This is a genomic window from Pseudomonas syringae group sp. J254-4 (assembly GCF_032586855.1).
Lineage (GTDB): Bacteria > Pseudomonadota > Gammaproteobacteria > Pseudomonadales > Pseudomonadaceae > Aquipseudomonas > Aquipseudomonas amygdali.
Map to the genome: position 1 here is coordinate 115,343 of NZ_JAWHOO010000010.1, position 56,974 is coordinate 172,316.

Annotated in this window: 53 protein-coding genes and 1 tRNA gene (2 of these 54 cut by a window edge); 35 read left to right on the forward strand and 19 right to left on the reverse strand. The window is 58.5% G+C overall.

All coding sequences use genetic code 11. The features are described 5' to 3' along the window. A protein-coding gene (locus RYB09_RS14235; RefSeq protein WP_042931063.1) for a beta-glucosidase crosses the window boundary here: on the forward strand, window positions 1-1,302 show its 3' portion. The gene continues 1,440 nt to the left of window position 1, outside the view; only the last 1,302 of its 2,742 coding nucleotides appear in the window; its start codon lies beyond the left edge, outside the window; its stop codon occupies window positions 1,300-1,302. A 38-nt stretch (window positions 1,303-1,340) separates the two neighbouring features. On the opposite strand, the gene RYB09_RS14240 is transcribed toward RYB09_RS14235, so the two are convergent. From RYB09_RS14240 to RYB09_RS14250, 3 genes are all read right to left on the reverse strand, one after another. Continuing rightward, the gene (locus RYB09_RS14240; RefSeq protein WP_058407792.1) at window positions 1,341-1,985 is read right to left on the reverse strand and encodes a TetR/AcrR family transcriptional regulator; all 645 of its coding nucleotides are present in this window, start codon (window positions 1,983-1,985) and stop codon (window positions 1,341-1,343) included. 84 nt (window positions 1,986-2,069) lie between these two features. After that, the gene (locus RYB09_RS14245) at window positions 2,070-3,230 is read right to left on the reverse strand and encodes an MFS transporter (RefSeq protein ID WP_316889010.1); all 1,161 of its coding nucleotides are present in this window, start codon (window positions 3,228-3,230) and stop codon (window positions 2,070-2,072) included. 5 nt (window positions 3,231-3,235) lie between these two features. Further along, a complete protein-coding gene (locus tag RYB09_RS14250; RefSeq protein ID WP_005780062.1) occupies window positions 3,236-3,775 on the reverse strand; it encodes a GNAT family N-acetyltransferase in 540 nt (179 codons plus the stop codon). 103 nt (window positions 3,776-3,878) lie between these two features. On the opposite strand from RYB09_RS14250, the gene RYB09_RS14255 reads away from it, so the two are divergent. From RYB09_RS14255 to solA, 3 genes are all read left to right on the forward strand, one after another. Further along, window positions 3,879-4,775 (forward strand): LysR family transcriptional regulator, encoded by an 897-nt coding sequence (locus tag RYB09_RS14255; protein ID WP_316889011.1) that lies wholly within the window; start codon window positions 3,879-3,881, stop codon window positions 4,773-4,775. 271 nt (window positions 4,776-5,046) lie between these two features. Continuing rightward, window positions 5,047-6,630 (forward strand): aldehyde dehydrogenase (NADP(+)), encoded by a 1,584-nt coding sequence (locus tag RYB09_RS14260; protein ID WP_058400412.1) that lies wholly within the window; start codon window positions 5,047-5,049, stop codon window positions 6,628-6,630. Between the two features lie 432 nt (window positions 6,631-7,062). Continuing rightward, window positions 7,063-8,238: an N-methyl-L-tryptophan oxidase gene (gene solA, locus RYB09_RS14265; protein WP_316889013.1), complete on the forward strand. Its 1,176-nt coding sequence runs from the start codon at window positions 7,063-7,065 to the stop codon at window positions 8,236-8,238. 10 nt (window positions 8,239-8,248) lie between these two features. On the opposite strand, the gene RYB09_RS14270 is transcribed toward solA, so the two are convergent. The 6 genes from RYB09_RS14270 to RYB09_RS14295 all read right to left on the reverse strand — a co-directional run bounded on the left by RYB09_RS14270 (window position 8,249) and on the right by RYB09_RS14295 (window position 15,837). After that, complete coding sequence (locus RYB09_RS14270; RefSeq protein ID WP_058400410.1) at window positions 8,249-9,598, reverse strand: TolC family outer membrane protein; 1,350 nt, start codon at window positions 9,596-9,598, stop codon at window positions 8,249-8,251. Window position 9,599: 1 nt separating this feature from the next. Continuing rightward, window positions 9,600-10,937: an HlyD family type I secretion periplasmic adaptor subunit gene (locus RYB09_RS14275; protein ID WP_316889015.1), complete on the reverse strand. Its 1,338-nt coding sequence runs from the start codon at window positions 10,935-10,937 to the stop codon at window positions 9,600-9,602. Continuing rightward, window positions 10,934-12,730 carry a type I secretion system permease/ATPase gene (locus RYB09_RS14280; protein WP_058407797.1) on the reverse strand — a complete coding sequence of 599 codons (1,797 nt, stop codon included), beginning with the start codon at window positions 12,728-12,730 and terminating at the stop codon, window positions 10,934-10,936. The genes RYB09_RS14275 and RYB09_RS14280 overlap by 4 nt, the downstream gene beginning before the upstream one ends. 81 nt (window positions 12,731-12,811) lie before the next feature. Further along, complete coding sequence (locus RYB09_RS14285) at window positions 12,812-13,195, reverse strand: protease inhibitor Inh/omp19 family protein (protein WP_058407798.1); 384 nt, start codon at window positions 13,193-13,195, stop codon at window positions 12,812-12,814. Window positions 13,196-13,251: 56 nt separating this feature from the next. Further along, window positions 13,252-14,682, reverse strand: a complete 1,431-nt coding sequence (locus tag RYB09_RS14290; protein WP_058400408.1) for a serralysin family metalloprotease — start codon at window positions 14,680-14,682, stop codon at window positions 13,252-13,254. Window positions 14,683-15,165: 483 nt separating this feature from the next. Then, window positions 15,166-15,837: a Bax inhibitor-1/YccA family protein gene (locus tag RYB09_RS14295; RefSeq protein ID WP_002553978.1), complete on the reverse strand. Its 672-nt coding sequence runs from the start codon at window positions 15,835-15,837 to the stop codon at window positions 15,166-15,168. Window positions 15,838-15,959: 122 nt separating this feature from the next. Between RYB09_RS14295 and RYB09_RS14300 the strand changes: the two genes are divergently transcribed. Then, window positions 15,960-16,047 (forward strand) — tRNA-Ser (locus tag RYB09_RS14300). A 143-nt stretch (window positions 16,048-16,190) separates the two neighbouring features. Continuing rightward, on the forward strand, window positions 16,191-17,099 hold the full coding sequence (locus RYB09_RS14305; protein ID WP_058400407.1) for a LysR family transcriptional regulator: 909 nt from the start codon (window positions 16,191-16,193) through the stop codon (window positions 17,097-17,099). Here RYB09_RS14305 and RYB09_RS14310 read toward each other — a convergent pair. Together RYB09_RS14310 and RYB09_RS14315 are read right to left on the reverse strand one after the other, a co-directional pair. Continuing rightward, window positions 17,085-17,864 (reverse strand): substrate-binding domain-containing protein, encoded by a 780-nt coding sequence (locus RYB09_RS14310; RefSeq protein WP_316889019.1) that lies wholly within the window; start codon window positions 17,862-17,864, stop codon window positions 17,085-17,087. The two genes, RYB09_RS14305 and RYB09_RS14310, sit on opposite strands and share 15 nt — an antisense overlap. A gap of 14 nt (window positions 17,865-17,878) precedes the next feature. Continuing rightward, on the reverse strand, window positions 17,879-19,180 hold the full coding sequence (locus RYB09_RS14315) for an MFS transporter (RefSeq protein ID WP_044345597.1): 1,302 nt from the start codon (window positions 19,178-19,180) through the stop codon (window positions 17,879-17,881). Window positions 19,181-19,414: 234 nt separating this feature from the next. Between RYB09_RS14315 and tusD the strand changes: the two genes are divergently transcribed. From tusD to RYB09_RS14345, 6 genes are all read left to right on the forward strand, one after another. After that, window positions 19,415-19,807, forward strand: coding sequence for a sulfurtransferase complex subunit TusD (gene tusD, locus RYB09_RS14320; RefSeq protein WP_002553985.1), 393 nt, complete (start codon window positions 19,415-19,417; stop codon window positions 19,805-19,807). Between the two features lies 1 nt (window position 19,808). Then, window positions 19,809-20,171, forward strand: coding sequence for a sulfurtransferase complex subunit TusC (tusC, locus tag RYB09_RS14325; RefSeq protein WP_058400405.1), 363 nt, complete (start codon window positions 19,809-19,811; stop codon window positions 20,169-20,171). Then, window positions 20,171-20,470 (forward strand): sulfurtransferase complex subunit TusB, encoded by a 300-nt coding sequence (tusB, locus tag RYB09_RS14330; RefSeq protein ID WP_058400404.1) that lies wholly within the window; start codon window positions 20,171-20,173, stop codon window positions 20,468-20,470. Before tusC ends, tusB begins: the two co-directional genes overlap by 1 nt. Next, window positions 20,467-20,802, forward strand: coding sequence for a TusE/DsrC/DsvC family sulfur relay protein (locus RYB09_RS14335; RefSeq protein ID WP_058400403.1), 336 nt, complete (start codon window positions 20,467-20,469; stop codon window positions 20,800-20,802). Before tusB ends, RYB09_RS14335 begins: the two co-directional genes overlap by 4 nt. Next, on the forward strand, window positions 20,799-21,800 hold the full coding sequence (locus RYB09_RS14340; RefSeq protein ID WP_004659528.1) for a glycosyl transferase family protein: 1,002 nt from the start codon (window positions 20,799-20,801) through the stop codon (window positions 21,798-21,800). Before RYB09_RS14335 ends, RYB09_RS14340 begins: the two co-directional genes overlap by 4 nt. Window positions 21,801-21,908: 108 nt before the next feature. Beyond that, window positions 21,909-22,907, forward strand: coding sequence for a glutathione S-transferase family protein (locus RYB09_RS14345; protein ID WP_316889024.1), 999 nt, complete (start codon window positions 21,909-21,911; stop codon window positions 22,905-22,907). A 51-nt stretch (window positions 22,908-22,958) separates the two neighbouring features. Here RYB09_RS14345 and cysG read toward each other — a convergent pair whose 3' ends face one another. The 6 genes from cysG to ftsK all read right to left on the reverse strand — a co-directional run bounded on the left by cysG (window position 22,959) and on the right by ftsK (window position 30,471). Further along, the gene (cysG, locus tag RYB09_RS14350) at window positions 22,959-24,353 is read right to left on the reverse strand and encodes a siroheme synthase CysG (protein WP_058400400.1); all 1,395 of its coding nucleotides are present in this window, start codon (window positions 24,351-24,353) and stop codon (window positions 22,959-22,961) included. Next, window positions 24,354-25,634: a serine--tRNA ligase gene (gene serS, locus RYB09_RS14355; protein WP_002553992.1), complete on the reverse strand. Its 1,281-nt coding sequence runs from the start codon at window positions 25,632-25,634 to the stop codon at window positions 24,354-24,356. 16 nt (window positions 25,635-25,650) lie between these two features. Next, the gene (gene crcB / locus RYB09_RS14360; protein WP_003405077.1) at window positions 25,651-26,025 is read right to left on the reverse strand and encodes a fluoride efflux transporter CrcB; all 375 of its coding nucleotides are present in this window, start codon (window positions 26,023-26,025) and stop codon (window positions 25,651-25,653) included. Next, a complete protein-coding gene (locus tag RYB09_RS14365; protein WP_058400399.1) occupies window positions 26,025-27,347 on the reverse strand; it encodes a replication-associated recombination protein A in 1,323 nt (440 codons plus the stop codon). The genes crcB and RYB09_RS14365 overlap by 1 nt, the downstream gene beginning before the upstream one ends. Before the next feature lie 18 nt (window positions 27,348-27,365). Next, the gene (gene lolA, locus RYB09_RS14370; RefSeq protein WP_002553995.1) at window positions 27,366-27,989 is read right to left on the reverse strand and encodes an outer membrane lipoprotein chaperone LolA; all 624 of its coding nucleotides are present in this window, start codon (window positions 27,987-27,989) and stop codon (window positions 27,366-27,368) included. Between the two features lie 76 nt (window positions 27,990-28,065). Beyond that, window positions 28,066-30,471 carry a DNA translocase FtsK gene (gene ftsK, locus RYB09_RS14375; RefSeq protein ID WP_002553996.1) on the reverse strand — a complete coding sequence of 802 codons (2,406 nt, stop codon included), beginning with the start codon at window positions 30,469-30,471 and terminating at the stop codon, window positions 28,066-28,068. 236 nt (window positions 30,472-30,707) lie between these two features. Between ftsK and RYB09_RS14380 the strand changes: the two genes are divergently transcribed. The 4 genes from RYB09_RS14380 to infA all read left to right on the forward strand — a co-directional run bounded on the left by RYB09_RS14380 (window position 30,708) and on the right by infA (window position 32,705). Then, complete coding sequence (locus RYB09_RS14380) at window positions 30,708-30,935, forward strand: hypothetical protein (protein ID WP_058400398.1); 228 nt, start codon at window positions 30,708-30,710, stop codon at window positions 30,933-30,935. 4 nt (window positions 30,936-30,939) lie between these two features. Beyond that, window positions 30,940-31,629, forward strand: a complete 690-nt coding sequence (gene aat, locus RYB09_RS14385; protein ID WP_316889028.1) for a leucyl/phenylalanyl-tRNA--protein transferase — start codon at window positions 30,940-30,942, stop codon at window positions 31,627-31,629. 48 nt (window positions 31,630-31,677) lie between these two features. After that, window positions 31,678-32,385 carry an arginyltransferase gene (locus RYB09_RS14390; RefSeq protein ID WP_316889030.1) on the forward strand — a complete coding sequence of 236 codons (708 nt, stop codon included), beginning with the start codon at window positions 31,678-31,680 and terminating at the stop codon, window positions 32,383-32,385. 101 nt (window positions 32,386-32,486) lie between these two features. Continuing rightward, window positions 32,487-32,705, forward strand: a complete 219-nt coding sequence (gene infA, locus RYB09_RS14395) for a translation initiation factor IF-1 (protein WP_002553999.1) — start codon at window positions 32,487-32,489, stop codon at window positions 32,703-32,705. 116 nt (window positions 32,706-32,821) lie between these two features. Here the strand turns inward: infA and clpA are convergent, their stop codons facing one another. Then, window positions 32,822-35,095, reverse strand: a complete 2,274-nt coding sequence (gene clpA, locus RYB09_RS14400; RefSeq protein WP_004665689.1) for an ATP-dependent Clp protease ATP-binding subunit ClpA — start codon at window positions 35,093-35,095, stop codon at window positions 32,822-32,824. A gap of 30 nt (window positions 35,096-35,125) precedes the next feature. Continuing rightward, window positions 35,126-35,488 (reverse strand): ATP-dependent Clp protease adapter ClpS, encoded by a 363-nt coding sequence (clpS, locus tag RYB09_RS14405; RefSeq protein WP_002554001.1) that lies wholly within the window; start codon window positions 35,486-35,488, stop codon window positions 35,126-35,128. 219 nt (window positions 35,489-35,707) lie between these two features. On the opposite strand from clpS, the gene cspD reads away from it, so the two are divergent. The 19 genes from cspD to nuoJ form a co-directional block, all read left to right on the forward strand. Continuing rightward, a complete protein-coding gene (gene cspD / locus RYB09_RS14410; protein WP_080394759.1) occupies window positions 35,708-35,986 on the forward strand; it encodes a cold shock domain-containing protein CspD in 279 nt (92 codons plus the stop codon). Between the two features lie 596 nt (window positions 35,987-36,582). After that, window positions 36,583-38,814, forward strand: a complete 2,232-nt coding sequence (locus RYB09_RS14415; protein WP_058400394.1) for an NADP-dependent isocitrate dehydrogenase — start codon at window positions 36,583-36,585, stop codon at window positions 38,812-38,814. Between the two features lie 139 nt (window positions 38,815-38,953). Continuing rightward, window positions 38,954-39,400 (forward strand): NUDIX hydrolase, encoded by a 447-nt coding sequence (locus tag RYB09_RS14420; RefSeq protein ID WP_002554004.1) that lies wholly within the window; start codon window positions 38,954-38,956, stop codon window positions 39,398-39,400. 60 nt (window positions 39,401-39,460) lie between these two features. Then, on the forward strand, window positions 39,461-40,591 hold the full coding sequence (mnmA, locus tag RYB09_RS14425; protein WP_011168961.1) for a tRNA 2-thiouridine(34) synthase MnmA: 1,131 nt from the start codon (window positions 39,461-39,463) through the stop codon (window positions 40,589-40,591). Next, window positions 40,591-41,211, forward strand: coding sequence for a high frequency lysogenization protein HflD (gene hflD / locus RYB09_RS14430; RefSeq protein WP_002554006.1), 621 nt, complete (start codon window positions 40,591-40,593; stop codon window positions 41,209-41,211). The genes mnmA and hflD overlap by 1 nt, the downstream gene beginning before the upstream one ends. A 131-nt stretch (window positions 41,212-41,342) precedes the next feature. Further along, on the forward strand, window positions 41,343-42,713 hold the full coding sequence (gene purB, locus RYB09_RS14435) for an adenylosuccinate lyase (protein ID WP_058400393.1): 1,371 nt from the start codon (window positions 41,343-41,345) through the stop codon (window positions 42,711-42,713). A 60-nt stretch (window positions 42,714-42,773) separates the two neighbouring features. Further along, window positions 42,774-43,940, forward strand: coding sequence for a cupin domain-containing protein (locus tag RYB09_RS14440; protein WP_057401328.1), 1,167 nt, complete (start codon window positions 42,774-42,776; stop codon window positions 43,938-43,940). Beyond that, window positions 43,933-44,364, forward strand: coding sequence for a GNAT family N-acetyltransferase (locus tag RYB09_RS14445; protein ID WP_002554008.1), 432 nt, complete (start codon window positions 43,933-43,935; stop codon window positions 44,362-44,364). The genes RYB09_RS14440 and RYB09_RS14445 overlap by 8 nt, the downstream gene beginning before the upstream one ends. A gap of 177 nt (window positions 44,365-44,541) precedes the next feature. Beyond that, window positions 44,542-45,285: a secretin N-terminal domain-containing protein gene (locus tag RYB09_RS14450; RefSeq protein ID WP_316889035.1), complete on the forward strand. Its 744-nt coding sequence runs from the start codon at window positions 44,542-44,544 to the stop codon at window positions 45,283-45,285. A gap of 277 nt (window positions 45,286-45,562) precedes the next feature. Beyond that, window positions 45,563-46,888: an isocitrate lyase gene (aceA, locus tag RYB09_RS14455; protein ID WP_005731868.1), complete on the forward strand. Its 1,326-nt coding sequence runs from the start codon at window positions 45,563-45,565 to the stop codon at window positions 46,886-46,888. Window positions 46,889-47,351: 463 nt separating this feature from the next. Next, a complete protein-coding gene (locus tag RYB09_RS14460; RefSeq protein WP_002554011.1) occupies window positions 47,352-47,765 on the forward strand; it encodes an NADH-quinone oxidoreductase subunit A in 414 nt (137 codons plus the stop codon). Window positions 47,766-47,775: 10 nt separating this feature from the next. Then, window positions 47,776-48,450 carry a NuoB/complex I 20 kDa subunit family protein gene (locus tag RYB09_RS14465; RefSeq protein ID WP_002554012.1) on the forward strand — a complete coding sequence of 225 codons (675 nt, stop codon included), beginning with the start codon at window positions 47,776-47,778 and terminating at the stop codon, window positions 48,448-48,450. Window positions 48,451-48,524: 74 nt separating this feature from the next. Further along, on the forward strand, window positions 48,525-50,306 hold the full coding sequence (gene nuoC / locus RYB09_RS14470; RefSeq protein ID WP_002554013.1) for an NADH-quinone oxidoreductase subunit C/D: 1,782 nt from the start codon (window positions 48,525-48,527) through the stop codon (window positions 50,304-50,306). Between the two features lie 2 nt (window positions 50,307-50,308). Next, complete coding sequence (nuoE, locus tag RYB09_RS14475) at window positions 50,309-50,806, forward strand: NADH-quinone oxidoreductase subunit NuoE (RefSeq protein WP_002554014.1); 498 nt, start codon at window positions 50,309-50,311, stop codon at window positions 50,804-50,806. Further along, entirely contained in the window at window positions 50,803-52,161 is a 1,359-nt protein-coding gene (gene nuoF, locus RYB09_RS14480) for an NADH-quinone oxidoreductase subunit NuoF (protein ID WP_002554015.1), read from the forward strand. The genes nuoE and nuoF overlap by 4 nt, the downstream gene beginning before the upstream one ends. A gap of 136 nt (window positions 52,162-52,297) precedes the next feature. Beyond that, entirely contained in the window at window positions 52,298-55,015 is a 2,718-nt protein-coding gene (gene nuoG, locus RYB09_RS14485; protein ID WP_122258945.1) for an NADH-quinone oxidoreductase subunit NuoG, read from the forward strand. Next, entirely contained in the window at window positions 55,012-56,019 is a 1,008-nt protein-coding gene (nuoH, locus tag RYB09_RS14490; protein WP_003371726.1) for an NADH-quinone oxidoreductase subunit NuoH, read from the forward strand. The genes nuoG and nuoH overlap by 4 nt, the downstream gene beginning before the upstream one ends. A gap of 11 nt (window positions 56,020-56,030) precedes the next feature. Further along, window positions 56,031-56,579 carry an NADH-quinone oxidoreductase subunit NuoI gene (gene nuoI, locus RYB09_RS14495; protein ID WP_002554018.1) on the forward strand — a complete coding sequence of 183 codons (549 nt, stop codon included), beginning with the start codon at window positions 56,031-56,033 and terminating at the stop codon, window positions 56,577-56,579. Between the two features lie 10 nt (window positions 56,580-56,589). Then, window positions 56,590-56,974: the 5' portion of an NADH-quinone oxidoreductase subunit J gene (nuoJ, locus tag RYB09_RS14500; RefSeq protein WP_122258944.1), read on the forward strand. 125 nt of this gene lie beyond the right edge of the window; only the first 385 of its 510 coding nucleotides appear in the window; it begins with the start codon at window positions 56,590-56,592; its stop codon lies beyond the right edge, outside the window.

Below are 56,974 nucleotides of genomic sequence, written 5' to 3' on the forward strand. Positions count from 1 at the left end.
CCGTACACCAGCAAAGGTTCGACTGCTGGCGAACTGAACGGCGATACATCGTCGACATCGATTCGCTACACCGGCAAGGTCACCCCGACCCAGAGCGGCGAGCAGGTGTTCAAGGTGCGTGCCGACGGCGCCGTGCGTCTGTGGGTCAACGGCAAGAAAATCATCGACAACGGTGACGGCAAGCCGCTTCCGGGCAACAGCATTCCGCCAACCATTCCAGAGTTCGCCAAGATCAATCTGGAAGCAGGCAAGTCTTACGACGTGAAGCTCGAGTACTCGCGTCGTGCCGGCTACCTGTCGACCATGGGCGGCCTGGTAGGTGTGCAGTTGAGCTCCGCTTCGCTGAACGCTCCTCAGGACCTGTCCGGTTATGACGCCGTCGTGGTTGCCGTGGGTAACAGCAACGAATACGAAGGTGAAGGTTTCGACCACAGCTTCGATCTGCCTGAGTTCCAGAACGAGCTGATCCAGAACATCGCCAAGGTCAACCCCAATACCGTGGTGACCATGTATGGCGGTACGGGTCTGAAGATGAGCGACTGGATCGAACAGGTTCCAGCAGCGCTGCACGCTTTCTACCCAGGTCAGAACGGTGGTCAGGCCCTGGCCGAGATCCTGTTCGGCAAGGTCAACCCGTCGGGCAAGTTGCCGATCAGTATCGAACGCAACATCGAAGACAACCCGGCTTACGCTTCCTTCCCGAAATTCGATAATCAGAACACTCTGACCGAAATGGATTACAAGGATGACCTGCTGCTGGGTTATCGCGGATACGAGAAGAAAGGCATCAAGCCGCTCTACCCGTTCGGCTACGGTCTGTCGTACACCACGTTCGGCTACAGCAACATCAAGGTCACGCCAGGTGTCGCGGTCGGCAATACGCCGATCAAGGTGTCCTTCGACCTGAGCAACACCGGCAAGGTCGGTGGTTCGGAAGTCGCTCAGCTGTACGTTGGCCAGCAGAACCCGAAAGTCGAGCGTCCGATCAAGGAACTCAAAGGCTACAAGAAGGTGTTCCTCAAGCCGGGTGAAAGCAAGCGTGTGACCATCGAGTTGAATGACCGCTCGCTGGCCTACTTTGACGAGAAGAGCAAGCAGTGGGTGGTCGATGCCGACACCTTCAACATCTCGCTCGGTTCGTCGTCGCAGGACATCCGCCTGAACGCCAAGCTGGTCAACTCGTTCCGTCAGGAACTGTCGACCACCACCAGCAACCCGCTGCCACGCTCCGCTCTGAACTCGGTTCTGGTCGAGAAACCACCGGTCAAGACCGGTGGTGTATTCAAGCAGACCGTCGAGTAAGCGTTAGCTGACTGAAGGGTAAACGGACAAATAAAGGCTCAGGGACGAGCCCTTACCGCTGCATCGACCTGCGCAATGTAGGTATCGAAACACTCGACCAGGTCCACCTGATCGGGAAAGCGTAACCACTGAATCTGCAAGCCATCCATCATCGCCAGAATCTGCCGGATGATCTTGTCCAGATCCACATCCGCACGCACTTCCCCGCGCTCCACCAAACCTGCAAACTGTCCCATCAAGTTCGCGTGAATACGCTCGTAGCGCGTCTGGAACCATTCAAAGGCAGGCTGGTTTTCCAGCAGACTTTCCGCATTGAGAATCGAAAAGGCACGCACCACGCCGGGCGCCGTGGCGTTGGAACGGTTGATAGCGCGCAGGCCGCCGAGCAGGCCGGTCAACGTGTTGTCGGTGCGCACCTCGGCAGCAATGCGGCTATTGACCTCATCGCGTCGGTCCAGCACGCCCATCAATAGCGAGATCTTGCTGGGAAAATGGTGCAGCAGCCCGGCGACGGAAATACCGACGATGGCCGCTACCTTAGCCACCGAAGCGCCGGTATAGCCCTCAAGGGAAAACACTTGCAAGGCCGCATCAAGCAGCTCTTTGCGGCGTTTTTCACCCTTTGGCGCGCGCCTGTGTCGGGTGACTGCCGTGCCCGTTTCCGTGGGGTCATGCAGAGTCATATCAGGCTCCTTCTTGAACAGCCGCGTACCCTAACCATTCAGGCGACTACTGGCAACGCTATTGAAGCGGATTGTTGGACAATTTCATTTTGCGCGGTCATTCAGATTCAACACAATTGCCACTGCAATCAACACCAGGCTGATCGCCAACGACAACCACAGCAGGCCGCTGTCGCCCTGCCCTTCACGCACCCACGCAAAAAACCACGGAGCGCCAGCTGACAGCAGAAAGGCAGGAGCCAGTAATCGGCCCTGCAGGTGTACGTAATGCGAATGTGCAAACAGCTCAAAGGGTAGATTCGCCCTCAGCAATGTGGCCAGCCCGTTCATCGCGCCATAACCGAACAGGAACATGCAAGCCAGCAGGGTATGGCCCTGGCTGAGCAGCGCCAGGGTAAAGCACAGCACCATTCCCCCAGCGACCCTGACATTCAGGCGCAGTGCAGGCATCGACTGCGCCAGCAAAGCCTGCGCCAGACGCGCGCAGGTCTGACCGATGCCCCACAGCGCTGCCAGCACGACCGGCACACCCAAACCAGCCAGCAACGCGGGTAAATGGGCAGACAGACCGGCTGACAGGAACGCGATCAGGGACATGCTCAGGGCGTAGCCGAGCTGAGGTATCCAGGGCGTGGTGTCAGCGGGCGCAGGCACGGCCGGCACGGCGTTCAAGACCGGCAACCGGGAGTCCGGCAGGCCGCTGACCAATAACCCGCTGAGCAATGCCAGGCAGCCGTAGACCGCAACAGCACTACGCCAGCCCAACGCATTCAACAAGCCGTGGCCCAGCGGCCAGAATACCGCCGAGGCCAGCCCGCCCAACAAGGTAATCTGCACCATCAGCGCCCGCGAGCGTGCACCGAACAGCGCTGCCAGGGCAGCAAACAGCGCATCGTAAAGTGACAAACGCATGCCGACGCCCAGCACTGCCCAGCCAAGAAACCACAACTGCGGGGTATTGCACACAGCCAGCACGCAGCAGCCAAGCGCGTTGAGCCCGGCCCCATATTGCAACACCTGCCGTGCACCGAGACGCTGGAGCAAACGCGCACTGAAGATTGAAACCAGGCCCATGACCAGCAGCGCGACTGACAGTCCGGAAAAAACCTGCTGGCCGCTCCAGCCCAGATCATCGGCAATCGCATTGCCGAAAGCCCCCGGCAGATAAAACGTCACCCCCCAAGTGATCAGTTGCGCGAGCCCCAGTTTGACTACCGCCAGCCTGGACAGATCAGCGCGGTCCACGTCAGTCAGGCCCGCTCGGAAGGTGCACTGCCCGAGCCGTCGCCGAGCATGCGCTGCATCAGCACGGTGTCCACCCAGCGACCGTGCTTGAAGCCGACTGACTCGAATACCCCGACACGGCGAAAACCCAGGCGCTCGTGCAGACGCAGCGACGCGATATTCTCGCTATTGCCGATCACCGCGACCATCTGCCGCCAGCCGCCCTGCTCGCAGCGCTGTACCAGCTCGCCAAGCAATGCCAGACCGATCCCCCGCCCGCCCATACCGTCCCGTATATAAACCGAGTCTTCTACGGTAAAGCGGTAGGCAGGACGCGGACGATAGGGTGTGGCGTAGCCATAGCCGACCACCTCCCCGGCGAGCTCGGCCACCAGATATGGCAGGCCGTTGACGAGCACCTGCGCACGGCGCTGCAACAGCTCGGCGACACTCGGCGGATCGAGTTCGAAACTGGAAATGCCATGCAGCACATGATCGGCGTAGATCGCCTGTACGGCAGGCATGTCTTGATCACACGCATCACGCAGGATAAAGGTCGGGGTCATATCGGGCTCTGGGCAAATGTCGTTGGATGAGTGCAATCATGCCGCTCACCACACCGTTAAAAAAGCTATGTTTTATCATTCACAGCATAAGAAATACTTTGCCATGCGCCGACTCAACCTGAATCACTTGCACACCTTCTCGCTGGTCATAGCGCACGGCAGCTTCTCCGCAGCGGCCGAGCGACTGCACCTGACCCAGCCCGCGGTAAGCCTGCAAGTTCGGCAGCTGGAACACCAGTTGAACCTGAAATTGATCGAGCGCGTAGGCAAGCGGCTCAAGCCCACCTCGGCAGGCACTACGCTGCTGGAGCATATTGCGCGCATTGATGCGGTGGTCGAGGACGCCCTGCTGGAGTTGTCCAGTCACGCCAGCGGCGTTGCCGGGCAGGTTGCGATCGGCACTGGCGCGACCGCCTGCATTCATCTGCTGCCGCCCATGCTGCAGGCCTTGCGCCGCCGCTTTGCACAACTGGATGTGCGGGTCAGCACTGGCAACACGGACGGCATTCTCAAGGCGGTGGAGGAAAACCGTCTGGACCTCGCGCTGGTGACGCTGCCCGCCTCGGGGCGTAGCCTGCATATCACCCCGCTGCTTGAGGATGAGTTCGTGGCGATCTTCGCCAGCAGCCAGCAGCCGATTGCCGCTGAAATGACCCCGGAGCACCTCTGCGAACTACCGCTGGTGGTCTTCGAAGCAGGCAGCAGTACCCGGCTGCTGATCAATGAATGGTTCCTGCAGGCCGGAATCCGGGTCAAGCCGGTCATGGAACTGGGCAGCATCGAGGCCATCAAGGAAATGGTCGCGGCGGGCCTGGGCTACAGCATCGTTCCGCGCATGGCGGTTGCTGCGGCCCATCATCGCCGCGGCTTGCAGGTGCTGCCGCTGGTGCCAGGGTTGAGCCGCACACTGGGAATTGCGTTGCGCCAGGACAAACCGGTCAGCAAGGCATTGCGCCAGGTGCTGGATGCGCTGCACAAACTCAACGCCACCCCCCCTTAAAAGTCACAAAGGCGCGCCACGATAGAAGCCTGATTGCGCCCATGCACTATAAAGAGCAGCAACGCTTGACCTGACAAATCAGGGCGACAGTTGCATCAGCAGCGAATCAAGTTGTACGATGACTGCCCACTGGTTTTAGAAAAATGATTGCTGGCCTGCTTTTACACGCCACATCACTGACAATCTGTAAAGCAACTCGGCAACCCATAAGGAGCGCCGGTCCGGATACCTTCCATACCGACCTCCAACCTCAAAACAACAGGAGATACCGATGCCTAACATTCTCGGCCAGAACTTCATCGCTGGCGGCCGCAGCGCTCTGGGTCAAAGCCTGCAAAAAAGTCTGGATGCCACAACAGGCGAAGAACTGCCTTACAGCTTTCATCAGGCTACCGACGGTGAAATCGACGCTGCCGCCCTCGCCGCCAAGGCTGCCTTTCCAGAATTCCGTCAACTGAGCCCGGCCCGCCGCGCCGATTTCCTTGACGCCATTGCCGATGAACTGGATCAACTGGGTGATGATTTCGTCGCCATTGTCTGCCAGGAAACCGCCCTGCCCCAGGCACGTATTCAGGGTGAACGCGGTCGTACCAGCGGCCAGATGCGCCTGTTTGCCAAGGTTCTGCGTCGCGGTGATTTCGTCGGTGCACGCATTGACCTGGCCCTGCCGGACCGCAAGCCGCTGCCACGCGTCGACCTGCGCCAGTATCGCATCGGCGTGGGCCCGGTTGCCGTGTTCGGCGCGAGCAACTTCCCGCTGGCGTTTTCCACTGCTGGCGGTGACACCGCTGCGGCACTGGCTGCCGGTTGCCCGGTGGTGTTCAAGGCGCACAGTGGCCACATGGCGACTGCCGATCTGGTGGCCAGCGCTATCATCCGCGCCGCAGAACGCACTCAAATGCCGAAAGGCGTATTCAACATGATCTTCGGCAACGGCGTTGGTGAAGGTCTGGTCAAACACCCGGCTATCCAGGCCGTTGGTTTCACCGGCTCGCTGAACGGCGGCAACGCTCTTTGCAAAATGGCCGCCGAGCGTCCACAGCCGATTCCGGTGTTTGCCGAGATGTCCAGCATCAACCCGGTAGTGTTGCTGCCAGGTGCCCTGCAGGCACGCGGCGAAACCGTGGCCAAAGAGCTTGCCGGTTCGGTGGTGATGGGTGCCGGTCAGTTCTGCACCAACCCCGGTGTGGTCATCGGCCTGCGCTCCCCGGCGTTTTCCAAGTTCGTCGAGCAACTGACCGAACAGATGGGCAGTCAGGCGCCGCAGACAATGCTCAACGCGGGTGGTCTGCGCAGCTACAGCAAAGGCGTCGAGCATTTGCTGTCGCATCCGGGCGTGACGCATCTGGCTGGCAAGCCGCAGGAAGGCAAGCAGGCGCAGGCTCAGTTGTTCAAGGCTGACGTCAGTCTGCTGCTGAACGGCGACCAGTTGTTGCAGGAAGAAGTTTTCGGCCCGACCACGCTGATAATCGAGGTCGCTGACGATGCGCAGTTGAAAGACGCGCTGCAAGCCTTGCGTGGCCAGTTGACCGCGACTGTGATCGGCGAACCTGCAGACCTGAGCCAATACAATTGGCTGCAACCGATACTGGAAGAGAAAGTCGGCCGTATTCTGTTCAACGGCTACCCGACCGGTGTTGAGGTCTGTGAAGCCATGGTGCATGGCGGCCCGTACCCGGCAACCTCGGATGCACGTGGCACGTCGGTTGGCACTCTGGCCATCGACCGTTTCCTGCGCCCGGTCTGCTATCAGAACCTGGCCGACAGCCAGTTGCCGCCTGCATTGCAGAATGCCAACCCGCTGGGTCTGCGTCGCTTGGTCAACGGTGAATGGAGCGATCAGCCTCTCGTGTAACGACCATCGCTTGACTCGTAAACAAAGCAGCGCGACCTGATGAGGGTCGCGCTTTTTTTTGAAAAATATTTCTTTTTTGTGCTTTAAATCGCTTATAGCGGACCTGTTTTCCAGCCTGGTGGCAGCACCATGGAAGTGCAAAACATGAGCTGTTCATAAAATAACCACACAGCTGTAAGCCACGTGTAACAAGGGTTTCAAAAAGTTACCCACAGACATACCCACGATTTCCGTGGACAACTTTTCATCAATTTCGGACCTTAAAAACCCTGAGCAGCGCAAGCGTAAATTTTTGCAGGTTGCCCACATCCTCAGAGGTGATGGCACCGATAATGGCCATTGAGGCTTCGCGACATAACCTTATGCACGTTTGGCGGTTGATTCGGCAGGCTGTCCGGCGTGAAATAAGAGATTTATCGAGGCATTCCGATTATGCAGCAGCGTTGTAAAGTGGCCGTGCTCGGTCTGGGTGCCATGGGTGCAGCCACTGTCTATCAACTGGCGAAGGCCGGGGTCGATGTGATTGGCGTCGATCGCTACGCGCCTCCGCACACGCAGGGCTCCAGCCACGGCGATACGCGCATCACACGGCTGTCGGTTGGTGAAGGCCCGCAGTACCTGCCGCTGGTACGCAGTTCGCACAGCATCTGGCGCGAACTCGAGGCGCTGAGCGGCGAGTCACTGTTTGAGCAGTGCGGAGTGCTGGTGATGACCTCCAGCCCTGCGTACGATCCTGAAGACAGTAAAGACTTCACCCACCAGACCATCGCTTTGGCCCGCACCTATGGCGTGAAGCACGAAGTATTGTCGGCGGCGGCCATTCGCGAGCGCTTTCCCCAATTCACCCCTGTTCGGGATACCGCCATTGGCTACTTTGAACCCGAAGGCGGATTTGTCCGCCCGGAGCGCTGCATCGCGGTACAGCTGCGGCTGGCGAGGCAACACGGCGCAAGGTTGCTGACCCATGAGACGGTCACGCACTTACAGGCGCAGGGTGATCAGGTGCGCATTACCACCGACAAGGGCTCGATCATAGCTGACAAGGTCGTGGTCAGTGCAGGCATGTGGTCAGCCGAATTGCTCGGCGCTCCGTTCCGCGATCTGCTGCGGGTGTGTCGGCAAAAGCTGTTCTGGTTCGAGTTGCAGGAGAATGCCGCTTTTGCACCTGTTTCGCCGAGCTTCATTCTGACTCACGGGCCCGGAGAGGATGACGTCAACTATGGCTTCCCGCCCCTGCCCGGTGAAAACAGTATGAAGGTCGCCACCGAGCAATACATTGAAGCATCCGCTGCCGACCAGCTGGATCGCACTGTTACGGCAAGGGAGGAGCAGGAAATGTTCCAGACCCAGGTGCAGGGCAAGATTGCGGGACTGACGTCGAACGTGGTCAAGTCTTCGGTCTGCGCCTACACCGTCACGCCGGACTGCCACTTCATCATCGATGAACACCCCCATCTGAAGAACGTGACAGTGGTTTCGGCCTGCTCCGGTCACGGCTTCAAACACTCAGCCGGGCTCGGGCTGGCCCTTGCGCAACGCTGTATTCACGGCACCAGCGATGTAGACCTTTCAGCCTTCTCGCTGGCGCGTTTCACCGCGCAGAACTGACCAACGATACTCAGCGCGCCACAACGAAGGCCTCGTCAATGCGTGCCAGATCGGTGTCGCGCAAGGTACCGGCGTAGTAATGCAGTTTGATCCAGGCCATCAAGTAATCGTAACGGGCTTTCGCCAGATCGCGACGGGTGCTGTAAAGCTGCTGTTCGGCGTTGAGTGCGTCCAGGCTGATGCGCTCGCCACCGAGAATGCTCTGACGTGTCGACTCGACCAGTGCCTGCGCCGAGACCAGTGCTTTCTGATAAGCGCGCAACTTGCTCACCCCTGACGCACAGGCGTTGAACTGGCGACGCAGCTCGATCAGGGTTTCGCGGGTCTTGCCCTCCAGCTCGTATTCAGCCTGCTCGCGCTTGCTGTTGGCCTGACGCACCGAGGCGCTGGTGCCGCCTCCGGCGTACAGCGGCAGACTGAGCTCGATACCTATCGTGTTGGTGTCGTAACGCTGATTGTAGGTGTTGCCGCTGTCCGATTCGTTCTGGCGGATACTCGCATAGGCATTCACCGTCGGCAGATGCCCTGCGCGGTTGCGCTCCACCTCGTATCGCGCCACTTCCAGCGACTGACGTTGCGAGGCCAGGATCGGACTGTTGGCCATGGCCAGCGCATGCCACTCGGTAAAGCTGGAAGGTGCCAGCACCAGCGCCTGAAAGCTGTCCCTCAACGGCTCCAGCTGCGCAACATCGATACTCGGCTCGCCCAGCAACGCGGCCAGCTCGCGCAAGGCCGCATCCTGCTCGTCGCTGGCCTCTATCTGCTCGGCAATCGCCAGCTCGTTGCGCGATTCCGCTTCAAGAATGTCGGTGCGGGTACCTTCGCCTTGCTGGAACATTTGCCGGTTCTGGGCAAACTGGCGTTCGAACGCCTGCTGTTTGGCGCGGGCTATATTGATCTGGTCCTGCGCAAACAGCGCCTGGGTGTAGAGGGTCAGAACCCGCACCAGCAATTCCTGACTCTTGCTGCGAAAGGTCTCGTCGGCAAACAACGCCTGGGCCAGGCCTTTGCGGTAATTGGCATAGGCTTCGTAATCGATCAGCGGCTGCTGAATCGTCAGGCTTGAACCAAAGCTGTTGTAATGGCGATGGTCCGTGGTGTCTTCACGGCCGCCTTTAAGGGTGGCCTTGGAGTCGTTACGCCCTTTGTTGTAGCTGTACGAAACTCGCGGCAACAAGCCTGCACGACCGATTACCTTATTTTCCAGGCCCGCATCGCGCTCCTTGAGCGCGCCCAGGTAAGTCGGGTCGTTGCGAAGCGCCAGCTCATAGACCTGAAACGGGCCCATCGCATGACTCAATGAAGCAGTGCCCAGCAGGATGGCCGTCAGCAAAGCGGCTTTCAGGGGATGACGAGACATCCTATTCCTCCGTCAACGCGGAGCCGGCACGGTCCAGCAAAGGTTTGAACAGATAATTGAGCAGCGAGCGTTCGCCCGTGCGCACAAACATTTCAGCGGGCATGCCCGGCTTGATCACCAGCCCGTTGAGTTTTTCCAGTGCCGCATCGCCCACCGAAGTGCGCAGCACGTAATAGGGCTGGCCGGTTTTCTCATCCTGCATCTGATCGGCGGAAATCAGGTTTACCTCACCGGAAACCCGCGGCGTGCGACTTTGATTGAACGCAGTGAAGAGGATATCGACCGGCAAATGGCTGGCTACCTTGTCGATCAACTGCACCGGCAGCCGCCCTTCGACTTCAAGCCGTGTGCCCTGCGGTACGATTTCCAGCAGGGTTTCACCGGCACGCACCACTGCGCCATCGGTGTGCACGCCCAGGTTGACGGCGATGCCATCAGCAGGGGCAAGAATTGCACTGTGCTGCAGACTGAAACCTGCCGAAGCCAGTTGTTGCTCAAGGGTAAGCGCCTTGACCTGGGCATCGGCCCACTGGCTGCGCACTTCTTTCTGATACTCCTCGCGCTGCTGCTGAAGACGCAACCGCGACTCGACGATCCCCTGCTCTATCCGCCCGGTTTCGCCTGCGTTCTGCGCCAGGCTCTGCTGCACTTGAGAAAGCTGGCGTTGAAACTCCAGCAGACGGTTGCCCGGAATAAAACCGTTCTGCGCCAAGGGCTCCAGATTACTCAGTTGCTTGCGTAGCGAGTCAGCCTGAGCCAGCAGGTCCGAGCGGGCACGGCGCATGCCGGCGAGCTGCAGACCGGCACCCTCGATGCTCGCCTGCAAACCGGACTGTTCTCGAGCCAGCGCCTGTCGCCGGCTGCTGAACAGTTGCCGCTGGCCCTCAAGCACCAGTGCCAGATGCGGGTCGGGGTTCTGCCCCTGCCCGGCGGCGATCAGTTCTGCGGGAAAGTGCACCTCATCCAGGTTGTCACGCTCGCTCTGCCAGCGAGCCAGGCTGGCCCAGGCCATTCGATACTGGGCACGCAGCGATTGCACGTCGGCCTCGACCTGAGTCTGATCAAGGCGAAACAGCGGCTCGCCCTCCTTCACGGACTGGCCTTCGCTGACGAGAATCTTGCTCACCACGCCACCATCCAGCGACTGCACGGCCTTGCGCTTGCCCGACACCACAACGGTGCCCTGCACGGCAATGCCCTGATCCAGCGGGGCAAGACTCGCCCATAGAAAGAAACTGCCCGCCCCTGCCAGCATGAGAATCCAGCCTGCGCGAACGAAGAACTGCACGCCGCGCTCCTTGCCCGGCACGGTGTAATGAGTGTCGATAGGGCTGCTCATACGTCGGACTGCCTGTTCTGCGTGCCGTACTGACGGCTCATGGAAAGCCCAGCAGGTGCAGGGCGAGATTGCGATTGAGGGTGCGCTTGCGGTGCTTGCGCGGACGATGCCTGCCCGGACAAAGCCTGCAACACCTGAGCCGTGGTGCCGAATGCCTGCATGCGACCTTCGCTCAGCACAAGCAGACGATCGGTCTGGTTCAACGACTGCGTACGGTGGGTGACGAGCACGACGGTACAGCCGCGGGTCTTGAGTTCAGCAATCGCCTGGGTCAAGGCCGCTTCGCCTGCGGCGTCCAGATTGGAATTGGGCTCATCAAGCACCACCAGTCGCGGATCGCCATACAATGCTCGGGCCAACGCGACGCGCTGTTTCTGACCGCCTGACAAGCCAGCGCCATCGTCGCCCAGCCGCGTGTCGTAGCCCTGCGGCAGGCGCAGAATCAATTCGTGTACGCCCGCCAGTTGCGCAGCAGCAACCACGGCGCTCGCGTCGCCCTCGCTAAAACGCGCGATGTTTTCTGCCACGGTGCCACCGAACAGCTCGATGTCCTGCGGCAGATAACCGATATAGGGGCCCAGCGCCTCGCGGTCCCAGCGATGCATGTCGGCCCCGTCCAGACGTACCGTTCCACCCAGCACCGGCCAGACACCGACCAGCACGCGTGCCAGGGTCGATTTGCCGGAACCGGATGCTCCCAGTACACCGAGCACTTCACCAGCTTGCAGTTGAAAGCTCACTTGCTGAATCGTCGGCGACGTTTTTCCCGGAGGCGCAGCGCTGACCTGTTCCGCGCTGATCTGACCGCGCGGTGCTGGCAGTGGCATGCGCGGCGCGGGCTCGGCGTAGGTCTTGAGTAACTGGTCCAGACGCCCGTAAGCCAGGCGTGCAGAACTCCATTGCTTCCAGACTGCGATCAGTTGATCGATGGGGCTGAGGACCCTTCCCATGAGGATCGAACCGGCGATCATCATGCCTGCGGTCATTTCTCCGTTTATCACCAGCAGTGCGCCCAGGCCCAGCACCAGCGACTGCAGGCAAAGGCGCAGGGCCTTGCTGATCGAACTGATCACCGCTCCAGTGTCACTGGCACGGTTTTGCAAGGCCAGAAAGCGCCCATGCACATGGAACCAGCGACGCCGCAACACTTCGAGCATGCCCATCGCCTGGATCGCCTCGGCCTGTTGCAGGTGTCGGGTCGCCAATTGCGCAGACTGCTGCGAGTACCCGCTGGCCTCGGCCAACGGTTTGCGGGTCAGCCATTCGTTGAGGCAGGCCAGTCCGACCAGCAACACCGTCCCCACGCTGGCCAGCACGCCAAGCCAAGGGTCGAAAAGGAAGATCACCGCCAGGTAGATGGGAAACCACGGGGCGTCGAAGAACGCGAACAACGCCGGCCCGGTGAGGAACTGGCGGATAAAGGTCAGGTCACCCAGCGCCTGTCCAGCCTGACGCTGTCCAGCGTGCAGGTTGCTCTCGAACGCGGCCTGATAGACGCGCAGATTGAAACGCCTCTCCAGCTCGCTGCCGATGCGGATCACCACAAAGCTGCGGACCATCTCCAGCAGGCCGATAAACGCAAAGAACCCGACCACCATCAGCGTCAGCATGGCCAGGGTAGTCTGGTTCTGCGACGTCAGTACACGGTCATAGACTTGCAACATGTAAATCGATGGGGCGAGCATCAACACGTTGATCAGCGCGGTAAAACAACCGACACCAATCAACGCGCTCTTGTAGTCAGCCAGCGCTTTATAAAGCGGCGGCCGGGCGCTTTGGGGCAACGCACTCATGGTTGTTCCTTGATGGTCTTGCTGGTGACGGAGTGACATCCCTGGGTTTTAACAAACAACTCGCGCAGGTCCATGAAACGCTTAATCGGCGAGCCGTCCAAGTACCAGCACTTCACCGCCGGGCAGACGCGCCTGATAGATCTGCTCACCCATGTTATTGAGGTGAATCAGGCGATTGCCTTCCTTGTCGGTGAATGCCAGGCCATCCGGAGTCGGAAACCAGCCAGTGGGTGCTTCGTGCAACCACTTTACTGCACAGGCGAGATCGCCCGTCAGTTTCGGTACATCCGTGTTGAGGTGCAGCTCACAGGCTTCGTCCGTGTTTCCCTGAAGCGAAAGTCGCCACTTGCCGCTGAGTTCAGCTGGGTCGGGCAGTTTCAAACTCATGGCCATACTTGCTCCAGAAATACCCACCAGCAGCGCAACAGCCACTGGCACGATTCGAACAACGTGATTGATCTTCATGATGGGGTACTTTCCAGATCATGGACGACAGCAGGGTCGTCCATGATTGTTACAGATTAAACCACGATATCAGTAGCCAACGCTTGACCAACAGTGCCCACGAGGAAGTCCCCCACACCCTGACCTGTGAAGTCGATCGCCAGGCTACCCAGATTGCTGCTCTGGTTGTAGCTGAGGATCGCTTCGCCGACATGGCCGCTGAACGCGTTGACGAACTGCAGCGCGCTCAGCGTGGAAATGGCCGATACATCGATTTTGTCCTGACCGCTGACAAAGTCACGAATCGTATCCTGCGCTGCACGGTTCGAATCGGAACTGGCACCAAACACAAAAATGTCTGCACCAGCACCACCGGTCAGGCTGTCGGCACCGCCACCGCCGTAGATGATGTCGTTGCCGGCACCACCTTTGAGGTCGTTGGCAGCGGCATTGCCGATCAACAGGTCGTTGCCCGAACCGCCCACCGCGTTTTCAACCACCACGCCTTTGGCAATTGAAACGTTACCCACCATGCCACCCACGTCCGAGAACGAGGCCGCATTGAGGTTGATCTTCTGGTTCTGGGTGAAACCCGAGAAGTCGAGGGTATCCTTGCCCCCGCCGTCCCACACCGAGAACACCACCTTGGAGGAGGCAGAAGTGGCGCTGTAGAAATCACGCCCGGCGGTGGAGTTGAAACCGTAGACCGTATCGCCGGCACGGGTGCTCATATTCGCGCCATAGAGCTGTTGAACAGCCGCAATATCGTCCAGCAACGGTGCCGAGGAGTACGCCGCAACGCCGCCCTTGACGAAGTTCTGGTCGGTGTTGGACTCACTCCAGTAACTCATGACGCTGTAGCCACGCGTGTCTTCTGCGTAGCTGGCATCCTTGTAGGTCGGGTTGCCTTCGCCAGCGTTGTAGTCGCCAGGGTGAGACAGGCCCAGGGTGTGGCCAATTTCATGGGTCAGGGTCTGACGACCGTAATTGCCATTGTCCGGGGTGGTGTTGACCTTGTAGCTGTTATCGACAAGGTACCAGGACTGACCGTCGGTACGGCTGTTGCCGCTGGGCAGATAGGCAAAAGCCGCTCCGCCAGCACTGCCGTTACTGTAGTTGCCAAAGGTCATGTGCCCGTCGCCGCCGGAAGCCGCCTGGGTAAAGCTGACTTTGGCAACGTCTGCCCAGGATTGCATCGACAATACGGCCTGTGCTTTCTGCTGTGCGTTGAACGCACTGAAAGTCCCCAGCGAATTGTCGAACCCGGCAGGTTTGGCGGTCAGGAAGGTGTACGTGAGGTTGATGGTGCCGTTCCCATCGCGATCAGTCCACGCAGCGTCGTCGCGAAGGATGTAATCGGCGGCCTGATCGACCGAGTACGAAGGCTTGCCATTGATCGTGAGGTTACCGCCACGGTCGTACTGGTGAGCGAACGTATTGATCTGGTCGAAAGAGGTGCTGGTAGCAGCAGAGAGTTGAATTGCAGCATTTTCTTTGACTTTCGTCATGACACTTCCTTGTTTGCTGATTAACAGGTTAGGTGCGGCTGGACTCCCCCCTGTAGCGAGAGAGTCCAGTCACTCGCCTTGTGTTGCTGTTGCGTAACGCTTTGATGCGTAACAAAGCTGACACATTTAGAAATCTTGTGTCCAGCTCTCTTCAGTGATGTCAATTGGCCCAAACGGGGAAGTGCCTACAGGCCTTGGGGAATCGTCCGATATTATTTTTTGTGATGATCAAAAGCTGATAAGTGCTTGAGCAGACGAGGACAATCTTGATAAAGATGACTGATCGGTCAGGTGTCCTACGATGCGTAATTTGACTGGACCGACAGTCTCTGGCCAATCCGGCTTGCCCTTCCGAGGCTTCCGGAAGGGCATATCGCCATCACCTGAGATCCTGACACTTCTCAAATCCCGGAAATGCAAAAGCCCCGAAAGATCGGGGCTTTTGTTTGAAGTGCAACGGCCTGAGTAGTCAGGCCGAAGTCATCAGTCGTCGCGGCTCATGATGCCGAAAATCTGCAGCAGGCTGATAAACAGGTTGTAGATCGATACATACAGGCTGACCGTCGCCATGATGTAGTTGCGTTCACCACCCTGAATGATCGCGCTGGTCTGGAACAGAATGCAGACCGATGAGAACAGCACGAAGCCTGCGCTGATCGCCAGTTGCAAACCGCTGATCTGGAAGAACATGCTGGCCACTACCGCACCAAGCAGAACGAAGAAGCCTGCAGTGATGAAGCCACCCAGGAAGCTCATGTCCTTGCGGGTGATCAACACGTAAGCCGACAGACCGCCGAAAACCAGTGCGGTCATCGCGAAAGCGGAGCTAACCACTTCGGCGCCACCGGCCATGCCCAGATAACGGTTAAGGATAGGGCCTAGCAGGAAACCCATGAAACCTGTCAAGGCGAAGGTCGAAACCAGACCCCAGACCGAATCACGCAATTTGTTGGTCAGGAAAAACAGACCATAGAAGCCGATCAGTACCACGAAAATGTTCGGGTAGCCGACGCGCATCTGCTGAGCGACAAATGCCATGACACCGCTGAAAGCCAGCGTCAGAGCGAGAAGACCGTAAGTGTTGCGCAGGACACGACTAACCTCTAGCTGGTCGGCCTGCATGCCGGTTTTAAGGCTGTAATCCTGTTCGCGCATGGCGAAACTCCTTCCTGTTGAAATGTTGAGTTGCAAAGATCATAACAGAGGCGCTGCAACTGGCTAGTCACAGAGTTTGACAGCTTGTTTCATTCCGGTATTATGGCGCCCGCAACGATAGTGGAGGTATGGCCGAGTGGTTTAAGGCAGCAGTCTTGAAAACTGCCGACTGTAACAGGTCCTAGAGTTCGAATCTCTATGCCTCCGCCATATTTGGTAGCGCAAAGCCCTGATTATTCAGGGCTTTGTCGTTTCTGACCTTTATGAAAATCCCCCCTCTCCTCCCCCCTGCCAGCGGGCCCGCGCAACCTGATATATTCATGCGCACCCCGTATCAATAGACCGATGTTCGAATGCCCATCAATTTCGACCTAAACGACCTCCAGGCATTTCGTGCCGTGGTCGAGAATGGCAGCTTCCGCAAGGCCGCTGAAACCGTGCAGATCACCCAGCCTGCACTCAGCCGCCGCATAGAAAAGCTTGAGTCTGCGCTGAACGTGAAGCTGTTTGAACGCACCACCCGCAGGGTCAGCCTGACCACGGTGGGCCGTGCATTTCTGCCTCAGGTCGAGCGAATACTGGATGACCTCGACATCGCATTGATGACCATCGATGGCGTCGGTTCCACCCGGATGGGTAGCGTCACCATTGCTTGCGTGCCGTCAGCCGCCTACTACTTCATGCCGCAGGTCATCAGCGAGTTTCATAAGCTGTTTCCAAAAATCAGAATCCGGGTCATGGATGCCAGCGCCAACGAGGTCAACAGCGCGGTTGCCCTTGGCGAGGCAGATTTCGGGGTGAGTTTCAGCGGCAATCTGGCACCGGAGGTCGACTTCGAATTGCTTCTGCAGGAACGCTATGTGATGGCCTGCCGCCGGGATCACCCGCTTGCGACCTGCGCCAGCGTGAGCTGGGAGGAAATGTACCGCCACGACTACATCGCTCTGGACATAACGTCAGGTAACCGGCTGGTACTGGATCAGGCGCTGGCGCTCTCGCGCCCGCACAAGGAGAGTATCTGCGAAACGCGGCATGTCACCACCATGATCGGCCTTGTGGAGGCCGGCCTCGGCGTGGCGGCGGTACCCTCGATTGCCATGCCGATGACCGCTCACCCGTTTCTGGTGAGCGTGCCATTGGTTGCACCTGAAGTAGTTCGCAACGTAGGGCTGATCAAACGTCGCGGGAGGACATTGACGCCTGCAGCCCTCGAACTGGAACGACTGGTCAGGAAGATGCCGCTACGCTCAGCGGGGAACTGAATCCAGTCCTGTAGACTGCACCGTGGCCTGCGCTTTTGGGGACGCCAGGTAATCGAGCAATGCCTTTGCCTGCTTCGGGTGCTCGGCATTGACCGGAATGCCAGCAGCGTAGCGGGTAACCGACTGAACGTCTTCCGGAATCTTCGCCACGAACGTCACGCCGGGAACCGGCAACAGCTCGGCAACCTGTTGAAAGCCCACTTCGTAGTCGCCCTTGGCAACCACTGAAGCAACCGGGATGCGCTCGATCATCTTGCCCTTCGGCGCAAGCTCCTTCTCGATACCGAGCTTTTTGAAAAGCTCTTTTTCGATGTACACACCACTGGCGCTGTCGGAGTAAGCCACCGACTTCGCCTTGAGCAGCGTGTCTTTCAACTCGCTGTCGGTACCGATTGCAGGCTTGGCCGCCCCCTCCTTCACCACCATACCGATCCGCGAATCGGCCAGCTCGACCCGCGATGCCGGGTCTACCTTGCCTTGCTTGATCAGATCATCCAGCGCATAGCCGACCATGATCACCACATCGGCATGCTCGCCACGAGCCAGGCGGTTTGGAATGGCCTCGGGGGCCTTGCCCATCGACGGGCCAAGGATGGTGTCCAGTGTACCCCCGGAAGACGTCGCGTATTGCGGCCCCAGCAGTTTATATGCAGCAGTAAAGCCGCCTGATGTCATGACCTTGAGCTCTTCAGCCTGAGCGGCAACGCTGACTGCCATACAGCCCAGAAAAAGCATCGCCAATTGATGTTTATGCAACAGTTTCATAGTTTTTTCCTTTATTAAACAGCCAGTTGCGGGCGAACCGAAAGGTGCCGGTAGAGCACCAGGGTCGCGCCAAGCGCGCAAGCTGCAGCGAACGTCATCCAGTAAGCAGGTGCAGCCTTGTCACCAGTCAGATGGATCAACCAGGTCGAGATTGCCGGGGTGAAACCGCCGAAAACTGCTGTCGCCAAGCTATAGGCCAGAGAAAAACCGGCCACCCGCACCTCTACCGGCATGATTTCAGTCAGTGCCGGAATCATCGCGCCGTTATACAAACCGTAGAGAAACGAGAACCACAACAGCACTTCCAGCATATGAGCAAAGCTTGGCGCCTGAGCGAGAAAGGACAGCGCCGGATAAGCGCTGATGATGGTCAGCAGGGTCATCGCTACCAGCAGCGGCTTGCGTCCGAAACGGTCGCTCAACATGCCGCCGACCGGAAGCCAGATAAAGTTGGAGACACCGACCAGCAACGTCACCAGCAGCGCATCGGAGGTACTCAGATTGAGTACGGTTTTGCCGAATGTCGGTGCATAAATGGTGATCAGGTAAAACGTGGTGGTAGTCATCGCCACCATCAGCATGCCGGCAATCACCACGCGCCAGTTTTGCAGCAGCGTCGCGAACACCTGTCGCATGGTCGGACGGTGAGCGCGCGTGGCGAACTCTTCGGTTTCCTGCAGGCTGCGGCGTAGCAGGAAAATGAACGGGATGATCAGGCAGCCGATGGCGAACGGAATTCTCCAGCCCCAGTCGGCGACAGCAGCAGGTGTCATCCATTGGTTCAAGCCGTAACCCAGCGCGGCGGCGACAACGATTGCCACCTGCTGGCTGCCTGACTGCCAACTGGTGTAGAAGCCCTTGCGGCCGGGTGTCGCCATCTCTGCCAGATACACCGAAACGCCGCCCAATTCCGCGCCGGCGGAAAAGCCTTGCAGCAATCGGCCGACCAGCACCAATGCCGGTGCCCACAAGCCGATGCTCGCGTAACCGGGCACCAGGACAATCAGTAACGTGCCACTGGCCATGATCGACAGGGTCACGATCAAGCCTTTGCGCCGGCCCACGTCATCGATGTAAGCGCCCAGAATCACTGCACCCAGCGGGCGCATCAGGAAGCCCGCACCGAAAACCGCGAAGGTCATCATCAGCGAAGCAAATTCACTGCTGGCCGGGAAAAAGGCGGAGGCGATCTGGGTGGCGTAAAAGCCAAACAGGAAGAAGTCGAATTGCTCGAGGAAGTTGCCTGAAGTGACGCGAAATACTGCTCCGGCCTTCGACCGGGTGTTGCCTGTTCCTGATGGGGATGAGCTGTGCATCAGTGTTCTCCAGCGATCTTATTAGAGTGTTGTAAGCGCTTATGGGAAAGGAGTCTGCCGGACACACTTTGAAACGATAAGTGCTATGTTTTCATCGATTGATGCCCTATGAACATCAATAGACACTCAGACGGTTGCGCTCTGACCCAGCGCTTGCAGGTCGAACCGCGCCAAACTCACACGTCGGCCCTTGAATTCTTTATCATTGCGGATGTTTTGTTGGCAGAGCCGATCATGAAATTCGCCATCTCACTTTTTTCCGCCGCCCATGCGCCCTCCTCGCGAAGAGCCTTGCTGTTCGCCAAAGCCGTACTCGCAGGCGGACATGAGATCGTCCGGTTGTTTTTTTATCAGGACGGCGTACACAGCGCGTCGGCCAATGTCGTGACGCCTCAGGATGAGCAGGATATGGCCCTGCAATGGCGTGACTTCATCGCCGAACACCACCTGGATGGCGTGGTGTGCATCGCCGCCGCGCTGCGTCGTGGCGTGCTTGATGCCCAAGAGGCCGAGCGTTATCAGCGGCCAGCGGCGAATCTGCGCGAGCCTTGGGAATTGTCCGGGCTGGGGCAGTTGCACGATGCCGTGCAATCGGCTGATCGTTTGATCTGCTTTGGAGGGCCGTGACATGCCCAGATCATTATTGGTAGTCAGCCGCCAGTCGCCGTGGTCCGGCCCCGGTGCCCGTGAAGCACTGGACATCGTGCTGGCGGGTGGTGCATTCGATCTGTCGGTCGGCCTGCTGTTTCTGGATGACGGGGTTTTCCAGTTGTCGCCGCAGCAACTGCCCGGTGCCCTGCAACAGAAAGACCTGACCGCAAACCTCAAGGCCCTGTCGATGTTCGGCGTTGAAGACCTTTATGCCTGCGGACAAAGCCTGACCGAGCGCGGCATCCCTGCCAGCGCATTGAGCGAAGAAATCAGTCAGTTGTACACACGCTCCGAATTGTCGGCACTCTTTGACCGCTACGACGAGGTGATTACGATCTGATGGCTACTTTGCACGTTCTCTCCCATTCGCCTTTTGCCGACACCCGACTGTACAGCTGCCTGCGCCTGCTGGGCCGTGACGACGGTGTATTGCTCTGTGGCGACGCTACTTATGCACTGACACCGTCATGCGCACCATTGGAATCCCTGCAGCCCCTGGTCGATTCATTGCAGTTGTTTGTACTTGATGAAGACATCAAGGCACGCAATCTGCCACTGCCCGTCGGAGTAAACAGCATCGACTACCCTGCCTTCGTGGAACTGTCCTTACGCTTCGACAAGGTCAATACCTGGCTATGAAACAGTTGATGATTGACGGGCACAGCATCGAACTGGACAAGGATGGTTTTCTGCAGGACCTCAACGACTGGTCGCTTGACGTCGCCCACGCCCTGTCCGCTGAGGAAGGTATCGCCCTGAGTGCCGAGCACATTGAAATCCTCCAGTTGCTGCGGGATTTCTACGCCGAGTTTCAGCTTTCGCCGGCCACTCGGCCGCTGATCAAATACACCGCACTGAAGCTGGGTACGGAAAAAGGCAACAGCATGCACCTCAACCGCCTGTTCAACGGCACTCCCGCCAAACTCGCCGCCAAGCTGGCGGGCCTGCCTAAACCGACCAATTGCATATGAACGATTACGCCGCGCTTGTGACCGAAACACCTGAAGAACATCCCTTTGCGACATTTGTGCGCATCCTGGGCAAAGGCAAACGCGGTGCGCGCAACCTGACGCGCGAAGAAGCGCGAGAGGCCATGGGTATGTTGCTCGATGAAAAAGTCGAGGACACCCAGCTCGGGGCTTTTCTGATGCTGCTGCGCCATAAGGAAGAAAGCCCCGAGGAACTGGCGGGGTTTACCGAAGCCGTGCGCGAACGCCTCAATGCTCCGGCGATTCAGGTCGATATCGACTGGCCGACCTACGCGGGGAAAAAGCGTCATCTGCCGTGGTACTTGCTGGCGGCCAAGTGTCTGGCGCAAAACGGCGTGAAGATCCTCCTGCACGGCGGCGGTGCCCATACTGCGGGACGCCTGTACACCGAACAATTGCTCGGCCTGCTGAATATTCCCCTGTGCCGCAACTGGTCAGCAGTCGAAACCTCGCTTGAGCAAGGCAATATAGCGTTCATTCCGCTAGGGGACTGGGCACCACAGCTGCAACGCATGATTGATCTGCGCAACACGCTGGGCCTGCGCTCCCCCATTCATTCTCTGGCACGCATTCTCAACCCGCTTCAGGCCCGTTGCGGCCTGCAAAGCATCTTTCATCCGGGCTATCAGAGCGTGCATCGCGATGCCAGCAGCCTGCTGGGCGACAACGCCATTGTGGTCAAGGGTGACGGTGGCGAAATCGAGATCAACCCGGACACCATCAGCCATTTGTACGGCACCACTGGCGGCCAGCCCTGGGACGAGGAGTGGCCAGCGCTTTCGCCGCGCCGTCATGTAAAACCGGCGACACTCGACCCACAGCAACTGTTGGCCTTGTGGCGCGGGGAAATCGAAGACAGCTACCCGCAACTGGCGTTGATATCGACCATCGCGCTTGCCCTGCGCGGCCTGGGTGTCGCTCGCGACGAAGCGTTCGAGCAAGCCCGAGTGTTCTGGGATCGGCGCGCCAAGAACCTTTGACCTATCGGCTGTGACGATCACCAGCACCTATAATCCTGCGCGTTTTAGGTCGAACCGATGCGCCTTGGCTGACCTCCAAGCTCTATAACCTGGAAATGGGAGTCAGACATGGGCCTTCTGGTCGAAGGACACTGGCAAGACCAGTGGTACGAAAGCAGCAAAGATGGCGCCTTTCAGCGTGAAAATGCGCAACAACGCAACTGGGTCACAGCCGACGGACAAGCGGGGCCATCTGGTGAGGGCGGTTTTGCTGCACAGGCCGGCCGCTACCACTTGTATGTCTCACTGGCATGCCCGTGGGCACACCGCACACTGATCGTACGCAAGCTCAAGGGACTGGAAAACCTGATCGGCGTTTCCGTGGTCAGTTGGCTGATGCTGGAAAATGGCTGGACTTTCGATAAGCAGAAAGGCTCCAGCGGCGATGCGCTGGATGACTTCCAGTTCTTTCACCAACGCTATACCGCCGATGACCCTCGTTATACCGGCCGCGTGACGGTTCCGGTGCTGTGGGACAAACAGCAGCAATGCATCGTCAGCAACGAGTCTGCGGAAATCATCCGTATGTTCAATGGCGCATTCGACGAACTGACCGGCAACACGCTGGACTTTTATCCGCAAGCCTTGCGGGCGAGCATCGACGAGCTCAACGAGCAGATTTATCCGAACGTCAACAACGGTGTCTACAGGGCCGGGTTCGCCACCTCACAGGGGGCTTACGAAGAGGCGTTCAATGATGTGTTTGCCGAACTGGACGTGCTGGAAAACCTGCTCGGAGAAAAGCGTTACCTGACAGGGACGCACCTCACCGAAGCCGACATACGCCTGTTCACCACCATCGTGCGCTTCGATGCGGTGTATTACAGTCACTTCAAGTGCAACCTGCGACGCATCGCGGATTACCCGAACCTTAGCAATTGGCTACGTGAGTTGTACCAATGGCCAGGTATCGCGGAGACGGTGAACTTCGAGCACATCAAGGGCCACTACTACGCGAGCCATCGCACCATCAACCCGACCGGCATCATACCCAAGGGTCCAGCGCTTGATCTGCAGGCAGGTCACGACCGGGAGCGGCTGTCCGGTGAGGGTGTCTGGAGCAATTGACAGATTGGCAAAAAAGGATGGATAGCCCGAACGGGCTATCCAATATCGGCTTCAGACCGTCGCCTGTGCCCCTTCGAACCATGCCAGCTTTTCACGCAACTTGACCACTTCGCCGATGATCACCAGCGTTGGCGCATGCACCTCATGCTCGGCGACCAGTTGCGGCAGATTGGCCAGAGTCCCGGTGAACACACGCTGATTGACCGTCGTGCCCTGCTGAACCAGCGCAGCAGGCGTGTCGGCAGAGCGACCATGCCTGATCAGTTCTTCACAGATGACCGGCAAACCGATCAGCCCCATGTAAAACACCAGCGTCTGAGCAGGCGCAACCAGGTCGGACCAGGGCAGGTCTGTGGTGCCGTTTTTCAAGTGACCGGTAATGAAACGCACAGACTGTGCGTGATCACGGTGCGTCAGCGGTATACCGGCATACGCCGCACAACCACTGGCGGCGGTAATACCTGGAACCACTTGAAATGGAATGCCATGCGCAGCCAGCTCTTCGATTTCCTCGCCGCCACGGCCGAAGATAAACGGATCGCCGCCCTTGAGGCGCACCACTCGCTTGCCTTGCTTGGCCAGTGCAACCAGTTGCTGGTTGATCTGTTCCTGCGGAACAGCGTGCTCTGCACGGCGTTTACCGACATAGACACGCTCGGCATCGCGACGGCACAGGTCAAGAATCGTCGGCGCGACAAGGCGGTCATACAGCACCACATCCGCTTGCTGCATCAGGCGCAAGGCCCGGAAAGTCAGCAAGTCAGGATCACCGGGGCCAGCACCGACCAGATACACCTCGCCGGTCTCCGGCGGTGGCTCGCCAGCGATCTTGGCGATCAGCAGACGCTCGGCCTCGGCCCCCTGCCCGGCCAGTTGGCGATCAGCAATGGCACCCTGAAAAACATCTTCCCAGAACGCTCGGCGTTGCTGCACATTCGGAAACAGCCCTTTGACCTGATTGCGAAAGCGCGCAGCAAGCCCGGCGAGCTGCCCGTAGGTAGAGGGAATCCAGGTTTCCAGCTTGGCACGGATCAAACGTGCCAGCACCGGCGCATCGCCGCCACTGGACACAGCGATCACCAATGGCGAGCGGTCGACAATGGCCGGAAAGATAACCGTACACAACGCCGGGGCGTCCACCACATTGACCGGAACGCAGCGCAGCCGGGCGTCATGGGAAACCTGGGCGTTGAGCGGCTCGTCATCCGTCGCGGCAATAATCAGCACACAACCATCAAGATCGCTTTCGCTGTAGCCGCGTAGGATCATCTCACCGCCGCTCTGGACGACCAGCTCACTCAGTTGGGCCTCGATTTCTGGCGCAACCACGCGCAGCACTGCGCCAGCGTCGGCAATCAGGCGTGATTTGCGCAAGGCAATTTCACCACCGCCGACCACCAGCACCCGGCTGCCACGCAGGTTATGGAACAGCGGCAGAAATTCCATTTAACCGATGACCTCAAGGCCGCCCATGTAAGGCTTGAGCACCTCGGGCACGCGAATCGACCCGTCCGCTTGCTGGTAGTTTTCCAGCACCGCCACCAATGTACGACCCACCGCCAGCCCCGACCCGTTGAGGGTGTGGACCAGTTCCGGCTTGCCAGTTTCCGGATTGCGCCAGCGGGCCTGCATGCGGCGCGCCTGGAAATCACCGCAGTTGGAGCACGAAGAGATTTCGCGGTACTTGTCCTGGCTAGGAATCCACACTTCCAGGTCGTAGGTTTTCACGGCACTGAAGCCCATGTCGCCGGTGCACAGCGCCAGCGTACGGTATGGCAGTTCCAGCAATTGCAAAACGCGCTCGGCATTGCCGGTCAGCGATTCAAGCGCAGCCATGGAGTCTTCAGGCGCAACGATCTGAACCATCTCGACCTTGTCGAACTGGTGCTGGCGGATCATGCCACGCGTGTCACGACCCGACGCACCCGCTTCGCTACGGAAGCAAGGGGTATGGGCAACAAACTTGAGAGGCAGCTGTTTGGCATCGAGAATTTCACCCGACACGATATTGGTCAGCGACACTTCCGCGGTCGGAATCAGGTACAGATCAGCTTCGCCTTCGCGGGTGATCTTGAACAGGTCTTCCTCGAACTTGGGCAACTGGCCTGTACCCTGCAACGCAGGTGCCTGCACCAGGTAAGGCGTGTAGGTCTCTTCGTAGCCGTGTTCGTTGATGTGCAGATTGATCATGAACTGCGCCAGCGCACGGTGCAGGCGCGCGATCGGGCCACGCAGCAGGGCAAAACGCGCACCGGACAGCTTGGCAGCGGTCTCGAAGTCCAGCCAGCCGAACTTCTCGCCCAGAGCAACGTGATCCTTGACCTCGAAATCGAAGGCAGTCGGCGTACCCCAGCGACGCACTTCGACGTTGCCTTCTTCGTCAGCGCCGACCGGCACCGATTCGTGAGGCAGGTTCGGAATGCTCAGCACCAGCGCATCCAGCTCGGCCTGAATGCCATCCAGCTCGACCTTGCCTTCGCTCAGCTCGTTCCCCATCCGCTCGACATCAGCCATCAACGGCGCGATGTCTTCGCCACGCTGTTTGGCCTGACCGATGGATTTGGAACGTGCATTGCGCTCGGCCTGCAGCTGTTCGGTGCGGGTCTGCACCACCTTGCGCTGGGCTTCCAGCGATTCAATGCGCGCCACATCCAGTGTGAAGCCACGGGAAGCCAGGCGATCCGCTACGTCCTGAAGTTGAGTACGTAACAGTTTGGAATCGAGCATATCGTTCTCTCGTCTATCAAAGTCTGGTCAGGGACAGGCCAACCCAGGTTGCGAGCAGCCCGCCGAATACGCTGATACCGGCATAACCAAGGGCCAGCGGTACTTGCCCGCTTTCCAGCAGGCGCAGCGTATCCAGTGAAAAGGATGAAAAGGTCGTCAGACCGCCTACAAAGCCGACAATCAAGCCGGCACGAATTTCGATGGGCACTTCCGGGCGCAGCAGGAACAAGCCATACAGTACGCCGATTATCAGGCACCCTACGATGTTGACCGCAAGCGTCGCCGCGTAAAAATAACGTGGCCAGTTGGCGCTTACCCAGGTACCAGTCGCAAAGCGCAATAATGTACCAGCGATCCCGGCAATCGACACCGCAAGAATGGTCTGAATCATCACTTTCTCCGTTGGCGGGGACTGGCATCGTCCAATGCGCTCAGATGCCTGAGCTTCTCCCCGATCTTGAGCTCCAGACCGCGTGGCACAGGCTGGTAATACTGCCGTGGTTCCAGCTCGTCCGGAAAATAGTCTTCGCCAGCCGCATAGGCTTCAGGCTCGTCATGGGCATAACGGTATTCTTCGCCATAACCGAGCTGCTTCATCAGCTTGGTCGGCGCATTGCGCAAGTGCAGCGGCACCTCCAGCGAGCCATGCTCGCCAGCTTCGCGCATTGCTGCCTTGAAGGCCATGTAGACCGCGTTGCTTTTTGGCGCACAGGCCAGATAGACGATGGCCTGTGCCACCGCCAGTTCGCCCTCGGGGCTGCCCAGACGCTCCTGAACGTCCCAGGCCGACATGCACAGCGGCAAGGCGCGCGGATCTGCATTGCCGATATCTTCACTGGCCATGCGCACCACGCGACGCGCCAGATACAGCGGATCGCAGCCGCCGTCGATCATCCGGGCAAACCAGTACAGGGCTGCGTCGGGGTCGGACCCACGTATTGACTTGTGCAAGGCCGATATCTGGTCATAGAACGCCTCACCGCCCTTATCGAAGCGACGTCGGCTGTCACCCAGCAGGCTCTGCAGCAGTTCGACATCGATCTCGCTGCCGTCTTCGGCAAGATCGGAGGCGTTTTCGAGCAGATTGAGCATGCGCCGACCATCGCCATCAGCGGCGGCCATGAGAATCGTGAAACCTTCATCGCTCAAGGTCAGTTGGCGCTTGCCCAGCCCGCGCTCTTCGGTCAGGGCACGATTGACCAGTTTGCGCAGCGCTGCCTCGTCCAGGCTTTTGAGCACATAGACACGGGCCCGGGACAACAAGGCATTATTGAGTTCGAACGAAGGATTTTCGGTAGTGGCGCCGATAAAAATCAGCGTGCCATCTTCGACATAAGGCAGGAACGCATCCTGTTGCGACTTGTTGAAGCGGTGCACTTCGTCGACGAACAGAATCGTGCGTTTGCCATATTGCCCGGCCTGCTGCCTGGCGACTTCCACTGCCTGACGGATTTCCTTGACCCCCGCCAGAACGGCGGAAACAGTCTCGAAATGCGCGTCCGAAACCTTGGCCAGCAGCCTCGCCAGGGTGGTCTTGCCCACACCGGGCGGCCCCCAGAAAATCATCGAATGCAGCGCGCCCTGCTCCAGCGCCTCACGCAGAGGCTTGCCGTGGGCAAGCACGTGTTCCTGACCGACGTATTCATCCAGATTGGTAGCACGCAAACGTGCAGCCAGAGGCTGAGCTATCGGTTCGCGGCTGAACAGATCCATGATCAGGAATTAACCCTTTTACTCTTGAATGACATCAGCACCCTTGGGGATCTGGAACTGAAACTTGCTGGCCGCAACAGGCTCGTTGGCCTTGACGCCAGTGAACAGGATATTGGTGCGCTGGCCCACGCTGTCGATCAGTTGCATGTCGTTGATGATGCCGTTACGAAACGACAAACGCAGGCTGTCGAACAGGGTGTCCTTGGTCTTGGGCTTGAGCACGAAGTCGATCACGCCACCTGCCTCTTTCGCCGTGATATCGAAGCTTTCGCTGATCTTCGACACGTCACCGGACAGCAGCAACGCTGGGGTCTGGGTCAAGCGCTGATCGAGTTTCTTGATGGTGACCTGCTCCAGATCAGGGTCCCACAACGACACTTTCTTGCCGTCGGAAACCATCAACTGCTCCTGTGGCGCATCGGTGTGCCAGTTGAACAGGCCTGGACGCTGCAACGTCATTTCGCCCGTAGTCTCTTGCAATTGCGTGCCGCCACCGTCCAGCGTCAATTGCGAGAAGCGTGCGGTCAGGGTCTGGGATTTCTCCAGCAACTGGGTCAGGCGAGCCACGTCCTTGCTGTCGGCATGGGCGGACATCACGGAGAAGGTCAGTGCGGTGGCCAACAGCATGCGGATAAGACGCATGGGATTCCTCTTTGAAGTCGATGATGATGCGGCAGCGTGCCTGGCACGCCGCCGACGCAGTTCGGGGTGATAAAAATCAGTCGCGCACCGGTCCTGGAGCCAGAACTTCACGCGAGCCGTTGGTATTCATGGAGGTCACGACGCCAGCCATTTCCATTGCTTCGATCATGCGCGCTGCGCGGTTGTAGCCGATCTTCAGCTTGCGCTGCACGGCGGAAATCGATGCACGACGGCTTTCGAGTACAAACTTGACCGCCTCATCGTAAAGCGCGTCGCTTTCGCTGTCTTCACTGCCTTCGCCGCCACCGCCATCAAAGCCGCTGCCGGGCTCTTCCACACCGGCGAGAATATCGTCGTTGTAGTCAGGCGAACCACGCAGTTTCCAGGCCTCTACCACGCGATGCACTTCCTCGTCGGAAACAAACGCGCCGTGTACGCGAATCGGCAGGCTGGTGCCCGGCGGCATGTACAGCATGTCGCCGTGGCCCAACAGTTGTTCGGCACCGCCCTGATCGATGATGGTCCGGGAATCGATCTTGCTCGACACCTGAAACGCCATGCGCGTCGGGATGTTGGCCTTGATCAGACCGGTAATCACATCCACCGAAGGACGCTGTGTCGCGAGGATCAGGTGGATACCTGCCGCACGAGCCTTCTGGGCGATACGGGCGATCAGCTCTTCGACCTTCTTGCCGACGATCATCATCATGTCGGCGAATTCATCCACCACCACGACGATGGTCGGCAGCTTGCTCAGCAACGGCGCTTCATCATGAATGCTTTCCCGCTTGTACAGCGGATCGGCAAGTGGCTCCCCGGCGTCCTGCGCATCCTTGACCTTCTGGTTGAAGCCCGAAAGGTTACGCACACCCATTTTCGCCATCAGCTTGTAACGGCGTTCCATCTCGGCAACGCTCCAGCGCAAGGCGTTGGCAGCGTCCTTCATGTCGGTGACGACCGGACACAACAGGTGCGGAATGCCTTCGTAGATAGACAGCTCAAGCATCTTCGGATCGATCATGATCAGCTTGGCGTCTTCCGGGCCGGACTTGAACAGGATCGACAGGATCATGGCGTTCACACCAACCGACTTACCGGAACCGGTCGTACCGGCCACCAGCAAGTGGGGCATCTTGGCCAGGTCGGTAATCACCGGCTTGCCGCCGATGTCGTGGCCCAGCGCCAGGGTGACAGGCGACTTGGCATTATCGTATTCAGGGGTCGACAGCACCTCGGAGAAGCGCACGATCTGGCGGTCTTCGTTGGGGATCTCGATACCGACAGTGGTCTTGCCCGGGATCACCTCAACCACACGCACGCTGGTAACCGCCAGTGAGCGGGCAAGGTCCTTGGCGAGGTTGGCAATGCGACTGACCTTGACGCCAGCGGCAGGCTGAATCTCGTAACGGGTAATGACCGGACCGGGATGGATGGAGTCAACCGAGACCTCGACACCAAATTCCTTGAGCTTGATTTCCAGCAGATGACCGACCGCCGCCAAGGACTCTGGCGAATAGTTGAGCTGCTTCTTTTCTGCCGGATCAAGGATGGAGATGGGCGGCAAGGTGCCTTCGACTGCGCTGTCAACGAACAGCGGGGCCTGTTTTTCCTTCATGACCCGCTTGCTCGGTTCTGCAGGCTTTGAAGGGGCTGGCGCAATAACCGCAGGCACGTGTTTTTCGCGCTCGGTCATGTGTTTGCTCAGCGATACTTCGCGCTCCATCAGGCGCTCTTTGGCCTTGGCCTGCTCGCGACGGTCAGGTGCAACGGGCGCGACCACATCGTTGACGCGCATGTCGACCTCACGCAACTGCGCAACCATCTGCTTGCGCTCGGCACGGGCGGTCCACCAGCGGTTCGCCGCCCCCTGGAACAATTCGAACAGGTCAAGTGTGATCTTGCCGGTGACGTCCATGACCTTGAACCACGACAGGTCGGTAAACACTGTCAGACCGAATAGAAACAGGGCGATGAACAGCAAGGTGCTGCCCTGGATGTTCAGGGCTTTCTTGGCCAGATCGCCGAGCACTTCGCCCAACACACCGCCCGCCGAGCCCGGGAAGCCGGCCGAGAAGTGGAAATGAATGTGCGCCAGCGCCGCGCCCGCCAGTATCAGGAATACCAGCCCGATCAGACGCCAGGAGAAGAGCCAGCCGCTCCACTGCCAGGGTTCGTGACGATGACGAAACACCTGCCAGGCCTTGATTGCCAGCAGCAGCGGGAAGATATAGGCGAAATAGCCCAGGATCATGAACAGGATGTCGGCACAGAAGGCACCGGCACGCCCCGCAGCGTTCTGCACCTGCGCGGCGTTACTGCTGGTGTGGCTCCAGCCGGGATCACTCTGATCGTAGGTCAACAATGCCATTATCAGGTACAGGCACAGGGCGCCAAAGGCGATCAGGGCCCCTTCCTTGAGCCGGTAGTGCAATTGCTGCCGCCAAAGCGGAACAGCGCTGGGTGCTGGGGTGGATTTCTTCAAAACGCTTTAATTCCTGCGCTGTAGCGCGAACATCTCGTTGATTGACCAGAAACGGCTGTCGGACGGCGCTGAATGCTCCCGCATGAACAGGGATAGCAGACACCGGGAAGCCCGTTCGACAGACGTTTGAATGATAACGCCCAAAGCAGGCATTGTACGGCTTTACAGGCGCTTGGGTCTGTACGAAAACACGTCAGACCGACTTCAGACAGTTCCGCAATGCGGGACATGCTTTCATGTTCGCTGATGATGTTCAATTTGAGCATGCATTCCGTTTTGTGACAAAGGCTTATGACGTGTTTCTATCAACCGCCCACAACTTCAAGGGCTGCACCATCATCGCCGCGCCCTTGCCCTACCGTATGTGCCAAGTACGCGCCATAATGACAACCGCTTGTGACCACGCCTGCCGCACAGAGTTGCACTTACTGGCCGGTGCGCCCTCCCCTTCCGCAAAGTTGTGATGCCATGCTGACCTGGTTGAACCGCAATAGCCTGGATTTCCCGCCACTGGAGAAAGCCCTCCGCGAGCCCAACGGATTACTTGCCGCCGGTGGAGACCTGTCAGCCGATCGCCTGATCAATGCCTACAGGCACGGCTGCTTTCCGTGGTTTCAGGACGGCCAGCCGATTCTCTGGTGGTCTCCCGATCCGCGTACCGTGCTGTTTCCCGAAGAGCTGCATGTTTCGCGCAGCCTCGGCAAAATGTTGCGCCAGTCTTGCTATCGAGTGACCTTCGATCAAGATTTCGCGAGCGTGATCAAGGCCTGCGCCGCGCCCCGCAGTTATGCCAATGAAACCTGGATTACCGGCTCGATGCAGGATGCCTATCTCGAGCTGCACCGACGCGGTCATGCGCACAGCGTCGAAGTCTGGGATCAGGATGAGCTGGTCGGCGGGCTGTATGGCCTGGCAATGGGCCAGTTGTTCTTCGGAGAGTCAATGTTCAGTCGTGCAGACAACGCTTCCAAAGTCGGATTCGCCACACTAGTGCAGCACCTGACTGACTGGGGTTTTGTATTGATCGATTGCCAGATGCCGACCCAACACCTTCACAGCTTCGGCGCACGCTCGATTCCCCGGCAGACTTTTGCCGACTATCTGTCTCGCCACCTTGATCAACCGACCGGTGCCGACTGGTCATCTAGGCGAGTTTGACAGGCTGGCATACACTCATGGGTAGGGATTTACCATTAGGCGACGACCATGACAGAGCTGGCGAGGCTGAAGTTTTATGCCACTCAACCGCACACCTGCAGTTACCTGCCTGAAGAACAGGCGACTACCCTGTTTCTGGACCCCAGCCAGCCAATGGATGTGCAGGTCTACGCCGACCTGTCGGACATGGGCTTTCGCCGTAGCGGCGATCACCTTTACCGCCCCCACTGCCAGAACTGCAGCGCTTGCGTGCCCGCGCGCATTCCTGTGAACCTTTTCGCACCCGACAGGCAGCAAAAACGCATATTGAAACGTAATGCCGATATTCAGGTACAAAGCGCCAGACCGGCCTTCACCGAGGAATATTTCGATCTTTATCAGCGCTACATAGAACAACGGCACGCTGACGGCGACATGTTTCCACCCAGCCGCGAACAGTTTTCGACATTTCTGGTTCGCGACCTGCCCTTTTCGCGTTTTTACGAATTTCGCGTCGACCAACGACTGCTGGCAGTTGCGGTCACCGACCTTTTGCCCAACGGCCTTTCCGCGGTCTACACGTTCTACGAACCTAATGAAGAGCGCCGCAGTCTGGGCCGTTACGCGATTTTGTGGCAGATCGCCGAAGCCGCCAGACTTCAACTGCAGGCGGTGTACCTGGGTTACTGGATCAAAAACTGCAAAAAGATGAATTACAAGACCCAATATCGGCCCATTGAGCTACTTACCAATCAAAGATGGGTCACTCTGTATTGAACCCCTTGGCTTAAACTGGTTTTTTCGGGCACAATGCACGCCGCTTTTGCCTGGCGCCACTTGCACCGGGCCACTCATTTGTATACCGAGGGCTTTACTGCATGTCGAAAGAAGACAGCTTCGAAATGGAAGGCACTGTCGTCGACACCCTGCCCAACACCATGTTCCGCGTGGAGTTGGAAAACGGGCACGTCGTAACCGCGCATATCTCCGGCAAGATGCGCAAGAATTACATCCGTATTCTGACCGGTGACAAAGTGCGTGTAGAACTGACGCCCTATGACCTGAGCAAAGGGCGCATCACCTACCGCGCTCGTTAAACAGGCATTGACGAAAACGCCCGGCATAAGCCGGGCGTTTTTGTTTGCCTGTTTCGTACAACCAGGTACCTCGGCCTGCCCCGCATCCATTCACGATGCGGAGCGAGGCTTCGGCGTCAGGCCATTTCTGCTGTGGTTTCGAAGTCGAAGGTAATCTCGCCATCCTTGATATCGATGTGAACCACACCACCGTGCTCTGACAATTCGCCGAACAGGATCTCTTCGGCCAGCGGCCGCTTGATCTTGTCCTGAATCAGGCGAGCCATCGGTCTGGCACCCATCGCCGCATCGTAACCACCCTGCGCCAGCCAGCTTCTCGCCGCCTCGGACACTTCGAGCAGTACGCGCTTGTCTTCCAGCTGGGCCTGAAGCTCGGTAAGGAACTTGTCGACCACGCTCTTGATGACTTCGTGGCTGAGACGGCCAAACTGAATGATGGTGTCCAGACGGTTGCGGAACTCCGGCGTGAAGCTCTTCTTGATCACTTCCATCGCGTCAGACGAGTGGTCCTGATGGGTGAAACCGATCGAAGCACGCGCGGCGGACTCGGCCCCGGCATTGGTGGTCATGATCACGATCACGTTGCGGAAATCTGCCTTGCGCCCGTTGTTGTCGGTCAGCGTACCGTGGTCCATCACCTGCAAAAGCAGGTTGAAGACTTCCGGGTGAGCTTTTTCGATTTCATCGAGCAGCAGCACGCAATGCGGTTGACGAGTGATGGCTTCAGTCAACAGACCGCCCTGATCGAAACCGACGTAGCCCGGAGGCGCGCCGATCAGACGGGAAACGGTATGCCGCTCCATGTACTCGGACATGTCGAAACGAATCAGCTCGACACCCAACGCCTTGGCCAACTGGCGAGCGGCTTCGGTCTTGCCGACACCGGTAGGGCCTGCGAACAGGAACGAACCGACCGGCTTGTCAGGCGACTTGAGGCCTGCACGCGAAAGCTTGATCGCCGTGGACAACGAGTCGATGGCTGCATCCTGACCAAACACGGTGAGCTTCAGATCGCGCTCCAGGTTACGCAGCAGCTCCTTGTCCGAACTGTTGACGTGTTTCGGCGGAATACGCGCGATCTTGGCGACGATGTCTTCGACCTGAGGCACATCGATGCGCTTGACGCGCTGCTCGACAGGCTGCAGACGCTGGTAGGCACCGGCTTCATCAATAACATCGATCGCCTTGTCGGGCATATGACGGTCATTGATGTAACGCGACGCAAGCTCAGCGGCGGCGCGCAGCGCTTCGTCACTGTACTCGATGCTGTGATGCTGCTCGAAACGGCTTTTCAGGCCGCGAAGGATGCCAATGGTGTCTTCGACCGAAGGCTCGGACACATCGACTTTCTGAAAGCGACGCGCCAAGGCGCGGTCTTTTTCGAAAATCCCGCGAAACTCCTGAAAGGTCGTAGAGCCGATGCAACGGATCTCGCCAGACGACAGCAACGGTTTTAACAGGTTGGAGGCATCCATCACCCCGCCTGATGCTGCACCAGCACCAATGATGGTGTGGATCTCGTCAATGAACAGAATCGCCTGAGGACGCTTGCGCAGCTCATTGAGCAACGCTTTGAAACGCTTCTCGAAATCGCCGCGGTATTTGGTCCCGGCCAGCAGGGCACCCAGATCAAGCGAGTAGACAACGCTGCTGGCGAGCAAATCAGGAACCTGATTGTCCACGATACGCTTGGCCAGGCCTTCGGCAATAGCCGTTTTACCCACCCCAGCCTCACCGACCAGCAACGGGTTGTTCTTGCGACGACGAGCCAGAATCTGAGCTACACGCTCGACTTCGCTTTCGCGACCGACCAGCGGATCGATGCGCCCCTGGCGCGCCAATTCGTTCAGATTGCTGGCATAGGCATCCAGAGGATTGCCTGAGGAAGATGCTTCACCGCCCTCGTCGTCCTGCATATCCTGTTCACCTTCAGAAGAGTGTTCGCCATGCCCAGGAACCTTGGAGATACCGTGGGCGATATAGTTGACGACATCAATCCGGGCCACGCTCTGCTGCTTGAGCAGAAACACGGCCTGGCTTTCCTGCTCACTGAAAATTGCAACCAGCACGTTGGCGCCGGTTACTTCGCGCTTGCCGGAGCTCTGCACGTGGAAAACTGCCCGTTGCAGCACGCGCTGAAACCCGAGAGTCGGTTGTGTCTCGCGATCCTCGTCGTGGACGGGGATCAGCGGAGTGGTGGAGTCGATGAACTCCTGCAGATCATGCTTGAGTTTATCGAGGTTTGCGCCGCAGGCACGCAGAACAGTGGCTGCAGCCTCATTATCCAATAGAGCCAGCAGGAGGTGCTCGACCGTCATGAACTCATGACGCTTCGAACGTGCCTCCTTGAAGGCAAGATTGAGGGTGACTTCGAGCTCACGGTTTAACATAGCTTCACCTCATACCCAAGTGGTCGGCGTTTAACCGTCCTTCTCGATCTCACAGAGTAGCGGATGCTGGCTCTCCCTGGCGTATTGATTGACCTGCATTGCCTTGGTCTCGGCGATGTCGCGGGTAAACAATCCGCAGACTGCCCGTCCCTCTGTATGGACGGCCAGCATGACTTTGGTGGCCAGCTCACGATTCAGGTTAAAAAACACCTCGAGTACTTCTACGACGAAATCCATCGGGGTGTAGTCATCGTTGAATAAAACCACCTTGTACATCGGTGGCGCCTGCAGGGTCGGCTTGGCGTCCTGCACCGCGATGCCTGCCGCGTCGTCCTCGTGCGACTGCGGACTGTCCTGATTGAATGTTAGTCGAATCTTGCTAAATGCATGCATGGAAAGAAATGTTCGTTTGAGGGCGGATTGAGCTGTCAGTCGCAGTCTGGACGCTTTTCAAACAGACCGCCACATGACCTTGACTATCAGCTAAACGGTGTTACAAACAATAGAGCCCACATTGGGTAAAAAGGGTCCGCGCAGTCAACCAAAATTTTTGGGGAGGCGGATTGAAGTGGATGATACTCCTGACGGAGTCCTTTGCAGAGGGATATGGCGATGCTTAGCGGAAAAGTCAAGTGGTTCAACAATGCAAAAGGTTATGGATTCATAATCGAAGACGGCAAGCCGGATGACGACTTGTTCGCCCATTTTTCGACCATCCAGATGGAAGGTTACAAGACCCTCAAAGCCGGCCAGCCGGTCAGTTTTGAAATCATTCAGGGGCCAAAAGGGCTGCATGCCGTGAATATCGCGTCATTGCTGGCTAAACCAGGTGAGCCTGTGAAGGAAACCCATGCTGCGTCTGAGCATGAACCTGAACATGCACACGCTTGAAATGCTCCATGGAAACAGCCTGACAGCTGACCAATGGCCTTTCGAGCCAGCTAACTGAATAATCAGAAACACGCAATGAGCCTGTGCCGGACCTTGAGAAACCGCAGCTTTGGTAACTTGAACCGATGCGACTCCACAGGGTATCGAATTAGCGGTTATTGCACCGCGGATGCCCCTACTGCAATGCCGGGCGAGCTGCAAACGTCAATCCATGACAGAGCCACCAGCGCCCCACTCCTCCGCCAGATCCCGCCTCTTGACGCCTGATTGACACCTCGTAGACATCCCGGTCGTTCGACCAACGGCGGATGTTCATTATTCGATAGCACGCATAGCATTAATGCCTCGCGCCAATGGTTTGATATACTCGCGCCGTGACCGAAGAGTCATAAAGGCTGACCCGTCTGAAATCAGACCCTCAACCTTCCTATGCGTCGGGTCGCTACCTGGCCTGACAGCTTGACGCTCGACTGATGCACCCAACATCACCGCGAATGAACCTCGACCTGGGCCCATGGCCGAACCGTGGGCAAGAGTGCATACCCTGCGCGTATCGAGATTTTGTGCATGCTCAGCAAAACAGAGAGTTAATACGAATGTCCAACCGCTCGAAGATCATCTACACCTTCACCGACGAAGCTCCGGCCCTCGCCACCTATTCGCTGCTGCCTATTATCGAAGCTTTCACAGCCTCCTCCGATATCGACGTGGAAACGCGCGACATCTCCCTGGCGGGCCGTGTTCTTTCAAGCTTCCCGGAGTCGCTTGGCGCCGATCAACAAGTGCCGGATCATCTCGCCGAGCTGGGCAAACTGGCCACTACGCCAGAAGCCAACATCATCAAGCTGCCTAACATCAGCGCCTCGGTCCCTCAATTGAAGGCGACCATCAAGGAGCTTCAGGATCAGGGCTACAAGATTCCCGACTACCCTGAAAACCCTGCCACTGACGCGGAAAAAGAAACCCGCGCACGTTACGACAAGACCAAGGGCAGCGCCGTGAACCCGGTGTTGCGCGAAGGCAACTCCGATCGTCGCGCACCACTGTCGGTCAAGAACTACGCTCGCAAGCACCCGCACAAGATGGGCGCCTGGTCTGCCGACTCCAAGGCCCACGTTGCGCACATGAGCAACGGCGACTTCTACGGCAGCGAAAAAGCTGCCCAGATCGCAGCCGACAACACCGTTAAAATCGAACTGATCGCTCAGGACGGCACCACCACCGTTCTGAAGGAAAAAACCGCCGTCAAGGCTGGCGAAGTCGTTGACTGCTCGGTGATGAGCGCCAAAGCCCTGCGCAGCTTCATTGCCGCCGAGATCGAAGACGCCCGCAAGCAAGGCGTTCTGTTCTCGGTGCATCTGAAAGCCACCATGATGAAGATCTCCGACCCGATCATGTTCGGCCAGATCGTCGATGAATTCTACAAGGATGCATTGACCAAGCACGCTGACACGCTGAAGCAGATCGGCTTCAGCCTGAACAACGGCATCGGTGACCTGTACGAGCGCATCACCAGCCTGCCTGCTGAAAAACAGGCCGAAATCAAGGCTGACATCGAAGCGGTCTACGCCACTCGCCCACAACTGGCGATGGTCAACTCCGACAAGGGCATCACCAACCTGCACGTGCCGAGCGACGTTATTGTCGACGCATCGATGCCAGCGATGATCCGTGACTCCGGCAAGATGTGGGGCACAGACGGTCAACTGCACGATGCCAAGGCAGTGATCCCGGATCGCTGCTACGCCACCATCTATCAAGCGGTCATCGAAGACTGCAAGAAAAATGGCGCATTCGACCCGACCACTATGGGCAGCGTACCGAACGTTGGCCTGATGGCTCAAAAAGCCGAAGAATATGGCTCCCACGACAAGACCTTCCACATCCAGACCAATGGCGTGGTTCGTGTAACCGACAGCCAGGGCAACCTGCTGATGGAACAGAACGTCGAAGCGGGCGATATCTGGCGCATGTGCCAGGCCAAGGACGCGCCGATCCAGGATTGGGTAAAACTGGCCGTCAACCGCGCTCGCGCCAGCAACACCCCGGCTATCTTCTGGCTGGATTCGTCTCGCGCCCATGACAGCGTGATGATCGAGAAAGTGCGCAAGTACCTGGGCGACCACGACACGTCGGGGCTGGATATCCAGATCCTGTCACCTGTCGACGCGATGAAGCTGACCCTGGAACGCACTCGCGCAGGCAAGGACACCATTTCGGTCACCGGTAACGTTCTGCGCGACTACCTGACCGACCTGTTCCCGATCATGGAACTGGGCACCAGCGCGAAGATGCTGTCGATCGTTCCGCTGATGAACGGCGGCGGCCTGTTCGAAACCGGCGCTGGTGGTTCGGCTCCGAAGCACGTGCAGCAGTTCGTCGAGGAAAACTTCCTGCGCTGGGATTCGCTGGGCGAATTCCTGGCTCTGGCTGCATCCCTTGAGCATCTGGGCCATGCCTACAACAACCCGAAAGCGCTGGTTCTGTCCAAGACTCTCGACCAGGCCACTGGCGAGTTCCTGGACCGCAACAAGTCGCCTTCGCGCAAGGTCGGCGGCATCGACAACCGCGGCAGCCATTTCTACCTGACCCTGTTCTGGGCTCAGGCACTGGCTGCTCAAAACGACGACGCAGACCTCAAGGCACAGTTCACGCCTTTGGCCAAAACCCTGACCGATAACGAAGAAAAAATCGTTGCCGAGCTGAACGCTGTTCAGGGCAAGCCGGTGGAAATTGGCGGCTACTACTTCCCTAACCCGGAAGTCACCAGCAAGGCCATGCGCCCGAGCGCCACCCTCAACGCAGCTATTGATGCGTTGAAAGCGTAAGCGGCAGACCGGTGCGACGCATTACTGCGTCGCCCAGCCAAAAGCCCCGGCCCGCGTGTCGGGGCTTTTGCATTCAGGCGAAAGACATACACGCAGCCCACATACTGAACATTCTTATCTGGCAGCAGAGGATCAATCCATGACCTGGCAAGCGCACGTTACCGTCGCCACCATCGTCGAAGATCAGGGACGCTTCCTGTTCGTCGAAGAAATGAAAGGCGGACGCGCCGTACTCAACCAACCCGCCGGGCACCTCGACCCGAACGAGAGCCTGCAACGTGCGGCAGTGCGGGAGACTCTTGAAGAAACCGGCTGGGATGTCGAACTGACCAGCGTGGTGGGCATTTACCTGTACACCGCGCCGAGCAACGGCGTGACCTACCAGCGGATATGTTTCGCCGCCAAGGCCATACGCCATAACCCTGAATATCAGCTGGACGAAGGCATCGTTGGCGCCGTCTGGCTGACTCGCGACGAACTGCTGGCCCAACAGGAACGCTGGCGCAGCGAGCTGGTACTGCGCTGCCTGGACGATTACCTCAATGCCGAACATTTCAGTCTCGACCTGCTGCGCGACAAGGCGTGAGACTCGACGCCCTCAGCCTGATAGAATCGCGTCCTTTTACAGGTCAGCCGTTGAATCCCCATGCGTGATCCAGCCCCCTCGAACTCAGAAATGAAGCGCGTCATAGTCGGCATGTCCGGCGGCGTGGACTCTTCCGTTTCCGCCGTACTGCTCATGGAGCAGGGTTATCAGGTGGAAGGCTTGTTCATGAAGAACTGGGAAGAAGACGACGGAACGGAATATTGCACCGCCCGCGAAGACCTGGCAGATGCCCAGGCCGTATGTGACAAGATCGGCATCAAACTGCACACGGCCAACTTCGCTGCCGAGTACTGGGACAATGTCTTCGAACATTTCCTTGAAGAGTACAAGGCCGGGCGCACCCCCAACCCGGACATCCTCTGCAACCGGGAAATCAAGTTCAAGGCGTTTCTCGACTATGCGCTGATGCTGGGTGCCGACCTGATCGCCACTGGTCACTACGTGCGCCGTCGCGATATCGATGGCCGCACCGAACTGCTCAAGGGCCTGGACCCGAACAAGGATCAAAGCTACTTCCTGCATGCCGTCGGTGGCGAACAGATCGCCCGGACGCTGTTTCCGGTGGGTGAGCTGGAAAAACCGGAAGTACGTGCCATTGCTGAGAAACACGGCCTGGCGACGGCTAAAAAGAAGGACTCCACCGGAATCTGCTTCATTGGCGAGCGCCGTTTCACCGACTTCCTGCGTCAGTACCTGCCCGCCCAGCCTGGAGAGATCAAGACCACCGAAGGTGAAGTCATCGGTCGTCACAGCGGCCTGATGTATCACACCATAGGCCAGCGCCAGGGCCTTGGGATTGGCGGCCTCAAGGACGCCAGCGATGATCCGTGGTACGTGCTGGTCAAGGATCTGGACAACAACGAACTGATCGTCGGCCAGGGCAACGACCACCCGTGGCTGTTTTCCCGCGCACTGGTGTCTTCGGAAATCTACTGGGTCAACCCGATTGATCTGAGCAGCCCGCGCAAACTTACGGCCAAAGTCCGTTATCGTCAGGGCGACCAGCCATGCACACTGGAAAAGACCGCCGACGGCTACCGAGCCACATTCGATGATCCGCAGCGGGCCGTCACACCCGGACAGTCCGTGGTGTTCTACGATGGCGAAATATGTCTGGGCGGCGGTGTGATCGAAATCGCCGAACCCTGGACCAGCAAGGACAAGCGTTGATGACCCCGATTCAGGAACAACTGATCGCTCTGGGTGGCGTATTTCAGGCCGCGGTACTGGTCGACCGGATCGCCAAGACCGGACAGGTCAGCGAAGCGGCGCTGAGCTGCATGCTCGGCAGCCTGCTGGTGGTTGACCCGAAGGATACGCTGGACGTCTACGGCGGCGATGACCTCAACCTGCACGAAGGCTATCGCGCCATGGCCAGCGCTCTGGAACGCGACCCTGCAACACTGCAGCGCGAACCGCTGCGTTACGCCCTGTCGATGCTCGGCCTGGAGCGACAGCTGGCCAAGCGCGACGACCTGCTCGAAATCATCGGCAGGCGCATCCCGGTGATTCAATCGCAGGTCGAACACTTCGGCATCGCTCACGAAAACGTGATCGCTGCGACCGGTGCCCTTTACGAAGATACCCTGAGCACCTTGCGCCAACGCATTCAGGTCCAGGGTGACATGCGCAACCTGCAGCAACCGAACAACGCATCAAAGATTCGCGCCATCCTGCTGGCAGGCATTCGCTCCGCGCGCCTGTGGCGACAAGTTGGCGGTCATCGCTGGCAACTTGTGTTCAGCCGTCGCAAGCTATTGAAAGAACTCTACCCATTGCTGCACGGCTGATCCGCCACGCACCAATGACCTTCACCACCACAGGCACGGCGCTGTCTACGCTGGTCGGCGGGCTCCGGTCCGAGTGACTTTTCATGTATGATATGCGCCCTTTTCGTTGCCCGACTGTCCGAGAGCATCCCATGCAGCTTTCTTCGCTCACTGCGGTTTCCCCTGTTGATGGCCGCTACGCCGGCAAAACCCAGGCCTTGCGCCCTATTTTCAGCGAATACGGCCTGATCCGTTTCCGTGTGATGGTTGAAGTTCGCTGGCTCCAGCGCCTCGCGGCTCACCCGCAAATTACCGAAGTCCCGGCTTTCTCCGCGCAAGCCAATGCCATTCTCAACACATTGGCTGAAGACTTTTCGGTGGAGCACGCCGAGCGCGTCAAGGAAATCGAGCGCACCACCAACCACGACGTCAAAGCTGTGGAATACCTGCTCAAGGAACAGGCTGCAAAACTGCCTGAGCTGGACAAGGTCAGCGAGTTCATCCACTTTGCCTGCACCAGCGAAGACATCAACAACCTGTCTCACGCACTGATGCTGCGTGAAGGCCGTGACACTGTAATGCTGCCGCTGATGCGCCAGATTGCCGATGCTATCCGTGAACTGGCGATCCGCTTCGCTGACGTGCCAATGCTCTCGCGCACCCACGGCCAGCCAGCTTCCCCGACTACGCTGGGCAAGGAATTGGCCAACGTGGTTTACCGCCTTGAACGCCAGATCAATCAGATCGCCGCAGTGCCCTTGCTGGGCAAGATCAACGGTGCGGTCGGCAACTACAACGCCCACCTCTCCGCCTATGCCGATATCGACTGGGAAGCCAACGCGCGCGCGTTCATCGAAGACGAGCTGGGTCTGGGCTTCAACCCCTACACCACGCAAATCGAACCGCATGACTACATCGCCGAGCTGTTTGATGCAATTGCGCGCTTCAACACTATCCTGATCGACTTCGACCGCGATATCTGGGGCTATATATCCCTAGGCTACTTCAAGCAGCGCACCATTGCTGGCGAAATCGGCTCGTCGACCATGCCACACAAGGTCAACCCGATCGACTTCGAAAACTCCGAAGGCAATCTGGGCATCGCCAACGCGCTGTTCCAGCATCTGGCGAGCAAACTGCCTGTCTCTCGCTGGCAGCGTGACCTGACTGACTCCACCGTACTGCGCAACCTGGGCGTCGGTTTTGCCCACAGCGTTATTGCTTACGAAGCCAGCCTCAAGGGCATCAGCAAGCTGGAACTGAACGAGCAGCGCATTGCTGCCGATCTGGACGCGTGCTGGGAAGTTCTGGCAGAGCCGATTCAGACCGTCATGCGCCGTTACAACATCGAAAACCCGTACGAAAAACTGAAAGAACTGACACGCGGCAAGGGCATCGGCCCGGAAGCGCTGCAGACTTTCATCGACGGTCTGGACATGCCTGCCGAAGCAAAGGCCGAGCTGAAGAAGCTCACGCCAGCCAACTACATCGGTAACGCAGCGGCTCAGGCCAAGCGCATCTGACACGCAAAAAAATTGCACACGCCCGGCTGTGCCGGGCGTTTTCATTTCAAGGGCTTACACATGAATCCTGATATTCCTCTGCAACTTCTGGGCGGCATCAGTGCACGCGTTTTTCTGCGTGACTACTGGCAGAAAAAACCGCTGCTGATCCGCCAGGCTCTGCCGGACTTTCAAAGCCCGATCGATGCGGACGAGCTGGCTGGCCTTGCTCTGGAGGAAGAAGTCGAATCCCGCCTGGTCCTCGAAAACGGCGAGCGTCCCTGGGAGCTGCGTCGCGGCCCCTTTGCGGAGGACGAATTCAGCAAGCTGCCTGAACGCGACTGGACCCTGCTGGTGCAGGCCGTGGACCAGTTCGTTCCGGAAGTCAGTGAACTGCTGGAAAACTTCCGCTTCCTGCCAAGCTGGCGCATTGACGATGTCATGATCAGCTACGCCGCCCCAGGTGGCAGCGTCGGCCCGCATTTCGACAACTATGACGTATTCCTGCTTCAGGGCCACGGCAAGCGTCACTGGCAGATCGGCCAGATGTGCGATGCAGAAAGTCCGCTGCTACAGCATGCCGACCTGCGCATCCTTGCCGAATTCGAAAAAACCGAAGAGTGGACGCTGGAACCGGGCGACATGCTTTACCTGCCGCCACGCCTGGCTCACTGCGGCGTCGCCGTCGACGACTGCCTGACCTATTCGGTCGGTTTCCGCGCGCCAAGCGCTGCCGAGGTCCTGACTCACTTCACCGACTTCCTCAGCCAGTTCATCCCGGATGAAGAGCGCTATACCGACGCTGACGCGCAACCGGTCAGCGATCCGCATCAGATCCAGCACGATGCGCTGGACCGACTCAAAGCGCTGCTGACCGAACACATGAGTGACGAGCGCCTGCTGCTGACCTGGTTCGGCCAGTTCATGACCGAACCGCGCTACCCTGAACTGGTGACCGGCCCGGAACTGGAGGAAGACGACTTGCTCGACAGCCTCGAACAGGGCGCGGTGCTGATTCGCAACCCGAGTGCAAGACTGGCCTGGTCTGAAGTCGACGACGATCTGCTACTGTTTGCCAGTGGTCAGAGCCGCCTGTTGCCGGGCAGTCTGCGCGAATTGCTTAAACTGATCTGTGCTGCCGACGCATTGCACAGTGAAAACCTCGGCCAATGGTTGGCCGATGACGATGGACGCAATCTGCTTTGCGAACTCGTAAAACAAGGAAGTCTGGGATTTGCCGATGAATAAAGTCACCGTAGCTGTCGCACAATGGCAGAAAAACAACGCCGACATCCGGCGCATACGCGATTCGGTATTCATCGCCGAGCAATCGGTGCCACCGGAGCTGGAGTGGGACGCTGAAGATGCGACTGCCGTGCATTTTCTCGCCTATGAAGGGGAATACGCAGTAGGCACCGCTCGCCTGCTGCCCGACGGTGAAATCGGTCGGCTGTCGGTTCTCAAGGACTGGCGCGGCATGAAAGTCGGTGAAGCGTTGCTCGGTGCGGTGATCCACGAGGCCGAACAACGCGGACTGGAGCCGCTGAAGCTCAGCGCTCAAGTGCAGGCCGTCGAGTTTTACCAGCGCTTCGGGTTTGCCGTGGTCAGTGACGAGTTTCTCGAAGCCGGTTTACCGCACGTCGAGATGCGCCGCGAGACACCTGAAACCTGATTATGTAGGCGCGTTTCAAAGCACTACATGATGATCGCCCTGCCCTTTTTCGCTAGACACTTTTCAGGTCGAGACGAAAAATGCCAGGGCGTTTTTGTGTCGCCCCATTCAGCTTGCCCGGCTATAGCCGATACACTGGCAAACTCATGCTTTACGCGCTTATCGCGGAGAATGATCATGTCAGTCCGTAACCTGCTTAACGTAGTAATCACCTCAGCGCTGATCGCATTCAGTACTCAGGCCCTTTCAGCGACCGAAGTCGTTCCGCTCAATTACCGCACCAGTGCCGATCTACTACCCGTAGCTAAATCCTTTCTAGGCACCGAAGGCTCCGTCAGCGCTTATGGCAATCAACTGATTGTCAATGCAGAGTCGCGCAAGATAGAAGAGCTTCGCAGCCTTATCGCGCAACTCGATACCGCGCCTAAACGCCTGCTGATCAGCGTCGACACCAGCGAAAACGCGGCGCGCAACAGCAGTGGCTCACGCGTCATAGAATATGGCACCGCCAGCCGTGAGGGCGGCGTGCAGCAAGTACAGACCAGCGAAGGTACGCCAGCACTTATCCAGATCGGCCAGAGCGTTCCGCTGACCTCCTCGTCCACGGATTCCTATGGCTACTCCCAAAGCAATACTGAATATCGCAATGTAACCCAGGGCTTTTACGTCACTGCCAGTGTGACCGGCGATACCGTTCACCTGAGCATCAGCACCAACCATGACCGCATGAGTCAGGAGCGCGCTGATGCCATAAAAGTGCAAAGTACCGATAGCCAGGTCAGCGGCCGGCTCGGAGAATGGATCACGCTGGCGAGTAATAGCGATCAATCGGTTGCTGATCAGCGTGGCCTTGCACAACGCTACTCCACCCAGGGTCGTGAAGACATGATTTTGCGCGTAAAGGTCGAAACCCTCGAGTAGCCTGCGCTGGCGCGAAACCCAGCACCTACGGGCCTTTTAGTGACTCACCAGTCTGATTACGCAATTATGTAGTGATACTAAAAAAGCACTACAAATTGTTTGACGACCCCGATACCCCGAGGCATGATTGCCTCGCTCCCGCTGATCGGAGGCTGCGCAAAAAGCCTTTGATTGTCGCTCTCCGAGCAGCGAGCAGCCATCTACAGTGCCTTCGATAAACGAGGCGTTTTGGCGGAGCAGGACTTCTAATCAAGACCTACTTCTCGGGGTTTACAAAATGGCACTGACACGCGAACAACAAATAGCCGCTCTCGAAAAAGACTGGGCCGAAAATCCGCGCTGGAAAAACGTGACCCGTACTTACTCCGCAGCCGATGTGGTCCGCTTGCGTGGCTCGGTTCAACCCGAACACACCTTTGCAAGGCTGGGCGCTGACAAACTGTGGAATCTGGTGACCCAAGGTGCCAGGCCGTCTTTCCGGCCGGATAAGGACTTCGTCAACTGCATGGGCGCTCTGACCGGCGGTCAGGCCGTGCAGCAGGTCAAGGCCGGTATTCAGGCGATCTACCTTTCCGGCTGGCAGGTTGCTGCCGACAACAACTCTGCCGAATCGATGTACCCGGATCAGTCGCTGTACCCGGTCGACTCGGTGCCAACCGTGGTCAAACGCATCAACAATTCGTTCCGCCGTGCCGATCAGATCCAGTGGAAAGCCGGCAAGGCTCCGGGTGACGAAGGTTATATCGACTATTTCGCGCCCATCGTGGCCGACGCAGAGGCCGGATTCGGCGGCGTGCTCAATGCGTACGAACTGATGAAAAGCATGATCGAGGCGGGGGCCGCCGGGGTGCATTTTGAAGATCAGTTGGCATCGGTGAAGAAATGCGGCCACATGGGCGGCAAAGTGCTGGTCCCGACTCAGGAAGCGGTTCAAAAACTGGTTGCTGCGCGCCTGGCCGCCGACGTGGCCGGTGTGCCGACGATCATTCTGGCCCGTACCGACGCCAACGCTGCCGACCTGCTGACTTCCGATTGCGACCCCTATGACAAGCCGTTCGTGACCGGCGAACGGACTCATGAGGGCTTCTACAAAGTACGCGCCGGTCTGGATCAGGCAATCTCGCGTGGCCTCGCCTACGCGCCTTATGCCGACCTGATCTGGTGTGAAACCGCCAAGCCGGATCTGGACGAGGCACGCCGCTTCGCCGAAGCAATCAAGAAGGAGTACCCGGACCAGTTGCTTTCCTACAACTGCTCGCCGTCCTTCAACTGGAAGAAAAACCTCGACGACGCAACCATCGCCAAGTTTCAACGCGAGCTTTCGGCCATGGGCTACAAGCACCAGTTCATCACCCTGGCGGGCATTCACAACATGTGGCACAGCATGTTCAACCTGGCGCACGACTACGCCCGCAACGACATGACTGCCTACGTGAAGCTACAGGAACAGGAATTCGCCGATGCTGCCAAGGGCTATACCTTCGTGGCCCACCAGCAGGAAGTGGGCACGGGGTATTTCGATGACATGACCACCGTGATTCAGGGCGGCGTATCGTCGGTAACTGCACTGACCGGCTCGACGGAAGAAGAGCAATTCCACTGAGACACCGCGCAACGCGTTGAAAACACAGACCGCCCGTAAGGGCGGTCTGTGTTTTGTGTCAGATAGCGCCTGTATTGATTTCGGGCAATGTGTCGCTCACGAATAGATGCTACAAAAACCGCACTTTATAAGCGGTGTCCTTCATAACTATGCTCCGAGTATCCTTTGGCAAACTATGCAGGCCGATTTAAATGATATTAATTATCATTCAAATTGCCTTTCGTTCCTTTTCGTCATCGAGAAACATAATTAGCCAAAACCTTGCTGACGCCCGGCTGGCATGCCTTACAGCCCTCATGAAGGACGGCAGGCGATTAATTTCGTAAATAAATTTCATGTAGAAAATTTACTTGCCAACTGTTTGCACATAAAATCAATCCGTTGACCGCACTGCGACATTTCGTCACTGCCTCGACTCTTTATCAAGCACAGAGACCTTTGCTCTCTAACAAGGACTGACAGCATGCCCGAATCGACAGGTCTGATTGCCCATAACTGGGGCTTCGCCATTTTCCTTTTGGGTGTTGTCGGCCTCTGCGCCTTCATGCTCGGCCTCTCCAGCCTGCTCGGAAGCAAGGCCTGGGGCCGCAGCAAGAACGAACCTTTCGAATCCGGCATGCTGCCTACCGGCAGTGCGCGTCTGCGGCTCTCCGCAAAATTCTATCTGGTCGCGATGCTCTTCGTGATCTTTGACATTGAAGCCCTCTTTCTCTTTGCCTGGTCTGTGTCCGTCCGCGAAAGCGGCTGGACCGGATTCGTCGAAGCTCTCGTTTTCATAGCAATTCTGTTGGCAGGTCTTGTCTACCTATGGCGGGTTGGCGCTCTTGACTGGGCTCCTGAAGGTCGCCGTAATCGGCAAGCGAAGCTGAAACAATGAGGCTTTGGCGATGCAATATAATCTCACAAGGATCGACCCGGACGCTCCTAACGAGCAGTACCCCATCGGCAAACGGGAAACCGTTTCCGATCCGTTAGAAGATCAAGTCCACAAAAACATCTACATGGGCAAGCTGGAAGACGTGCTGAATGGTGCGGTCAACTGGGGACGTAAAAACTCCCTGTGGCCCTACAATTTCGGCTTGTCGTGCTGCTATGTGGAAATGACCACCGCCTTCACGGCCCCTCACGATATCGCGCGCTTCGGTGCGGAAGTTATCCGGGCGTCGCCACGACAGGCGGATTTCATGGTCATTGCCGGTACCTGCTTCATCAAGATGGCACCGATCATCCAGCGTCTCTACGAGCAAATGCTCGAACCCAAGTGGGTCATTTCCATGGGTTCATGTGCCAACTCCGGTGGCATGTACGACATCTACTCAGTGGTCCAGGGGGTGGACAAATTCCTTCCCGTGGATGTCTACGTGCCCGGCTGCCCGCCCCGCCCCGAAGCATTTCTGCAAGGCTTGATGCTGCTGCAGGAATCCATCGGCAAGGAGCGTCGCCCTCTTTCCTGGGTCGTTGGCGATCAAGGCGTATACCGCGCCGAGATGCCGTCGCAAAAGGAACAGCGCCGCGAACAGCGTATTCAGGTGACCAACCTGCGCAGCCCCGACGAAGTCTGATCCAGCCCGTTCTTCTTATAAAAAAGACAGGAACCGGGGTTGATTCTGTACGTTGACCGAAGTGATTGAGACCTATGACTGCAGACAACGCTCTGTACATCCCGCCTTACAAGGCTGACGACCAAGACGTCGTCGTTGAACTGAACAACCGTTTTGGCGCCGAGGCGTTCACTGCCCAGCCAACCCGCACCGGCATGCCGGTGCTGTGGGTCGAGCGCGCCCGGCTGTTTGAAATTCTGACGTTCCTGCGCAACGTTCCCAAACCCTACTCCATGCTTTATGACCTGCATGGCGTGGACGAGCGTCTGCGTACCAACCGTCGCGGCCTGCCCGGTGCAGACTTCACCGTGTTCTATCACTTACTGTCGATCGAGCGAAACAGCGACGTGATGATCAAGGTAGCGCTGTCTGAAAGCGACCTGAGTGTGCCCACCATCACCAGTATCTGGCCAAATGCCAACTGGTATGAGCGCGAAGTCTGGGACATGTTCGGAATCGACTTTCCGGGACACCCGCATCTAAGCCGCATCATGATGCCGCCAACCTGGGAAGGTCACCCGCTGCGCAAGGACTTCCCTGCCCGCGCGACGGAGTTTGACCCCTACAGCCTGACACTCGCCAAACAGCAACTGGAAGAGGAAGCCGCACGTTTCCGTCCGGAAGACTGGGGCATGAAACGTTCTGGCGCGAACGAGGACTACATGTTCCTCAACCTGGGGCCGAACCACCCTTCCGCTCACGGTGCGTTCCGTATCATTCTGCAGCTGGATGGCGAAGAAATCGTCGACTGCGTTCCGGACATCGGCTACCACCACCGTGGTGCAGAGAAGATGGCCGAGCGTCAGTCCTGGCACAGCTTCATCCCGTACACCGACCGCATCGATTATCTCGGCGGGGTAATGAACAACCTGCCTTACGTACTCTCGGTCGAAAAACTGGCAGGCATCAAGGTGCCGGAAAAGGTCGACGTCATCCGCATCATGATGGCCGAGTTCTTCCGTATCACCAGCCACCTGCTGTTCCTGGGTACCTACATCCAGGACGTGGGTGCCATGACGCCGGTGTTCTTTACGTTCACCGACCGCCAGAAAGCCTACACCGTGATCGAAGCCATTACCGGTTTCCGTCTGCATCCGGCCTGGTATCGCATCGGCGGGGTTGCCCACGACCTGCCTCGTGGCTGGGAGAAACTGGTCAAGGACTTCGTCGACTGGCTGCCCAAGCGCCTCGACGAATACACCAAGGCTGCCCTGCAGAACAGCATCCTCAAGGGTCGTACCGTGGGCGTTGCCGCGTACAACACCAAAGAGGCCCTGGAATGGGGCGTCACCGGTGCAGGCCTGCGCTCCACCGGCTGCGATTTCGACTTGCGCAAGGCACGCCCTTACTCCGGCTACGAGAACTTCGAGTTTGAAGTACCGCTGGCCGCCAATGGCGATGCCTATGACCGCTGCATGGTCCGCGTAGAAGAGATGCGCCAGAGCATCAAGATCATCGATCAGTGCATGCGCAACATGCCGGAAGGCCCGTACAAGGCAGATCATCCGCTGACCACGCCGCCACCGAAAGAGCGCACCCTGCAGCACATCGAAACCCTGATCACGCACTTCCTGCAGGTTTCGTGGGGCCCGGTCATGCCGGCCAACGAGTCCTTCCAGATGATCGAAGCGACCAAGGGTATCAACAGCTATTACCTGACGAGCGACGGCGGCACCATGAGCTACCGTACCCGGATCCGCACCCCGAGTTACCCGCACCTGCAGCAGATCCCTTCGGTGATCAAAGGCAGCATGGTCGCGGACTTGATCGCGTACCTGGGTAGTATCGATTTCGTTATGGCCGACGTGGACCGCTAAGCATGAATAGCCCGCTAATCCAGACTGACCGTTTCGCCCTGAGCGAAACCGAGCGCTCGGCCATCGAGCACGAGATGCATCACTACGAAGACCCGCGTGCGGCGTCCATCGAGGCCCTGAAGATCGTTCAGAAAGAGCGTGGCTGGGTGCCCGATGGTGCCATCTACGCAATCGGCGATTTGCTCGGCATCCCCGCCAGCGACGTCGAAGGTGTTGCCACCTTTTACAGCCAGATCTTCCGCCAGCCGGTCGGACGTCACATCATTCGTGTCTGCAACAGCATGGTGTGCTTCATCGGCGGCCATGAAAACGTGGTAGACGAGATCAAGAGTTCACTGGGTATCGGCCTGGGTCAGACCACCGCTGACGGTCGCTTCACCTTGCTGCCGGTCTGCTGCCTCGGCAACTGTGACAAGGCACCGGCCGTGATGGTCGACGACGACACTTTCGGCGATGTACAGCCTGCTGGCGTTGCCAAGATGCTGGAGGGTTACCTATGACCATCACTTCCTTCGGCCCTGCCAACCGCATTGCGCGCACGGCAGAAACCCACCCGCTGACCTGGCGTCTGCGTGACGACGGCGAGCCGGTCTGGCTCGACGAGTATCAGGCCAAAGACGGTTATGCAGCAGCGCGCAAGGCGCTGACACAACAGTCGCCTGACGATATCGTCCAGTCGGTCAAGGACTCGGGCCTCAAAGGCCGCGGCGGTGCGGGCTTCCCTACCGGCGTCAAATGGGGCCTGATGCCCAAAGACGAATCCATGAACATCCGCTATTTGCTGTGCAATGCGGATGAGATGGAACCCAATACCTGGAAAGACCGCATGCTGATGGAGCAACTGCCCCATCTGCTGGTCGAGGGCATGCTGATCAGTGCCCGTGCGCTGAAAGCCTATCGTGGCTATATCTTCCTGCGTGGCGAATACGTAACGGCCGCCAAGCACTTGAACCGCGCCGTGGCCGAAGCGAAGGCTGCCGGCCTGCTGGGCAAGAACATCCTCGGCACCGGCTTCGACTTCGAATTGTTCGTACACACCGGTGCCGGTCGTTACATCTGCGGTGAAGAAACCGCGCTGATCAACTCGCTGGAAGGCCGCCGCGCCAACCCGCGCTCCAAGCCGCCCTTCCCTGCTGCCGTAGGCGTCTGGGGCAAGCCGACCTGTGTAAACAACGTCGAAACCCTGTGCAACGTCCCCGCCATCGTCAACAACGGCAACGACTGGTACAAGTCGCTGGCCCGCGAAGGCAGTGAAGACCACGGCACCAAGCTGATGGGCTTCTCCGGCAAGGTTAAAAACCCGGGTTTGTGGGAGCTGCCATTTGGCGTACAGGCTCGCGAACTGTTCGAAGACTACGCCGGTGGCATGCGCGATGGCTTCAAGCTCAAGTGCTGGCAACCCGGCGGCGCCGGTACGGGTTTCCTGCTGCCAGAGCATCTGGACGCCCAGATGTACGCAGGCGGTATTGCCAAGGTCGGTACCCGGATGGGCACCGGTCTGGCGATGGCCGTCGACGATTCGGTCAACATGGTTTCACTGCTGCGCAACATGGAAGAGTTCTTCGCTCAGGAGTCCTGCGGCTTCTGCACCCCATGCCGCGACGGTTTGCCATGGAGCGTAAAAATGCTTCGCGCCATCGAGAAGGGTCAGGGGCAGCCGGGGGATATCGAAACCCTGCTGGGTCTGGTCAATTTCCTCGGCCCAGGCAAGACCTTCTGCGCCCATGCACCGGGCGCTGTTGAACCGCTGGGCAGTGCGATCAAGTATTTCCGTTCGGAGTTCGAAGCCGGTATTGCGCCAGCCAGCGCAACCACGCTCGTTCCGGGCAAAAGTCCGACCGTGGTCGGCGCATAACAAGACACAACGGCCGGCGGCTGTTCGGGCTGCCGTCCTCGTACCTGCTGACGCCCTCCGGGCTGAACGATACGGGTACTACCGAGATTCCATTAGCCACGCCCGCTGACAACGGGCCAACGAAGACCTTTGAACCATGGCTACTATTCACGTAGACGGCAAAGCGCTCGAAGTCGATGGTGCAGACAACCTGTTACAGGCATGTCTGTCGCTGGGCCTCGATATCCCTTATTTCTGCTGGCACCCTGCCCTTGGCAGCGTTGGCGCCTGTCGCCAGTGCGCGGTCAAGCAGTACACGGACGAGAACGACACACGCGGTCGTATCGTCATGTCCTGCATGACGCCAGCCACCGACAACACCTGGATCTCCATCGAAGACGATGAGTCCAAGGCCTTCCGGGCCAGTGTCGTCGAATGGCTGATGACCAACCACCCGCATGACTGCCCGGTCTGCGAGGAAGGTGGTCACTGCCACCTGCAGGACATGACGGTGATGACCGGCCACAACGAGCGCCGTTATCGCTTCACCAAGCGTACCCACCAGAATCAGGAGCTGGGGCCGTTCATCGCGCATGAGATGAACCGCTGCATCGCCTGTTATCGGTGCGTACGCTTCTATAAAGACTACGCAGGCGGCACTGACCTGGGCGTTTACGGCGCTCACGACAATGTTTACTTCGGTCGCGTTGAAGACGGCACGCTGGAAAGCGAGTTCTCCGGCAACCTCACCGAGGTCTGTCCGACCGGTGTGTTCACCGACAAAACCCACTCCGAGCGCTACAACCGCAAGTGGGACATGCAGTTCTCGCCAAGCATCTGCCACGGTTGCTCCAGCGGCTGCAACATCAGCCCGGGTGAGCGTTACGGTGAATTGCGCCGTATCGAAAACCGCTACAACGGTTCGGTCAACCAGTACTTTCTCTGCGACCGCGGCCGTTTCGGCTATGGCTACGTCAACCGCACAGACCGTCCACGTCAGCCGCTGCTCGCTGAAGGCCAGGTCAAACTGAGCCTTGACCAAGCACTGGACAAGGCGGCGGATCTGCTGCGCGGCCGTAACATCGTTGGTATCGGCTCTCCTCGCGCCAGCCTTGAAAGCAACTACGCACTGCGTGAGCTGGTGGGCGCCGAGCATTTCTACAGCGGTATCGAAGCCGGTGAGCTGGAGCGTATCAGGCTGATCCTCAAGGTCCTGAACGACAGTCCGCTGCCGATCCCGACCCTGCGTGACATCGAAGATCACGATGCCATTTTCGTGCTCGGCGAAGACCTGACCCAGACAGCTGCACGTATGGCTCTGGGCCTGCGTCAGGCCGTCAAGGGCAAGGCTGAAGACATGGCTGCGGCGATGAAAGTCCAGCCGTGGCTCGACGCTGCCGTGAAGAACATTGGCCAGCACGAACTTAACCCGCTGTTCATTGCCAGCCTCGCCGAGACCCGTCTCGACGATGTCGCAGAAGAATGCGTGCACGCTGCACCTGACGACCTGGCTCGCATCGGTTTCGCCGTTGCCCATGCACTGGACGCCAGCGCCCCGGCCGTAGAAGGTCTGGACAGCGAGGCGCTGGAACTGGCGCAACGTATTGCCGATGCCCTGCTCGCGGCCAAACGTCCGCTGATCATTTCCGGTAGCTCGCTGGGCTCGACAGCGCTGATCGAGGCGGCGGCAAACATTGCCAAGGCCTTGAAGCTGCGTGACAAGCAAGGCTCTATCAGCCTGATCGTGCCGGAAGCCAACAGCATGGGTCTGGCGATGTTTGGTGGCGATTCTGTCGATGCCGCCCTGCAAGCAGTGATTTCCGGTCAGGCCGACGCCATCGTGGTACTGGAAAACGATCTGTATCGCCGTGTAGACGCCAAAATCGTCGACGCTGCGCTGAGCGCGGCCAAAGTCGTGATCGTCGCCGACCACCAGAAAACCCCGACCAGTGATCGTGCGCATCTGGTCCTGCCAGCTGCCAGCTTCGCGGAAGGCGACGGCACGCTGGTCAGCCAGGAAGGCCGCGCCCAGCGCTTCTTCCAGGTGTTCGATCCGACCTACCTGGATGCCAGCATTCTGGTTCACGAAGGCTGGCGCTGGCTGCATGCCCTGCGCGCCACCTTGTTGAACAAGCCGGTCGACTGGACGCAACTCGATCACGTCACCGAAGCCTGCGCCAGCAGCACCCCGCAACTGGCGGGTATCGTCAACGCTGCGCCGTCTGCCTCGTTCCGGATCAAGGGCCTTAAACTGGCTCGTGAACCACTGCGCTACAGTGGTCGCACGGCGATGCGCGCCAACATCAGCGTGCATGAGCCGCGCACCTCGCAAGACATCGATACAGCGTTCTCCTTCTCCATGGAAGGTTATTCAGGTTCCGCCGAACCTCGTCAGCAAGTGCCGTTCGCCTGGTCTCCGGGTTGGAACTCGCCGCAGGCCTGGAACAAATTCCAGGACGAAGTCGGCGGTCACTTGCGCGCCGGCGACCCGGGCACTCGCCTGATCGAAAGCCAGGGCGATGGTCTGTCGTGGTTCTCCAGCGTGCCACGTGCGTTCTCTCCAGAGCGCGGCACCTGGCAGGTCGTGCCGTTCTTCCACCTGTTTGGCAGCGACGAAACCTCGTCTCTGGCCGCGCCGGTTCAGGAACGCATCCCGCAGGCCTATGTCGCAGTGGCCAAGTCCGAAGCCGATCGTCTCGGCGTCAACGACGGTGCCCTGCTCTCCTTGAGCATCGGCGGTGAAACGCTGACCTTGCCGTTGCGCATCAGCGAAGAACTGGGCGCGGGCCTTGTGGCATTGCCGGCAGGACTGCCTGGCATTCCGCCAGCACTCTTCGGCAAATCCGTTGACGGTCTGCAGGAGGCAGCGCAATGACCTGGTTTACCCCTGATGTGATCGACGCAATCATTGCAGTGGTCAAGGCCATCGTGGTGTTGCTGGCGGTCGTGGTTTGTGGTGCCCTGCTGAGCTTCATCGAACGTCGTCTGCTGGGCTGGTGGCAGGACCGTTATGGTCCGAACCGTGTGGGTCCGTTCGGCATGTTCCAGATCGCAGCCGACATGCTGAAGATGTTCTTCAAGGAAGACTGGACCCCACCGTTCGCCGACAAGGTGATCTTCACCCTGGCGCCGGTGGTTGCCATGAGTGCCCTGCTGATCGCCTTTGCGGTCATCCCGATCACCCCGACCTGGGGCGTCGCGGATCTGAACATCGGTCTGTTGTTCTTCTTCGCCATGGCCGGTCTGTCCGTGTATGCGGTGCTGTTCGCCGGCTGGTCGAGCAACAACAAGTTCGCCCTGCTGGGCAGCCTGCGTGCTTCGGCACAAACCGTGTCCTACGAAGTGTTCATGGGCCTTGCGCTGATGGGCATCGTGGTTCAGGTCGGCTCGTTCAATATGCGCGACATTGTTGAATATCAGGCGCAGAACCTGTGGTTCATCATTCCGCAGTTCTTCGGCTTCTGTACGTTCTTCATCGCTGGCGTCGCGGTCACTCACCGCCACCCGTTCGACCAACCGGAAGCCGAGCAGGAACTGGCTGACGGCTACCACATTGAATATGCCGGCATGAAATGGGGCATGTTCTTCGTGGGCGAATACATCGGGATCATCTTGATCTCGGCGCTGCTGGTGACGCTGTTCTTCGGTGGCTGGCACGGCCCGTTCGACATTCTGCCATCGCTGGCATTCTTCTGGTTCGCCTTGAAAACCGCGTTTTTCATCATGCTGTTCATCCTGCTGCGCGCCTCCATCCCGCGCCCGCGTTATGACCAGGTCATGGATTTCAGCTGGAAGTTCTGTCTGCCGCTGACCCTGATCAATTTGCTGGTGACTGCTGCGATTGTGTTGTTGAACACACCGGCAGGCTCGGTTCAGTGAGGATTTGACCCATGTTCAAATATATTGGTGACATCGTTAAGGGTACAGGTACCCAGTTGCGCAGCCTGGTCATGGTCTTCGGCCACGGCTTCCGCAAACGCGACACCCTGCAATACCCCGAAGAGCAGGTATATCTGCCGCCCCGCTACCGTGGCCGTATCGTTCTGACCCGCGACCCTGACGGCGAAGAGCGCTGCGTAGCCTGCAACCTGTGTGCAGTGGCATGCCCGGTCGGCTGTATTTCGCTGCAGAAGGCCGAGACAGAAGACGGACGCTGGTACCCGGACTTTTTCCGCATCAACTTCTCGCGCTGCATTTTCTGCGGCCTGTGTGAAGAAGCGTGTCCGACTACCGCAATCCAGCTTACGCCGGACTTCGAGATGGCCGACTTCAAGCGTCAGGATCTGGTGTACGAGAAGGAAGATCTGCTGATCTCCGGTCCCGGCAAGAACCCTGACTACAACTTCTATCGCGTTGCCGGTATGGCCATCGGCGGCAAGCCCAAGGGCTCCGCACAGAATGAAGCCGAGCCGATCAACGTCAAGAGCTTGCTGCCTTAAGGAAGTAAAGATGGAATTCGCTTTCTACTTCGCATCCGGTATCGCTGTTGTGTCCACCCTGCGGGTGATCACCAACACGAATCCGGTGCATGCCCTGCTCTACCTGATCATCTCGCTGATCGCTGTGGCCATGACTTTTTTCAGCCTCGGTGCGCCGTTTGCCGGTGTGCTGGAAGTCATTGCCTATGCGGGCGCGATCATGGTCCTGTTCGTGTTTGTGGTGATGATGCTGAACCTCGGCCCAGCCTCGGTTCAGCAGGAACGTGCATGGTTCAAACCCGGCATCTGGATTGGTCCGGTTATTCTCGGCACGCTGTTGCTGGCCGAGTTGCTGTACGTACTGTTCGCCAATCAGACTGGCGCTGCAATCGGTCACACCACAGTCGACGCCAAGG

What these genes read in the sequence shown, in the direction of transcription:
- nuoC (WP_002554013.1), top strand. Translation starts at nt 48,525, where the DNA reads ATGACTGCAGACAACGCTCTGTACATCCCGCCTTACAAGGCTGACGAC.
- RYB09_RS14345 (WP_316889024.1), top strand. Translation starts at nt 21,909, where the DNA reads ATGGGCCTTCTGGTCGAAGGACACTGGCAAGACCAGTGGTACGAAAGC.
- nuoE (WP_002554014.1), top strand. Translation starts at nt 50,309, where the DNA reads ATGAATAGCCCGCTAATCCAGACTGACCGTTTCGCCCTGAGCGAAACC.
- solA (WP_316889013.1), top strand. Translation starts at nt 7,063, where the DNA reads ATGCAGCAGCGTTGTAAAGTGGCCGTGCTCGGTCTGGGTGCCATGGGT.
- tusB (WP_058400404.1), top strand. Translation starts at nt 20,171, where the DNA reads ATGGCTACTTTGCACGTTCTCTCCCATTCGCCTTTTGCCGACACCCGA.
- nuoH (WP_003371726.1), top strand. Translation starts at nt 55,012, where the DNA reads ATGACCTGGTTTACCCCTGATGTGATCGACGCAATCATTGCAGTGGTC.
- RYB09_RS14380 (WP_058400398.1), top strand. Translation starts at nt 30,708, where the DNA reads ATGTTCGCTGATGATGTTCAATTTGAGCATGCATTCCGTTTTGTGACA.
- cspD (WP_080394759.1), top strand. Translation starts at nt 35,708, where the DNA reads ATGCTTAGCGGAAAAGTCAAGTGGTTCAACAATGCAAAAGGTTATGGA.
- nuoI (WP_002554018.1), top strand. Translation starts at nt 56,031, where the DNA reads ATGTTCAAATATATTGGTGACATCGTTAAGGGTACAGGTACCCAGTTG.
- RYB09_RS14260 (WP_058400412.1), top strand. Translation starts at nt 5,047, where the DNA reads ATGCCTAACATTCTCGGCCAGAACTTCATCGCTGGCGGCCGCAGCGCT.
- mnmA (WP_011168961.1), top strand. Translation starts at nt 39,461, where the DNA reads ATGCGTGATCCAGCCCCCTCGAACTCAGAAATGAAGCGCGTCATAGTC.
- RYB09_RS14295 (WP_002553978.1), bottom strand. Translation starts at nt 15,837, where the DNA reads ATGCGCGAACAGGATTACAGCCTTAAAACCGGCATGCAGGCCGACCAG.
- RYB09_RS14440 (WP_057401328.1), top strand. Translation starts at nt 42,774, where the DNA reads ATGAATCCTGATATTCCTCTGCAACTTCTGGGCGGCATCAGTGCACGC.
- serS (WP_002553992.1), bottom strand. Translation starts at nt 25,634, where the DNA reads ATGCTCGATTCCAAACTGTTACGTACTCAACTTCAGGACGTAGCGGAT.
- clpS (WP_002554001.1), bottom strand. Translation starts at nt 35,488, where the DNA reads ATGCATGCATTTAGCAAGATTCGACTAACATTCAATCAGGACAGTCCG.
- RYB09_RS14250 (WP_005780062.1), bottom strand. Translation starts at nt 3,775, where the DNA reads ATGACCCCGACCTTTATCCTGCGTGATGCGTGTGATCAAGACATGCCT.
- RYB09_RS14365 (WP_058400399.1), bottom strand. Translation starts at nt 27,347, where the DNA reads ATGGATCTGTTCAGCCGCGAACCGATAGCTCAGCCTCTGGCTGCACGT.
- RYB09_RS14240 (WP_058407792.1), bottom strand. Translation starts at nt 1,985, where the DNA reads ATGACTCTGCATGACCCCACGGAAACGGGCACGGCAGTCACCCGACAC.
- hflD (WP_002554006.1), top strand. Translation starts at nt 40,591, where the DNA reads ATGACCCCGATTCAGGAACAACTGATCGCTCTGGGTGGCGTATTTCAG.
- nuoG (WP_122258945.1), top strand. Translation starts at nt 52,298, where the DNA reads ATGGCTACTATTCACGTAGACGGCAAAGCGCTCGAAGTCGATGGTGCA.
- RYB09_RS14310 (WP_316889019.1), bottom strand. Translation starts at nt 17,864, where the DNA reads ATGAAACTGTTGCATAAACATCAATTGGCGATGCTTTTTCTGGGCTGT.
- RYB09_RS14280 (WP_058407797.1), bottom strand. Translation starts at nt 12,730, where the DNA reads ATGAGTGCGTTGCCCCAAAGCGCCCGGCCGCCGCTTTATAAAGCGCTG.
- tusD (WP_002553985.1), top strand. Translation starts at nt 19,415, where the DNA reads ATGAAATTCGCCATCTCACTTTTTTCCGCCGCCCATGCGCCCTCCTCG.
- aat (WP_316889028.1), top strand. Translation starts at nt 30,940, where the DNA reads ATGCTGACCTGGTTGAACCGCAATAGCCTGGATTTCCCGCCACTGGAG.
- lolA (WP_002553995.1), bottom strand. Translation starts at nt 27,989, where the DNA reads ATGCGTCTTATCCGCATGCTGTTGGCCACCGCACTGACCTTCTCCGTG.
- RYB09_RS14305 (WP_058400407.1), top strand. Translation starts at nt 16,191, where the DNA reads ATGCCCATCAATTTCGACCTAAACGACCTCCAGGCATTTCGTGCCGTG.
- infA (WP_002553999.1), top strand. Translation starts at nt 32,487, where the DNA reads ATGTCGAAAGAAGACAGCTTCGAAATGGAAGGCACTGTCGTCGACACC.
- RYB09_RS14450 (WP_316889035.1), top strand. Translation starts at nt 44,542, where the DNA reads ATGTCAGTCCGTAACCTGCTTAACGTAGTAATCACCTCAGCGCTGATC.
- RYB09_RS14290 (WP_058400408.1), bottom strand. Translation starts at nt 14,682, where the DNA reads ATGACGAAAGTCAAAGAAAATGCTGCAATTCAACTCTCTGCTGCTACC.
- aceA (WP_005731868.1), top strand. Translation starts at nt 45,563, where the DNA reads ATGGCACTGACACGCGAACAACAAATAGCCGCTCTCGAAAAAGACTGG.
- tusC (WP_058400405.1), top strand. Translation starts at nt 19,809, where the DNA reads ATGCCCAGATCATTATTGGTAGTCAGCCGCCAGTCGCCGTGGTCCGGC.
- RYB09_RS14460 (WP_002554011.1), top strand. Translation starts at nt 47,352, where the DNA reads ATGCCCGAATCGACAGGTCTGATTGCCCATAACTGGGGCTTCGCCATT.
- RYB09_RS14270 (WP_058400410.1), bottom strand. Translation starts at nt 9,598, where the DNA reads ATGTCTCGTCATCCCCTGAAAGCCGCTTTGCTGACGGCCATCCTGCTG.
- RYB09_RS14285 (WP_058407798.1), bottom strand. Translation starts at nt 13,195, where the DNA reads ATGAAGATCAATCACGTTGTTCGAATCGTGCCAGTGGCTGTTGCGCTG.
- RYB09_RS14465 (WP_002554012.1), top strand. Translation starts at nt 47,776, where the DNA reads ATGCAATATAATCTCACAAGGATCGACCCGGACGCTCCTAACGAGCAG.
- crcB (WP_003405077.1), bottom strand. Translation starts at nt 26,025, where the DNA reads ATGATTCAGACCATTCTTGCGGTGTCGATTGCCGGGATCGCTGGTACA.
- RYB09_RS14390 (WP_316889030.1), top strand. Translation starts at nt 31,678, where the DNA reads ATGACAGAGCTGGCGAGGCTGAAGTTTTATGCCACTCAACCGCACACC.
- RYB09_RS14445 (WP_002554008.1), top strand. Translation starts at nt 43,933, where the DNA reads ATGAATAAAGTCACCGTAGCTGTCGCACAATGGCAGAAAAACAACGCC.
- RYB09_RS14315 (WP_044345597.1), bottom strand. Translation starts at nt 19,180, where the DNA reads ATGCACAGCTCATCCCCATCAGGAACAGGCAACACCCGGTCGAAGGCC.
- purB (WP_058400393.1), top strand. Translation starts at nt 41,343, where the DNA reads ATGCAGCTTTCTTCGCTCACTGCGGTTTCCCCTGTTGATGGCCGCTAC.
- clpA (WP_004665689.1), bottom strand. Translation starts at nt 35,095, where the DNA reads ATGTTAAACCGTGAGCTCGAAGTCACCCTCAATCTTGCCTTCAAGGAG.
- RYB09_RS14420 (WP_002554004.1), top strand. Translation starts at nt 38,954, where the DNA reads ATGACCTGGCAAGCGCACGTTACCGTCGCCACCATCGTCGAAGATCAG.
- RYB09_RS14415 (WP_058400394.1), top strand. Translation starts at nt 36,583, where the DNA reads ATGTCCAACCGCTCGAAGATCATCTACACCTTCACCGACGAAGCTCCG.
- RYB09_RS14335 (WP_058400403.1), top strand. Translation starts at nt 20,467, where the DNA reads ATGAAACAGTTGATGATTGACGGGCACAGCATCGAACTGGACAAGGAT.
- nuoF (WP_002554015.1), top strand. Translation starts at nt 50,803, where the DNA reads ATGACCATCACTTCCTTCGGCCCTGCCAACCGCATTGCGCGCACGGCA.
- RYB09_RS14340 (WP_004659528.1), top strand. Translation starts at nt 20,799, where the DNA reads ATGAACGATTACGCCGCGCTTGTGACCGAAACACCTGAAGAACATCCC.
- RYB09_RS14255 (WP_316889011.1), top strand. Translation starts at nt 3,879, where the DNA reads ATGCGCCGACTCAACCTGAATCACTTGCACACCTTCTCGCTGGTCATA.
- RYB09_RS14275 (WP_316889015.1), bottom strand. Translation starts at nt 10,937, where the DNA reads ATGAGCAGCCCTATCGACACTCATTACACCGTGCCGGGCAAGGAGCGC.
- cysG (WP_058400400.1), bottom strand. Translation starts at nt 24,353, where the DNA reads ATGGAATTTCTGCCGCTGTTCCATAACCTGCGTGGCAGCCGGGTGCTG.